The 54,697-nt window shown below is 72.8% G+C and carries 54 protein-coding genes, 1 tRNA gene and 2 pseudogenes (2 of these 57 running past the window's edge); 33 read left to right on the top strand and 24 right to left on the bottom strand.

Annotation, left to right across the window (positions count from 1 at the left end):
* Positions 1–505: the 5' portion of a hypothetical protein gene (locus STBA_RS20875; protein ID WP_077060712.1), read on the bottom strand. Its footprint begins 188 nt before the window's first position; the window shows 505 of its 693 coding nt (coding positions 1–505); it begins with the start codon at positions 503–505; its stop codon lies off the left edge, out of view.
* Positions 506–817: 312 nt separating this feature from the next.
* Positions 818–1,378: an FABP family protein gene (locus tag STBA_RS20880; RefSeq protein ID WP_077060713.1), complete on the bottom strand. Its 561-nt coding sequence runs from the start codon at positions 1,376–1,378 to the stop codon at positions 818–820.
* Positions 1,379–1,790: 412 nt separating this feature from the next.
* Here STBA_RS20880 and STBA_RS20885 point away from each other — a divergent pair, with 412 nt between their 5' ends.
* Complete coding sequence (locus STBA_RS20885) at positions 1,791–2,153, top strand: DsrE family protein (RefSeq protein WP_077060714.1); 363 nt, start codon at positions 1,791–1,793, stop codon at positions 2,151–2,153.
* 144 nt (positions 2,154–2,297) lie between these two features.
* Here the strand turns inward: STBA_RS20885 and STBA_RS20890 are convergent, their stop codons facing one another.
* The 6 genes and pseudogenes from STBA_RS20890 to STBA_RS20910 all read right to left on the bottom strand — a co-directional run bounded on the left by STBA_RS20890 (position 2,298) and on the right by STBA_RS20910 (position 5,645).
* On the bottom strand, positions 2,298–2,585 hold the full coding sequence (locus tag STBA_RS20890; protein ID WP_077060715.1) for a DUF1416 domain-containing protein: 288 nt from the start codon (positions 2,583–2,585) through the stop codon (positions 2,298–2,300).
* Positions 2,586–2,620: 35 nt separating this feature from the next.
* On the bottom strand, positions 2,621–3,460 hold the full coding sequence (locus tag STBA_RS20895) for a sulfurtransferase (RefSeq protein WP_077060716.1): 840 nt from the start codon (positions 3,458–3,460) through the stop codon (positions 2,621–2,623).
* A gap of 103 nt (positions 3,461–3,563) precedes the next feature.
* Positions 3,564–3,665 carry a putative leader peptide gene (locus STBA_RS39535; protein ID WP_311616287.1) on the bottom strand — a complete coding sequence of 34 codons (102 nt, stop codon included), beginning with the start codon at positions 3,663–3,665 and terminating at the stop codon, positions 3,564–3,566.
* A 97-nt stretch (positions 3,666–3,762) separates the two neighbouring features.
* A complete protein-coding gene (locus STBA_RS20900) occupies positions 3,763–4,482 on the bottom strand; it encodes a DUF2993 domain-containing protein (RefSeq protein WP_077060717.1) in 720 nt (239 codons plus the stop codon).
* A gap of 111 nt (positions 4,483–4,593) precedes the next feature.
* Positions 4,594–5,328: pseudogene (locus STBA_RS20905) on the bottom strand (hypothetical protein); the annotation flags it as partial.
* 50 nt (positions 5,329–5,378) lie between these two features.
* Complete coding sequence (locus STBA_RS20910) at positions 5,379–5,645, bottom strand: MoaD/ThiS family protein (RefSeq protein ID WP_077060719.1); 267 nt, start codon at positions 5,643–5,645, stop codon at positions 5,379–5,381.
* Between the two features lie 258 nt (positions 5,646–5,903).
* Here STBA_RS20910 and STBA_RS20915 point away from each other — a divergent pair, with 258 nt between their 5' ends.
* From STBA_RS20915 to STBA_RS20935, 5 genes are all read left to right on the top strand, one after another.
* Positions 5,904–6,659, top strand: a complete 756-nt coding sequence (locus tag STBA_RS20915; RefSeq protein ID WP_077060720.1) for a response regulator transcription factor — start codon at positions 5,904–5,906, stop codon at positions 6,657–6,659.
* Between the two features lie 70 nt (positions 6,660–6,729).
* Positions 6,730–7,773 (top strand): LacI family DNA-binding transcriptional regulator, encoded by a 1,044-nt coding sequence (locus STBA_RS20920; protein ID WP_077060721.1) that lies wholly within the window; start codon positions 6,730–6,732, stop codon positions 7,771–7,773.
* Between the two features lie 84 nt (positions 7,774–7,857).
* Positions 7,858–8,754 carry a trypsin-like peptidase domain-containing protein gene (locus STBA_RS20925; RefSeq protein WP_079252060.1) on the top strand — a complete coding sequence of 299 codons (897 nt, stop codon included), beginning with the start codon at positions 7,858–7,860 and terminating at the stop codon, positions 8,752–8,754.
* 15 nt (positions 8,755–8,769) lie between these two features.
* On the top strand, positions 8,770–9,510 hold the full coding sequence (locus STBA_RS20930) for a response regulator transcription factor (protein ID WP_077060723.1): 741 nt from the start codon (positions 8,770–8,772) through the stop codon (positions 9,508–9,510).
* The gene (locus STBA_RS20935; protein ID WP_077060724.1) at positions 9,503–10,924 is read left to right on the top strand and encodes a HAMP domain-containing sensor histidine kinase; all 1,422 of its coding nucleotides are present in this window, start codon (positions 9,503–9,505) and stop codon (positions 10,922–10,924) included. The genes STBA_RS20930 and STBA_RS20935 overlap by 8 nt, the downstream gene beginning before the upstream one ends.
* A gap of 30 nt (positions 10,925–10,954) precedes the next feature.
* On the opposite strand, the gene soxR is transcribed toward STBA_RS20935, so the two are convergent.
* On the bottom strand, positions 10,955–11,458 hold the full coding sequence (gene soxR, locus STBA_RS20940) for a redox-sensitive transcriptional activator SoxR (RefSeq protein ID WP_077060725.1): 504 nt from the start codon (positions 11,456–11,458) through the stop codon (positions 10,955–10,957).
* 83 nt (positions 11,459–11,541) lie between these two features.
* Between soxR and STBA_RS20945 the strand changes: the two genes are divergently transcribed.
* Positions 11,542–12,387: a metallophosphoesterase gene (locus STBA_RS20945; protein ID WP_079252061.1), complete on the top strand. Its 846-nt coding sequence runs from the start codon at positions 11,542–11,544 to the stop codon at positions 12,385–12,387.
* A gap of 5 nt (positions 12,388–12,392) precedes the next feature.
* Complete coding sequence (locus STBA_RS20950; protein WP_107485252.1) at positions 12,393–13,112, top strand: 4'-phosphopantetheinyl transferase superfamily protein; 720 nt, start codon at positions 12,393–12,395, stop codon at positions 13,110–13,112.
* 79 nt (positions 13,113–13,191) lie between these two features.
* Here STBA_RS20950 and STBA_RS20955 read toward each other — a convergent pair whose 3' ends face one another.
* Positions 13,192–14,988 carry a bifunctional metallophosphatase/5'-nucleotidase gene (locus STBA_RS20955; protein ID WP_077060728.1) on the bottom strand — a complete coding sequence of 599 codons (1,797 nt, stop codon included), beginning with the start codon at positions 14,986–14,988 and terminating at the stop codon, positions 13,192–13,194.
* 130 nt (positions 14,989–15,118) lie between these two features.
* On the opposite strand from STBA_RS20955, the gene mshD reads away from it, so the two are divergent.
* The 4 genes and pseudogenes from mshD to STBA_RS20975 all read left to right on the top strand — a co-directional run bounded on the left by mshD (position 15,119) and on the right by STBA_RS20975 (position 19,059).
* Positions 15,119–16,030: a mycothiol synthase gene (gene mshD, locus STBA_RS20960; RefSeq protein ID WP_077060729.1), complete on the top strand. Its 912-nt coding sequence runs from the start codon at positions 15,119–15,121 to the stop codon at positions 16,028–16,030.
* 94 nt (positions 16,031–16,124) lie between these two features.
* Positions 16,125–16,286: pseudogene (locus STBA_RS36675) on the top strand (helix-turn-helix domain-containing protein); the annotation flags it as partial.
* A gap of 96 nt (positions 16,287–16,382) precedes the next feature.
* Complete coding sequence (locus tag STBA_RS20970) at positions 16,383–18,590, top strand: RNA degradosome polyphosphate kinase (RefSeq protein ID WP_107485253.1); 2,208 nt, start codon at positions 16,383–16,385, stop codon at positions 18,588–18,590.
* The gene (locus STBA_RS20975) at positions 18,580–19,059 is read left to right on the top strand and encodes an NUDIX hydrolase (RefSeq protein WP_077060730.1); all 480 of its coding nucleotides are present in this window, start codon (positions 18,580–18,582) and stop codon (positions 19,057–19,059) included. Before STBA_RS20970 ends, STBA_RS20975 begins: the two co-directional genes overlap by 11 nt.
* On the opposite strand, the gene STBA_RS20980 is transcribed toward STBA_RS20975, so the two are convergent.
* Entirely contained in the window at positions 18,989–19,804 is an 816-nt protein-coding gene (locus STBA_RS20980; protein WP_077060731.1) for a class I SAM-dependent methyltransferase, read from the bottom strand. The genes STBA_RS20975 and STBA_RS20980 overlap by 71 nt on opposite strands.
* Positions 19,805–19,958: 154 nt before the next feature.
* On the opposite strand from STBA_RS20980, the gene mshA reads away from it, so the two are divergent.
* Positions 19,959–21,218 (top strand): D-inositol-3-phosphate glycosyltransferase, encoded by a 1,260-nt coding sequence (mshA, locus tag STBA_RS20985; RefSeq protein WP_171987891.1) that lies wholly within the window; start codon positions 19,959–19,961, stop codon positions 21,216–21,218.
* A complete protein-coding gene (locus tag STBA_RS20990) occupies positions 21,211–21,711 on the top strand; it encodes a YbjN domain-containing protein (protein ID WP_077060732.1) in 501 nt (166 codons plus the stop codon). Before mshA ends, STBA_RS20990 begins: the two co-directional genes overlap by 8 nt.
* Positions 21,712–22,079: 368 nt before the next feature.
* Here STBA_RS20990 and STBA_RS20995 read toward each other — a convergent pair whose 3' ends face one another.
* The gene (locus STBA_RS20995; protein WP_077060733.1) at positions 22,080–24,749 is read right to left on the bottom strand and encodes a SpoIIE family protein phosphatase; all 2,670 of its coding nucleotides are present in this window, start codon (positions 24,747–24,749) and stop codon (positions 22,080–22,082) included.
* A gap of 72 nt (positions 24,750–24,821) precedes the next feature.
* Here STBA_RS20995 and STBA_RS21000 point away from each other — a divergent pair, with 72 nt between their 5' ends.
* Positions 24,822–25,580, top strand: a complete 759-nt coding sequence (locus tag STBA_RS21000) for a phosphoglyceromutase (protein WP_077060734.1) — start codon at positions 24,822–24,824, stop codon at positions 25,578–25,580.
* 70 nt (positions 25,581–25,650) lie between these two features.
* Positions 25,651–26,940 carry a histidine kinase gene (locus STBA_RS21005; RefSeq protein WP_077060735.1) on the top strand — a complete coding sequence of 430 codons (1,290 nt, stop codon included), beginning with the start codon at positions 25,651–25,653 and terminating at the stop codon, positions 26,938–26,940.
* Between the two features lie 302 nt (positions 26,941–27,242).
* Here the strand turns inward: STBA_RS21005 and phoU are convergent, their stop codons facing one another.
* Positions 27,243–27,917: a phosphate signaling complex protein PhoU gene (gene phoU, locus STBA_RS21010; protein WP_077060736.1), complete on the bottom strand. Its 675-nt coding sequence runs from the start codon at positions 27,915–27,917 to the stop codon at positions 27,243–27,245.
* A 181-nt stretch (positions 27,918–28,098) separates the two neighbouring features.
* On the opposite strand from phoU, the gene STBA_RS21015 reads away from it, so the two are divergent.
* Positions 28,099–29,418, top strand: a complete 1,320-nt coding sequence (locus STBA_RS21015; RefSeq protein ID WP_077060737.1) for an ATP-binding protein — start codon at positions 28,099–28,101, stop codon at positions 29,416–29,418.
* Positions 29,415–30,095 carry a response regulator transcription factor gene (locus STBA_RS21020; protein ID WP_077060738.1) on the top strand — a complete coding sequence of 227 codons (681 nt, stop codon included), beginning with the start codon at positions 29,415–29,417 and terminating at the stop codon, positions 30,093–30,095. The genes STBA_RS21015 and STBA_RS21020 overlap by 4 nt, the downstream gene beginning before the upstream one ends.
* An 83-nt stretch (positions 30,096–30,178) precedes the next feature.
* Here the strand turns inward: STBA_RS21020 and STBA_RS21025 are convergent, their stop codons facing one another.
* Positions 30,179–30,952 carry a hypothetical protein gene (locus tag STBA_RS21025; protein ID WP_077060739.1) on the bottom strand — a complete coding sequence of 258 codons (774 nt, stop codon included), beginning with the start codon at positions 30,950–30,952 and terminating at the stop codon, positions 30,179–30,181.
* Between the two features lie 427 nt (positions 30,953–31,379).
* Here STBA_RS21025 and STBA_RS21030 point away from each other — a divergent pair, with 427 nt between their 5' ends.
* From STBA_RS21030 to STBA_RS21065, 8 genes are all read left to right on the top strand, one after another.
* On the top strand, positions 31,380–31,862 hold the full coding sequence (locus tag STBA_RS21030; RefSeq protein ID WP_049563928.1) for a CarD family transcriptional regulator: 483 nt from the start codon (positions 31,380–31,382) through the stop codon (positions 31,860–31,862).
* A 460-nt stretch (positions 31,863–32,322) separates the two neighbouring features.
* Positions 32,323–33,075: a 2-C-methyl-D-erythritol 4-phosphate cytidylyltransferase gene (gene ispD / locus STBA_RS21035; protein ID WP_077060740.1), complete on the top strand. Its 753-nt coding sequence runs from the start codon at positions 32,323–32,325 to the stop codon at positions 33,073–33,075.
* On the top strand, positions 33,065–33,616 hold the full coding sequence (gene ispF, locus STBA_RS21040; protein ID WP_077060741.1) for a 2-C-methyl-D-erythritol 2,4-cyclodiphosphate synthase: 552 nt from the start codon (positions 33,065–33,067) through the stop codon (positions 33,614–33,616). Before ispD ends, ispF begins: the two co-directional genes overlap by 11 nt.
* 72 nt (positions 33,617–33,688) lie before the next feature.
* On the top strand, positions 33,689–35,086 hold the full coding sequence (gene cysS / locus STBA_RS21045) for a cysteine--tRNA ligase (protein ID WP_077060742.1): 1,398 nt from the start codon (positions 33,689–33,691) through the stop codon (positions 35,084–35,086).
* Between the two features lie 34 nt (positions 35,087–35,120).
* On the top strand, positions 35,121–36,062 hold the full coding sequence (gene rlmB / locus STBA_RS21050; protein WP_077060743.1) for a 23S rRNA (guanosine(2251)-2'-O)-methyltransferase RlmB: 942 nt from the start codon (positions 35,121–35,123) through the stop codon (positions 36,060–36,062).
* 68 nt (positions 36,063–36,130) lie between these two features.
* Positions 36,131–37,726, top strand: a complete 1,596-nt coding sequence (locus STBA_RS21055) for a DoxX family membrane protein (RefSeq protein WP_079252064.1) — start codon at positions 36,131–36,133, stop codon at positions 37,724–37,726.
* Between the two features lie 108 nt (positions 37,727–37,834).
* Positions 37,835–38,449, top strand: a complete 615-nt coding sequence (locus STBA_RS21060; RefSeq protein ID WP_077060745.1) for a sigma-70 family RNA polymerase sigma factor — start codon at positions 37,835–37,837, stop codon at positions 38,447–38,449.
* A complete protein-coding gene (locus STBA_RS21065; RefSeq protein ID WP_077060746.1) occupies positions 38,446–39,591 on the top strand; it encodes a CU044_5270 family protein in 1,146 nt (381 codons plus the stop codon). The genes STBA_RS21060 and STBA_RS21065 overlap by 4 nt, the downstream gene beginning before the upstream one ends.
* A 158-nt stretch (positions 39,592–39,749) precedes the next feature.
* On the opposite strand, the gene STBA_RS21070 is transcribed toward STBA_RS21065, so the two are convergent.
* From STBA_RS21070 to ugpC, 4 genes are all read right to left on the bottom strand, one after another.
* A complete protein-coding gene (locus STBA_RS21070) occupies positions 39,750–40,289 on the bottom strand; it encodes a hypothetical protein (protein WP_077060747.1) in 540 nt (179 codons plus the stop codon).
* A gap of 282 nt (positions 40,290–40,571) precedes the next feature.
* Complete coding sequence (locus STBA_RS21075) at positions 40,572–41,297, bottom strand: nucleotidyltransferase family protein (protein ID WP_077060748.1); 726 nt, start codon at positions 41,295–41,297, stop codon at positions 40,572–40,574.
* Positions 41,298–41,355: 58 nt separating this feature from the next.
* The gene (locus tag STBA_RS21080; RefSeq protein ID WP_077060749.1) at positions 41,356–41,757 is read right to left on the bottom strand and encodes a hypothetical protein; all 402 of its coding nucleotides are present in this window, start codon (positions 41,755–41,757) and stop codon (positions 41,356–41,358) included.
* A 216-nt stretch (positions 41,758–41,973) separates the two neighbouring features.
* Positions 41,974–43,107: a sn-glycerol-3-phosphate ABC transporter ATP-binding protein UgpC gene (gene ugpC, locus STBA_RS21085; RefSeq protein ID WP_077060750.1), complete on the bottom strand. Its 1,134-nt coding sequence runs from the start codon at positions 43,105–43,107 to the stop codon at positions 41,974–41,976.
* Positions 43,108–43,402: 295 nt separating this feature from the next.
* Here ugpC and STBA_RS21090 point away from each other — a divergent pair.
* Both STBA_RS21090 and STBA_RS21095 read left to right on the top strand, forming a co-directional pair.
* Positions 43,403–43,479: transfer RNA gene (locus tag STBA_RS21090), tRNA-Thr, on the top strand.
* A gap of 90 nt (positions 43,480–43,569) precedes the next feature.
* Positions 43,570–45,708 (top strand): alpha-galactosidase, encoded by a 2,139-nt coding sequence (locus STBA_RS21095; RefSeq protein WP_077060751.1) that lies wholly within the window; start codon positions 43,570–43,572, stop codon positions 45,706–45,708.
* Positions 45,709–45,763: 55 nt separating this feature from the next.
* On the opposite strand, the gene STBA_RS21100 is transcribed toward STBA_RS21095, so the two are convergent.
* The 3 genes from STBA_RS21100 to STBA_RS21110 form a co-directional block, all read right to left on the bottom strand.
* Positions 45,764–46,138, bottom strand: a complete 375-nt coding sequence (locus STBA_RS21100; protein ID WP_077060752.1) for a hypothetical protein — start codon at positions 46,136–46,138, stop codon at positions 45,764–45,766.
* 65 nt (positions 46,139–46,203) lie between these two features.
* Positions 46,204–47,220, bottom strand: coding sequence for a zinc-binding dehydrogenase (locus STBA_RS21105; RefSeq protein ID WP_077060753.1), 1,017 nt, complete (start codon positions 47,218–47,220; stop codon positions 46,204–46,206).
* On the bottom strand, positions 47,217–47,645 hold the full coding sequence (locus STBA_RS21110) for a hypothetical protein (protein ID WP_077060754.1): 429 nt from the start codon (positions 47,643–47,645) through the stop codon (positions 47,217–47,219). The genes STBA_RS21105 and STBA_RS21110 overlap by 4 nt, the downstream gene beginning before the upstream one ends.
* An 83-nt stretch (positions 47,646–47,728) precedes the next feature.
* Between STBA_RS21110 and STBA_RS21115 the strand changes: the two genes are divergently transcribed.
* Positions 47,729–48,187 carry a MarR family transcriptional regulator gene (locus STBA_RS21115; RefSeq protein WP_077060755.1) on the top strand — a complete coding sequence of 153 codons (459 nt, stop codon included), beginning with the start codon at positions 47,729–47,731 and terminating at the stop codon, positions 48,185–48,187.
* A 258-nt stretch (positions 48,188–48,445) separates the two neighbouring features.
* The gene (locus STBA_RS21120) at positions 48,446–49,111 is read left to right on the top strand and encodes a pentapeptide repeat-containing protein (RefSeq protein WP_079252065.1); all 666 of its coding nucleotides are present in this window, start codon (positions 48,446–48,448) and stop codon (positions 49,109–49,111) included.
* Between the two features lie 88 nt (positions 49,112–49,199).
* Here the strand turns inward: STBA_RS21120 and STBA_RS21125 are convergent, their stop codons facing one another.
* Positions 49,200–49,775, bottom strand: a complete 576-nt coding sequence (locus STBA_RS21125) for a TerD family protein (RefSeq protein ID WP_077060756.1) — start codon at positions 49,773–49,775, stop codon at positions 49,200–49,202.
* A 141-nt stretch (positions 49,776–49,916) separates the two neighbouring features.
* On the opposite strand from STBA_RS21125, the gene arfB reads away from it, so the two are divergent.
* Positions 49,917–50,357 (top strand): alternative ribosome rescue aminoacyl-tRNA hydrolase ArfB, encoded by a 441-nt coding sequence (arfB, locus tag STBA_RS21130; RefSeq protein ID WP_077060757.1) that lies wholly within the window; start codon positions 49,917–49,919, stop codon positions 50,355–50,357.
* 278 nt (positions 50,358–50,635) lie between these two features.
* Here arfB and STBA_RS21135 read toward each other — a convergent pair whose 3' ends face one another.
* Positions 50,636–51,136: a flavin reductase family protein gene (locus STBA_RS21135; protein WP_079252066.1), complete on the bottom strand. Its 501-nt coding sequence runs from the start codon at positions 51,134–51,136 to the stop codon at positions 50,636–50,638.
* A 273-nt stretch (positions 51,137–51,409) separates the two neighbouring features.
* On the opposite strand from STBA_RS21135, the gene cdgB reads away from it, so the two are divergent.
* Positions 51,410–53,014, top strand: coding sequence for a diguanylate cyclase CdgB (gene cdgB / locus STBA_RS21140; RefSeq protein WP_077060758.1), 1,605 nt, complete (start codon positions 51,410–51,412; stop codon positions 53,012–53,014).
* Between the two features lie 99 nt (positions 53,015–53,113).
* Positions 53,114–54,046 (top strand): hypothetical protein, encoded by a 933-nt coding sequence (locus STBA_RS21145; protein ID WP_077060759.1) that lies wholly within the window; start codon positions 53,114–53,116, stop codon positions 54,044–54,046.
* Here STBA_RS21145 and STBA_RS21150 read toward each other — a convergent pair.
* On the bottom strand, positions 54,024–54,697 hold the 3' portion of the coding sequence (locus STBA_RS21150) for a ketose-bisphosphate aldolase (protein WP_077060760.1). It continues 196 nt past the right edge of the window; 674 of the gene's 870 nt are visible here — the last part of the coding sequence; its start codon lies beyond the right edge, outside the window — the gene reads right to left on this strand; it ends in the stop codon at positions 54,024–54,026. The two genes, STBA_RS21145 and STBA_RS21150, sit on opposite strands and share 23 nt — an antisense overlap.

The raw sequence follows: 54,697 nt of genomic DNA on the forward strand, positions 1-54,697 counted from the left end.
GCAGCCTGCGCAGCGAGTCGAGTACGGCGTGCAGATCGTCCCTGCGCCCCGAGTAGTGCGGGAACGCCTTGTGCAGCGTCGGCACCCACAGCCGCCGGTCGTAGGCGCCGCCCCGGCCGCCCTTGCTCAGCAGCGCCACCCAGAACCCCAGGTTGAGCCCGGCGACCACGCTGTCGTGCGGAACCGGCCGCCTGCCGGGGCCGTACCCCAGCTCGTTCCTGCACTTGCGGCGTGCGGCGGTCACCAGCCGCATCGAGGCGTCGTTCAGCGGGGCCGCCATCCACCAGTCGGGCCGGCCGAACGCGGTGCTCAACTCCCGGTGCAGCGCGTTCCGCAGGGATATCTCCAGGCAGTGCAGCGGGCCGTAGAGCGCGGCGGACGCCTCCACGTTCCACCAGTAGAGCCGGACAGCCGCCTTCGCCTCGCCGCCCGTGGCCCGCAGGTAGGGCCCGAGCCGGGAGGAGGAGAAGGCGCGGGACATCCAGGCGGGCACCTGGTCGGTCATCGCTGGCTCCCGGGACAGGGGTTGGCGGCCGTGGTACGGTCGGACACGTAAGCCTCTGGTCCGCCTCTGCATGCATGCCACCCGAGGCAAGGCGTAGTGCCCCTGGCCGCCGTGACTGCGGCCAGGGGCACAGTGCTTGGGCCCCCCGCGCCCCCGAACGCGGGCCGCCGCGTGCCGCCGGGCCGTGCGCCCACGATAGCAAGTGCGTGGCGCTGCGCGCCGGTTCGTTTACCGGACGCACCACATCCCCCGGCCGCGCCGGGGCCTCGGGATCTACCGGACCCAGCGGTATCCAGCGGTATCCAGCGGTATCTAGCGGAAGAACGCGATGCCGTCGTCAGGCAGGTCCTTGATGTCCGCCACGAACTCCCGCGGGTCGACCGCCCGCTTCAGGTGCGCCGACATGTAGGGGCGCAGCGGCACCTCGGGGGTGGCCTTCTCACCGACCCACATCAGATCGCTGTTCACGTAGCCGTACAGCCGCTTGCCGCCCGTGTACGCGGGCGAAGCGCCGGTGCGGGCCACCGCGTCGGTGGCCAGGTCGATCTGCGGCTTGCCCTCGGCCAGCTCGCCGTACCAGACCTCGGCGACGCCCTGGTCGCGGATCATGACGGCCTCGATCTGGCGCTCCTTGATCCGCCAGTAGCCGTGCTCGGACTCCAGCGGGTCGAGCCGCTTGCCCTCGGCATCGAGCCGCCAGGAGCGCGAGTGGTACTCCAGGAAGTCGCGGCCGTCGTGCGAAAAGGTCGCCTCCTGGCCGAAGTTGCACGCCTCATCGCCGGGGAAGTCGGCGACCCCGGCGCCCTGCCAGGTGCCGAGGAGGAAGGCGAGCGGTACCAGCGAGGGGTGCAGGTCGGACGGAATCTCGATCATGGGTATCAGCGCTGTCCCTGGTAGAGCTTCATCACAACGAGGGCCGTGAAGGCGCCGCCGGCGACCACGACCAGTGCCACCAGGGTGATGAAGAAAGCCTCTAGCACAGATGCTCCTCGTGGTGCCGCTGGGAATGTGAAATCCGTCCGCGGCCGAGTCTAGTCCTCGGCTGCCGGGGAATCTCAGTGAGGTGGGCCGCCCGGGCCCGTCGCTTGGGCGGCCTTGACCGTTTTGTGATCACTGCGACTGAACGCGTTCGGACGTTCTTGCGTCTAAGCGCGTGGAAAGGGTGTGATCATGAGTTGTCCGAACTGTGGTGGAGCTATGCATCAGGGTCCGCGAGGCGACTGGGTCTGCGGCACCTGCGGCACGACCCGGTAGGGCCGAAGGCCCTCCGGGCTACGGTGGCGCCATGGCTCAGAAGCTGGTGATCAAGGTGACGGCAGGGGCGGACGCCCCTGAGCGGTGCTCGCAGGCGTTCACGGTGGCGGCGCTGGCCGCCGCCAGCGGCGTGGAGGTCTCGCTGTGGCTGACCGGGGAGGCGGCGTGGTTCGCCGTTCCCGGCCGGGCGGCGGAGTTCCAGCTGCCGCACGCGGCGCCGCTGCCGGACCTGATCGACGGTATCCAGGCCGGGGGGCGGATCACTCTGTGCACGCAGTGCGCCGCCCGGAGGGGGATCGAGGAGGAGGACGTGATCGACGGCGTCCGCATCGCCGGGGCACAGGTATTCCTGAGTGAGATCATGCCCGACGGCGTCCGGGCGCTCGTCTACTGAGAGCCGCCTACAACACGGAGAAACACGGCACGGACCGACGTACGCCCACGAGTTGACCGCACACCAACGGGGCAATCAGGCCGCGCCCCCCGCCAGGGGAGCGCGGCCTTCCGCATGTGTCCGGCCCGCGCGCGGCAGCGCGCGTCAGACGGCGATGCTGACCTCGGTCAGCCCGCCCTCGGCCGCCACGACCTTGCGGTCCGCCGAGGCGCCGGGGACCAGCGCCCGCAGGGTCCAGGTCCCCCCGGCCGCGTAGAAGCGGAACTGGCCGCTCGCCGAGGTCGGCACCTCCGCCGTGAACTCACCGGTGCTGTCCAGCAGGCGGACATATCCGTTCACCGGCTCGCCGTCCCTGGTCACCGAGCCCTGGATCGTGGTCCGTCCCGCGGTCGCCGTGGCGGCGTCGGGGCCGCCTGGCTTCGCTCCGCACATCGCGCGTCCTCCCTTTCCTGCGGCCTCCGGCCGCGTTACTTGGCCGGGCCGGTCTCGACCGGCACCCCGACGAGCGAGCCGTACTCGGTCCACGAACCGTCGTAGTTCTTGACGTTCGGCACGCCGAGCAGCTCGTGCAGCACGAACCAGGTGTGCGCCGAGCGCTCGCCGATCCGGCAGTAGGCGATGGTGTCCTTGGCCAGGTCCACGCCCTCGTCCTGGTACAGCTCCGTCAGCTCCTCGTCGGAACGGAAGGTGCCGTCGTCGTTGGCGGACTTCGACCAGGGGATGTTGCGCGCGGACGGGATGTGGCCGCCGACCTGCGACTGCTCCTGCGGCAGGTGGGCGGGGGCCAGCAGCTTGCCGCTGAACTCGTCGGGGGAGCGCACGTCCACCAGGTTCTGCGTGCCGATGGCCGCCACGACCTCGTCGCGGAAGGCGCGGATCGATACGTCCTGCGGCGAGGCGGTGTACTGGGTGGCGGCGCGCTCGGGCACCTCCTCGACCAGCTCGCGGGCGTCCAGCTCCCACTTCTTGCGGCCGCCGTCGAGCAGGCGCACGTCCTGGTGGCCGTACAGCTTGAAGTACCAGTAGGCGTAGGCCGCGAACCAGTTGTTGTTCCCGCCGTACAGCACGACCGTGTCGTCGACTCCGATGCCCTTGGCGGACAGCAGCGCCTCGAAGCCGGCCTGGTCCACGAAGTCGCGGCGGACCGGGTCCTGGAGCTCCCGCTTCCAGTCGATCCGCACCGCGTTCCTGATGTGGTTCTTGTCGTAGGCGGAGGTGTCCTCGTCGACCTCGACGAGGACGACCTCCGGGTCGTCGAGGTGGGCGGTGACCCAGTCGGCGTCCACGAGGACGTCACTGCGGCTCATGCGTGTTCTCCTTCGGCGATCGGGGGTACCGGGGGGCGCTGCGCCGGCGTGGCGGAAGGCGCGCGGAACGACGCCGCAGGCTCGTGGAGGCGAGGCGCGGTCGTCAGCCGTCGCGGCGACAGAGCATGGCCGCGACGCGGCACAGGTCGACCGCCCGTCGCTTCGTCAGCCCCCCGGCGGGGGTGCCCGCAGCCTGTCGCATCATGACCGCGATCGTACGGACGTGGCGGCGCTCATGTCACCGCTGTTCCGGATAATGAGACGTCTGTGTCTGTATTCCGGGATCGCCGATGGGGTCCGGCTCAGCCGATCTCGACGTTGCTGCCGGTGATCCCCAGGGACAGGCCGTCCTGCGTCGGCTCGACCTCGTCCAGCGTGAGGCCGTCCGGGAGGCCGCTGAGCGTGCGTTCCTGGTCCAGCTGCTCGCGGATCGCCGCCTGCACCTCCTCGCCGCCGGTGTCCGGAATGGCCGCATCGTCGACTTCGAGCCGGATGGTGTCGCCGTCCAGCACGATCTCGCCCGGCACCTCGCCGACGTCCAGGCTCTGCCCGAGCACGGTGGCCTGGAGCGTCAGCAGCAGCCGGCCCTCCTCCGCGTAGCCGAACTCGACGCCGAAGCCGTTGCCGCTGATCGCCAGCAGCTCCCCGTAGGCGCGCGTCAGCTCCTCGTAGTCGATCAGGCCCTCGCCCTCCGCGCGCCCGGCCACCGCACCGGAATAGCCGTCGGTCAGCTCCACGTCGTTCAGCTGCACGTCCAGCTCCTGAACGACCAGCTCCTGGTCGTCCACCTGCGCCGTGTACTCGTCGAGCCCGAGGTCGACCCGGTCCAGATTGCCGCCGACGACCTGCGTCAGGAAGGGGAAGCCCTGCACGGACACGCTCGGCTCCTCCGTCAGGCCGAGGGTGTCACGGGCCCGGGAGGCGACCTCGCCCTCGGCGATCCACAGCGCCACGCGGTCGGCAACGATGGCGAGCACGATCAGCACGCCAAAGATGATCAGACTTATTCGCAGTGCGCGCATCGGGCCGAATCCCCCTGTGGTCTCCAGAAAGTCGAGCGAGCCTAACCCGCCGGTCCGGGCGCCCGGGGGAGGGGGCGGCCGTTGCAGCAGGCCCGTTACACGCCCGGCACCTCACATCAGCGCCCGGGCCAGCGGATATACCGCGGGCGCCGCGGCCGTCAGCGGCAGCGCCACGCCGGCCGTGAAGTGCACGAAGCGCGAAGGGAAGTCGTAGCTCGCCACCCGGTGCCCGATCAGCGCGCACACCCCGCCCGCGGCGGCGAGCGCCACCGCGTCCGTGCCGAACCCGTCCACCCGGCCCGCCGCCAAGGCCCCCGTCCCCACCGCCGCGAGCAGGCCGAGCAGGAAGGAGAGGAACGCGGGACCCGGCACCGCCCGCAGCAGGACCGCCGCCGCGACCGCGGCCGCGGTCACCGCGACCGCCCGGCCCGAGACGTCCACCGCGGCCAGGTGGCCGGTGGCGGCCACGGTCAGCAGCGTGGCCGCGGACGTCGCCGTCAGCGAGTCGAGGCGCTCGTCCGCGGAACCGCGGTGCCGCAGCTGGAGCACCAGCACCAGCAGGAACCACGCCCCGAGCACCCCGGCCACCGCCTCGGGCGCCCGGTCCGCGGGAGCGGCCAGCACCGCGGCATCGGCCGTCAGGCCGCCCGCGAAGGCCAGCGCGATGCCCTGCCTGGCCGGCCACATCCCGTTCAGCCGGAACCAGCCGGCCGCCGTCACCGCCTGGAGCACCACCACCGCGGGCAGCGCCGCGGCCTGGCCGATCGGGGCGGTCGCGGCGAGCAGGGCGGCGAGCAGCGCGGTCAGCACGGCGGGTCGCGCGCCGGGCGGCACGATCGGTGACCTGGCGCGGTGCCGCGGCCCCGCCGCGAGCCGGGGGGCGCCGACCGGGGCGGTCATCGCGCCCCTCCAGCGAACGGCGGGAGCACCTCGACCGTGCCGCCCTCTGGCAGCGTCACACTCTCGTGGGGCCGCGGGCCGACCTGCGCGCCGTTCACCAGAAAGGAGCAGCGCACCAGCACCCGCGCGAAGTCGGGCCGGTCGGCGTGCCGGTCGCGGGCGTCGGCCAGCGCCGCGGCCAGCGTGCCCGCCTCGTACGCCTCCTCCGCCGTCCCGGCCGCGGCCTTTGCCGCGGCCCAGTAACGGATCGTGCCCCTCGCCATCGCGACTCCGCTCTCGTTCCGATCCTGCCGCCCCATGATGCCCCCGCGCGCTCGCGGCGCACGCCCACCCCGGCGGGAGGACGGGCATGAGCACGGGGTCGAGTGTGATAGATGCCGATGCGCCAGGTGAATTGTTTCGGCTATGCTGCTTCCGTTGGAAGGACCCGGGCACTGATGCCACCTCGGGTCCTTTTGCGCTTTCCGGGCAGAGCCGCTCGCATCGTCCCCTCGCCAGGACTGAGGAAGGAACGCCCCCGTATGAGTTCGCTGCTACTCCTGACCAACGCCCTTCAGCCGTCCTCGCAAGTGCTCCCCGCCCTGGAACTGCTGCTGCACAACGTCCGCGTCGCGCCCGCCGAGGGCCCGGCCCTCGTGGACGCGCCCAGCTCGGACGTCATCCTCGTCGACGGCAGGAAGGATCTGCCGCAGGTCCGTTCGCTGTGCCAGCTCCTGCGCTCCACGGGCCCCGGCTGCCCGCTGGTGCTCATCGTCACCGAGGGCGGTCTTGCCGCGGTCACCGCGGACTGGGGCGTCGACGACGTGGTCCTGGACACGGCGGGCCCCGCGGAGGTCGAGGCCAGGCTGCGGCTGGCCACCGGCCGCCAGCAGCTGTCCACCGACGACAGCCCCATGGAGATCCGCAACGGCGACCTGTCCGTGGACGAGGCCACGTACAGCGCGAAGCTGAAGGGCCGCGTGCTGGACCTCACGTTCAAGGAGTTCGAGCTGCTGAAGTACCTGGCGCAGCACCCCGGCCGGGTGTTCACCAGGGCGCAGCTGCTCCAGGAGGTCTGGGGTTACGACTACTTCGGCGGCACGCGCACGGTCGACGTGCACGTCAGGCGGCTGCGGGCCAAGCTCGGTCCCGAGCACGAGTCGCTGATCGGCACCGTGCGGAATGTGGGCTACCGCTTCGTCGTCCCGGAGAAGGAGAAGTCCGAGGACCAGCACGTGCGGGCGGTCACGCGCGAGGCGGAGCAGGTCGTCAAGGAAGCCGCCGCGCGCCGGAATTGACCGTCCTGGCCGTCCCGGCGGACGCGGGCCCCGTGTCCCTCGGGGCAGTTCCGCGCGTAGACTACGCGCCGTGGCCAAGGTGACGCGGGACGATGTGGCACGACTTGCGGGGACGTCCACCGCGGTCGTGAGCTATGTCATCAACAATGGCCCGCGGCCGGTGGCGCCGGCCACGCGGGAGCGGGTGCTCGCCGCGATCAAGGAGCTGGGCTACCGCCCCGACCGGGTCGCGCAGGCGATGGCCTCCCAGCGGACGGACCTGATAGGTCTCATCGTCCCGGACGCGCGGCAGCCGTTCTTCGCGGAGATGGCCCACGCCGTCGAACAGGCGGCGGCCGAGCGCGGCAAGATGGTCCTGGTCGGCAATTCCGACTATCTGGACGAGCGCGAGGTCCACTACCTGCGGGCGTTCCTCGGCATGCGCGTGTCGGGGCTCATCCTCATCAGCCAGGGGCCGAGCGAGCACGCGGCCACCGAGATCGACGCCTGGGACGCCCGGGTGGTGCTGCTGCACCGCAGGCCGGACGCGATCGACGACGTGGCGGTCGTGCTCGACGACGTGGGCGGCGCGCGGCGCCTCACCCGCCACCTGCTGGACCACGGTCACGCCTACGTGGCGTGCCTGGGCGGCGTGGACTCCACGCCCGAGTCGGGCGACCCGGTCACCGACCACGTCACCGGCTGGCGCGAGGCGATGCACGAGGCGGGGCTCTCCACCGAGGGGCGGCTGTTCAAGGCCCCGTACAACCGGTACGACGCCTACCGGGTGGCGCTCGACCTGCTGGCCGGCCCCGACCGGCCGCCGGCGCTGGTGTGCGCGACGGACGATCAGGCGATCGGCGTGCTGCGGGCGGCGCGCGAGCTGCGCATCGACGTGCCGGGCGAGCTGGCGGTGGCCGGGTTCGACGACGTGAAGGAAGCGGCGCTGACCGATCCGCCGCTGACCACGGTCGGCTCGGACCGGGAGGCGATGGCCAGGGCGGCGATCGACCTGGCGATCGGGGACCAGAGGTCCGGCAACGGCACCGCGGGCGAGAGCGGGCCCGGCGACCGGCTGCGGCAGTTCCCCGTCACCCTGAAGATCCGCGGCTCCTGCGGCTGCCCGGACAACTGACGCCGCCGGCGGGTCGCTTCGGTTGCAGGAGATTCTGAGTCTGCGCTCAGAGTCCTCTCATCTTGCCGGCGCACAGTCGCAGACATGGCAGACATGAGCGCACAGCCCACCCCGTCAGCGCCCCCCGTACCCCCCGTACCGCCCGAGCCCCCCACGCGCCACGCCGCCGCGCGCCGGGCGCGCACGCCGGTGGCCCTGCTGGCCGCCGTCGCCATCGCCGCCGCGGCGGTGGGCGGCGGCACCGCCGCCCTGCTCGACCGCCCCGCGGGAACGGAGCCGACCGCCGGGTCCGCCGCTTCGGGCACCGGCACCACCGTGTCCGTGGAGACGGATGGCACCGTGGCCTCCGTCGCCGAGGCCGTCGCCCCCAGCGTCGTGGAGATCTCCGCCGGGAGCAGCGGCGGCTCGGGCGTGATCCTCTCCGCGGACGGCACGATCCTCACCAACAACCACGTCGTCGCGGGCTCCGGCACCGCGGAGGTCACGTTCCACGACGGCAGCACCGCCACGGCCACCGTCACCGGCACCGACCCTGACTCCGATCTGGCCGTCATCGAGGTGGAGGGCGTCGACGACCTGAAGCCGGCCGTGCTCGGCGACTCCTCGGAGGTCGCCGTCGGCGACGAGGTGGTGGCCATCGGCTCCCCGGAGGGCCTGACCGGCACCGTCACCAGCGGCATCGTCTCCGCCCTCGACCGCGAGGTCACCGTCAGCAAGGAGAACGGGCCGGGTGGCGGGCCGGGCGGCCCGGGCGGGCAGCAGGTGGGCGCCGGGACCACCACCTACCGCGCCATCCAGACCGACGCGGCCCTCAACCACGGCAACTCGGGCGGCGCACTGGTCAACATGGCGGGCGAGATCATCGGCATCAACTCCGCCATGTACGGCACCTCGCAGGACGCGGGCAGTTCGGGGCTCGGCTTCGCCATCCCCGTCGACACGGTCAGGGACGTGCTCGGCAGCATGGGGACCAGCGTCTGATGCCAGACTTGCGCCATGGCTGGCAGCACCCCCGGTTCCCGCATCCTGATCGCCGACGACGAGCCCGCCGTGCGGGAGGCGCTGCGCCGCAGCCTGACGTTCGAGGGCTACCGCACCGAGACCGCGGCGGACGGGATCGAGGCGCTGGCCAAACGGGAGAGCTGGGCGCCCGACGCCATCGTCCTCGACGTGCTGATGCCGCGCATGGACGGCCTCACCGCGGCCAGGCGGCTGCGCGCCCTCGGTGACCGGGTGCCGATCCTCATGCTCACGGCCCGTGACACCGTCGGCGACCGGGTCAGCGGCCTGGACGCCGGCGCCGACGACTACCTCGTCAAGCCGTTCGAGCTGGACGAACTGCTCGCCCGGCTGCGCGCCCTGCTGCGCCGCGGCGCGTACACCGCCGGCCCCGGCGGGGACGAGCCGGGCGGCGAGGCGGCCATGACGTTCGCCGACCTGCGGATGGACCCCGTCACCCGGGAGGTGCACCGCGGGGCGCGGCGCGTGGAGCTGACCAGGACCGAGTTCACGCTGCTCGAACTCCTCCTCGCCCACCCCCGCCAGGTCCTCACCCGCGAACAGATCCTCCGCGCCGTGTGGGGCTTCGACCACGAGCCCTCCTCCAACTCCCTGGACGTCTACGTCATGTATCTGCGCCGCAAGACCGAGGCGGGCGGCGAACCGCGCCTGGTGCACACCGTCCGCGGTGTCGGCTACGTGCTGCGCGAGCCGGGCGCGCGCGAACGGCGTGCGTAGCCGGTACGCGCGGCTGCCGCTGCGCTCCAGACTCGCCCTGCTGACCGCTGTCGCCGTCGCCCTCGCCGTGGCCGTGTGCGCCCTGGCCGCCTGGTTCCTCGTCCGCGGCCAGCTGCGTTCCTCGCTCGACGACGCGCTCCGCAACACCCGCGCCGATCCGGCGGGCGTGGCCCGGGTCCTCGGCCAGCGCGCCTGCGGCGCCGAGCAGACACAGGAGGGGCGGCTCCTCGACTACAGCATCCAGGTCGTCGACGGCTCCGGTGAGCCGTGCCTCGTCGCGGGGCACGCCACCCTCGACGTCACCGAGGCCGACATCGCCGTGGCCCGCAACCAGATGCCCGAGGCGCTGCACGACGCCGAGGGCTCCGACGGCACCGACTACCGCGTCATCACCCGGCCGCTGGACGGCCTGCTCGGCGAGTCCGTCGGCGCGGTGTCCGTGGCGAGGCCGCTGACCCAGGTCTCCGAGCCGCTCCAGGCGCTCGCCTTCGTCCTGGCCGCGGTCGCCGCGGCCGGGGCCGTCGGCGCCGCCGGGGTCGGGGTGGCCCTGGCCAGGGCCGGTCTTCGCCCGGTCGACCGGCTCACGCACGCCGCCGAGCACATCGCCCGCACCGAGGACCTGAGCGTCCGCATCCCCGTGTCGGGCGACGACGAGATCGCCCGCCTGTCCCGCTCGTTCAACTCGATGACCGCCGCCCTCGCCTCCTCGCGCGACCTCCAGCAGCAGCTGATCGCGGACGCGGGGCACGAGCTGCGCACCCCGCTGACCTCGCTGCGCACCAATATCGACCTGCTGGTGCGCAGTGAGGAGACCGGCCGCCCGCTGCCCGAGGAGGACCGGCGCGAGCTGCTCGCATCCGTGACCGCGCAGCTGGCCGAGCTGGCCGCGCTCATCGGCGACCTCCAGGAGCTGTCGCGGCCGGAGGCCGCCGCGGGCGGCACCCAGCCGGCCGTCGTCGCCCTGCACGAGATCGCGGCCCGGGCCGTGGCACGCGCCCGGCTGCGCGCCGGCGGGCTGCCCATCGGCAGCGAACTCGACCCCTGGTACGTGCGCGCCGAGCCGGCCGCGCTGGAGCGGGCGGTGGTCAATCTGCTCGACAACGCGGTCAAGTTCCACCCGCTCGGCGGGGCCGGCCGGGAGGCCGGGGTGGCGGTGGTGCTGCGCGACGGGGTGCTCGGCATCCGGGACCACGGGCCCGGCATCCCGCCGGAGGAACTGCCGCACGTCTTCGAACGCTTCTGGCGCGCGCCGGACGCCCGCGGGCTGCCCGGCTCCGGCCTCGGCCTGTCGATCGTGGCCAGGACCGTGCGCGAATGCGGCGGCACGGTCGTGCTGCGCCCGGCGGCGGGCGGCGGGACCGAGGCCCTGCTCTCCCTGCCGGGCGCGCCCGTGCCGCCGCCCGCCGCGGCCTGACCGGCGGTCAGCGGCGGCGGTCCGCGGCGGTCAGCAGGGCCGGCAGTTGCCCCCGGCCGCCGCCAGGCCGTCGTCCGCGGTGCCGGGGTCGTCCAGCAGGCGGCGCGGGCCGCAGCCCTGCTCCCCGCAGATGTCGTAGGGGTTGGCCAGCATGCAGCTCTCCAGCGACAGGCACCCGCAGCCGATGCACTCGGTGAGGCTGTCCCGCAGCCGCGACAGCTGCCGGATGCGGGTGTCCAGATCGGTCCGCCAGTATGCGGAGACCTCCGCCCAGTCCCCCTTGTTGGGCGTGCGGCCCTCCGGGAGCCGGGCGAGCGCGGTGCGGATCGCGTTCAGCGGCATGCCGACGTTCTGCGACACCCGGATGAACGCCACCCGCCGGAGCATGTCGCGCGTGTAGCGCCGCTGGTTGCCCGAGGTGCGGCGGCTGCTGATGAGCCCCTGCTCCTCGTAGAACCTGAGGGCCGAGGTGGCGACGCCGCTGCGATCGGCAAGCTGGCCGATGGTGAGTTCCTTCACAATCTGTGGTGCCATCCCTCCATCCTAACGAAACCTGAAGGTTTCTTGAGGGGCGTGAGGTAGCGTGGGAAATCGTGCGCAGTGGAGGGGAGTTGTACATGGGCAAGCTGGTGGCCATCAGCGATCTGCATGTGCGGTACGAGGAGAACCGGCACATCGTGGAGCGCCTGCGTCCCGACCAGGACGACGACTGGCTGCTCGTGGCCGGGGACGTCGGCGAGCTGTCGACGGACATCGAATGGGCCCTGACGCTGCTCAGCCGCAGGTTCGCCAAGGTGGTGTGGGTCCCGGGCAACCACGAGCTGTGGACGCCGCCGGACGACCCGCTGAAACTGAAGGGTGAGCGGCGCTACCGCCACCTCGTGGAGATGTGCCGCGGCCTCGGCGTCGTCACACCGGAGGACCCGTACCCGGTCTTCCACGGAACGGGCGGGCCCGTCGTGATCGTTCCGCTGTTCCTGCTGTACGACTACACCTTCCGCCCGCGGGGGACGTTCTCCAAGCGCCAGGCGCTGGACGTGGCGGAGGAGGCCGGTGTCGTCTGCACCGACGAGTTCCTGCTGAAGCCGGAGCCGTACGCGGGCGCCGAGGCGTGGTGCCGCGCCCGGCTCGCGCTCACCGAGGCCAGGCTCACCGCGGAGCTGCCCGAGGGCCTGCCCACCGTGCTGGTCAACCACTTCCCGATCGTCCGCGAGCCCACCAGGATCCTGCGGTACCCGGAGTTCGCGCTGTGGTGCGGCACCGAGGCCACGGCCGACTGGCCGCGCCGCTTCAACGCCGCCTCCGTGGTCTACGGCCACCTGCACATCCCGCGGCTGATCTGGCACGACGGCGTACCGCACCAGGAGGTGTCGCTCGGCTACCCCAGGGAGTGGCAGCAGCGCCAGCAGTCGCCCGGCCGCCTGGTGCAGATCATGCCCTCCGGGGCGGTGGCCGAACGATGAGCGGGCTGTTCCGGGACCTGCTGCCCGAGCAGGTGGCCGTCGTCGAGACGGCGGGCGACGTGGCCGAGCCCGGCCTGTTCCCCGAGGAGGCCGAGCGCGTCGCCGCGGCCGTGGACGAGCGGCGCCGCGAGTTCGGCACGGTCCGCTACTGCGCCCGCGCGGCCCTGGCGGGCCTCGGCGGCCCGCGGGTGCCGCTGCTGCCGGGCGAGCGGGGCGCGCCGCAGTGGCCCGAGGGCTTCATCGGCGCGATGACGCACTGCCTCGGCTACCGCGCGGCGGCGGTGGCGCGGGCCACGGAGATGACGGGCATCGGCATCGACGCCGAGCCGAACGAGCCGCTGCGCGACCCCGGCGTCCTCAAGCTGATCGCGCTGCCCGAGGAGCGCGCCGCGCTGCCCGGCCTCGCGGCGCGGCGGCCGGACGTCTCCTGGGAGCGGCTGCTCTTCAGCGCCAAGGAGAGCGTGTACAAGGTCTGGTTCCCGCTGACGCACAAGTGGCTCGACTTCGAGGAGGCGGTGATCGAGCCGGACCCGGACGCCGGCACGTTCACGGCCCGCCTGCTCGTTCCCGGCCCGGTGGTCGCGGGCACCCGGCTGACCGGCTTCGCCGGCCGCTGGGCCGTACGCGACGGCCTGGTCGGCACGGCCATCGGCCTGACCCGCGACCCCGCGGCGGCGCCGCCCCCGGAAACCCAGGACGGCGTCCCTCAGCCCGCACAGCCCTGAAGCTCCGAAGCCCTGAGCGCCACCACGCGCGGCGTCCGCCCGCGCCTGCCGCCCCCGCGGGGGCGGCAGGCGCGGTGCGTCATCCGACGACGGTGATGCGGTCGGCGGCCGGGGGTGCGAGCGGGGTCTCGGCCGTCGAGTTGGCCGTCAGGTAGTCGGCGAGGACCGCCATGTCGTCGTTGCCGACCACCGGGTCGCCGCCCTCGGCCAGCGTGGCGAAGCCGTCGCCGCCGCCCGCCAGGAAGGAGTTGACCGCGACCCGGTACGTGGCCGCCGGGTCGAGCGGCTCGCCGCCGACCGTCACGGAGCCGGCCACGATCCGGTCCGCGCCCGACCGGGTCAGGTCCAGCGTGTACGCCAGGCCCTCCGACGGCTGGAGGATCTTCGGCGACGCCTCGTTCGCGCCGCTGACCTGCTCCCTGAGCACGGCGAGCAGTTGTTCGCCGGACAGGTCGAGCAGGTTCACCGTGTTGGAGAACGGCTGGACGGTGAAGCCCTCGCCGTAGGTGACGACCCCGTCGCCCTCCTCGCCCGACGCGGCGTACGTCAGGTCGGCCCGCACCCCGCCGGGGTTCATCCACGCCAGGTCGGCCTCCTGGTCGACCTCCCGCGCGTGGGCCAGCTGCGCGTCGGCGATCAGGTCGCCCAGCGGGAACTCGGGGCTGCCCGCGCCGCGTCCCGCGATGTCCTCGGTGATCCACCCGATGGGCGCGTTGGCGACGGGGGCGGCCAGTTCGTTCCAGTACCCGATCAGCTCGGTCAGGTCGGGCGCCCGCTCCTGCTCGCGGTCCACGACGCGGTTGGTGCCCTCGACGGAGGTCCGCACGATGTCGCGCCGCAGGCGGTCGTACTCCATGTTCAGCTCGGTGAACAGCCTGCCGTTCGACGCGGCCGAGGTGACCAGCCGGTCCCGGCCTGACGGGTCGGGGACCGTGCACACGTACGGCTGGTGGGTGTGGCCGGTGACCAGCGCGTCCACGCCGGCGTCCGTCTCCGCCGCGATCTGCGTGATCGGCCCCGACAGGCCGCCGCCGTCCGCGTCGCAGTCGGCGTTGTACGCCTCGGACGCCGGGTAGCCGCCCTCGTGGACCAGCGCGATGACCGCATTGACGCCCTGCTCGCGCAGCTCGGCGGTGTAGCGGTTGATCGTCTCGACCTCGTCGAGGAATTCCAGGCCCTCGATGCCCTCCTGGGTGACGATGTCCGCGGTGCCCTCCAGGGTGACGCCGATGAAGCCGACCCTGATGCCGTTCAGCCGCTGCACCGAGTAGGGCGCGAGAACGGGCTCGCCGGTGTCCTCGTGCACCACGTTGGCCGCCAGGTACGGGAACCCGGCACCGGTGAACTCGCGCCCCTCCGCGTAGCAACCGTCCTCCGGGTGGCAGCCGCCCTCCTGGAGCCGGACCAACTCCTCCCAGCCCTCGTCGAACTCGTGGTTGCCGACCCCGGCGACGTCCATCTCCAGCGCGTTCAGCGCCTCGACGGTCGGCTCGTCGTGGAAGAGGCCGGACAGCAGCGGCGTCGCCCCGACCAGATCGCCGGCCGCGACCGTCACCGAGCGCTCCTGCCCCTGCCTGGCCTCGCGCAGCCCGGTGGCCAGGTACTCGACGCCGCCCGCCGTGATCGTCTCGGTGGTGCCGTCCTCGTGCTCGTGTATGACCTCGCCGTTCGACCCCGTGGGCGGTTCGAGGGCGCCGTGCAGGTCGTTGAGGGCCAGTACCTGGAGGTCGACGGTCCTGCCGCCGATCGGCTCCCAGCCGCCGTCCCCCTCGTCCCCGCCGCGCGCCGCCTGGGCGGCCGGCCCGGCGGCGAACACCCCCGCGGCGGCGGCCACGACGGCCGCCGCCGCGGTCAGCCTGTACTTCCATGCGTGCATGAGCGGTTCTCCCCTTCAGTCCGCCCGCACCTTAATGGCTACGCGCGTAGCCGTCAGGGGGCTCCGCGTGACGAGCAGATGAAACGCGGGCTGCACCACCGCCGCCCCGGCACGATTTAGAGTCGCAGCCATGAACGACGTCTTGGTGCGGGACCTGGTGGCGGAGGACGAGCGGCAGGCGGTGCTGCGGCTGATCGGGGCGGCGGCCCGGGAGGACGGGCAGAGCGCCGTGTCCGAGCAGGGGCGGCTGCTGCTGCGCGGCGGCGCACGCGCGGGCGTGCGGCATCTGCTGATGCGCCGGGAGGGGGCGCTCGTCGGCTACGCCCAACTGGACGGTACGGAACCGGTGGAGGCACCCTCGGGCGAACTGGTCATCCACCCCGACTTCCGGGGCCGCAGATACGGCCGCATCCTCGGCGAGGCGCTGCTCGCCGAGTCCGGGCGCCGGCTGCGCCTGTGGGCGCACGGCGGCCACCCGGCCGCGCGCCATCTGGCGCAGATGCTCGGCCTGACCCTCTTCCGCGAACTGCGCCAGCTGCGCCGCCCGCTGGGCGGGCTCCAGCTGCCGGAACCGGTGCTGCCCGAGGGCGTGCGGGTGCGGACGTACCAGCCGGGCAAGGACGACGCGGCGTGGCTCGCCGTCAACGCCGCCGCGTTCGCCCACCACCCGGAACAGGGCTCGCTGACCCAGGAGGACCTGGACGCGCGGCAGGCGGAGCCGTGGTTCGACCCGGCCGGCTTCTTCCTCGCGGTGCGGGAGGCCGACGGGCGGCTGCTCGGCTTCCACTGGACGAAGGCGCACGCCGCCGAGGGCCTGGGCGAGGTGTACGTCCTCGGGGTCGCCCCCGAGGCGCAGGGCTCGGGGCTCGGCCGGGCCCTGACCACGATCGGGCTGCGCCACCTGGCCGACCCCGGCCGCGGGCCCGACCTGGACACGGCCATGCTGTACGTCGACGCGGACAACGCCCCCGCGGTCCGCGTCTACGAGAGCCTCGGCTTCCGCACTTTCGAGACGGACCTCATGTACCGCACGGAGTCCTGACGCGGAGTCCGGTCGCGGAGTCCGGTCGCGGAGTCCGGACGCTGGGTCCTGACGCCCACGCGGCCGCCGCGGCCTGCCGGTACTGTCCTTGAGCATGACCGCAGGCAAGCCGCCCCGCCGCCCGCTGACCGAGGCCGCCCGCCGCGACCTGGCCCGGCACGTCCTCCAGGACGGCTGGTCGCTGCGCGAGGCCGCCGCCCGCTTCGGGGTGTCCGCCCGCACGGCGAAGCGGTGGGCCGACCGGTACCGCGGCGAAGGCTCCCGCGGCGAAGGCGCGGCCGGCGCCGGATCGGCCGGCTCCGTTCACCTCGCTGATGTGCCGCGTTCGTCCGGATGGCGGGAGAATGGAGATATGACCCAGGAAACGCGTATCCGGCGGAGTCGTTCGCGGCCCGTTCCGCAGCCGGCCGAGCCGAGTGAGCGCGGCGAGCCGGAGTCGGTGCCGGAGACCGCCGTCGAGCCGGGTGAGGGCCGGGGGCCGGCCGCGCCCGCCGACGCCGAGCTGCCCGTCCACCGCTTCCTCGACCGCGAACGGAGCTGGCTCGCGTTCAACGAGCGCGTGCTGGAGCTGGCCGAGGACCCGGACACCCCGCTGCTCGAACGGGCCAACTTCCTGTCGATCTTCGCGAGCAACCTCGACGAGTTCTTCATGGTGCGCGTCGCCGGGCTGAAGCGCCGCATCGCCACCGGCGTCGCCACCCGCTCCCTCACCGGGCAGGCGCCGCGGGAGGTGCTGGAAAGCATCTGGGGCCAGGCGCGCGACCAGATGACCAGGAGCGCCGCCTGCTACCAGCGGACCATCGCGCCGCAGGTCGCCGAGCGGGGCATCCACCTGCTGCGCTGGCCCGACCTGACAGAGCAGGAGCAGATCCGGCTGTTCTCGCTCTTCCGGAAGAAGATCTTCCCGGTGCTGACGCCGCTGGCCGTCGACCCGGCGCACCCGTTTCCGTACATATCGGGCCTCTCGCTCAACCTGGCCGTCGTCGTGCGCAACCCGGCCAGCGGGCACAAGCACTTCGCCCGGGTGAAGGTGCCGCCGCTGCTGTCCCGTTTCCTCGAAGCCGCGCCGCAGCGGTACGTCCCGGTCGAGGACGTCATCGCCGCGCACCTGGAGGAGCTGTTCCGGGGCATGGAGGTGCTCGCCCACCACGTCTTCCGCGTCACGCGCAACGAAGACCTGGAGGTCGAGGAGGACGACGCGGAGAATCTGCTCCAGGCCCTGGAGAAGGAGCTGCTGCGCCGCCGCTTCGGGCCGCCGGTGCGCCTTGAGGTCGAGGAGTCCATCGACGAGGAGGTCCTCGACCTGCTCGTGCGCGAGCTGAAGATCCGGCGCGAGGAGGTCTTCGCCGTGCCGGGCCCGCTCGACCTGACCGGGCTGCGCGCGATCGCCGCGCTCGACCGGCCGGAGCTGAAGTACCCGAAGTTCGTCGCCGGCACCCACCGGGACCTGGCCGAGGTGGAGTCCGCCTCCGCGCCCGACATCTTCGCCGCGCTGCGCGAGCGCGACGTGCTGCTGCACCACCCCTACGACTCGTTCTCCACCTCCGTCCAGACGTTCCTTGAGCAGGCCGCGGCCGACCCGGACGTGCTGGCCATCAAACAGACCCTCTACCGCACCTCGGGCGACTCCCCGATCGTCGACGCCCTCATCGACGCCGCCGAGTCGGGCAAGCAGGTGCTGGTGCTCGTCGAGATCAAGGCCAGGTTCGACGAGCACGCGAACATCAAGTGGGCGCGCAAGCTGGAGGAGGCCGGCTGCCACGTCGTCTACGGCCTCGTCGGGCTGAAGACCCACTGCAAGCTGTCCCTCGTGGTGCGCCAGGAGGGCGAGGACCTGCGCCGCTACGCGCACGTCGGCACGGGGAATTACCACCCGAAGACGGCGCGCGTCTACGAGGACCTGGGGCTGCTGACCGCCGACGCCGAGGTCGGGGCCGACCTGTCCGACCTGTTCAACCGGCTGTCCGGCTACTCGCGGCGGGACAACTACCGGCGGCTGCTCGTCGCCCCGCGGAACCTGCGGGAGGGACTGATCGCCCGCATCCGCCGCGAGGTCGAGCACCACCGGGCGGGCCGTCCCGCCTCGGTCCGCATCAAGGTCAACTCCATCGTCGACGAGGCTCTGATCGACGAGCTGTACCGGGCCTCGCAGGCCGGGGTGCCCGTCGACGTCTGGGTACGCGGCATCTGCGCGCTGCGGCCCGGCGTGCCCGGCCTCTCGGAGACCATCCGGGTGCGCAGCGTGCTGGGCCGCTTCCTCGAACACTCGCGTTTCTTCGCCTTCGGCGGTGGCGGCGAGAGCGAGGTGTGGCTGGGCAGCGCGGACCTGATGCACCGCAACCTGGACCGCCGCATCGAAGTGCTGGTCCGCGTGACCGACCCGGGGCACCGTTCCACCCTCACCCGCCTGCTGGCCACGGGCACCGCGGACACCACCGCCTCCTGGCACCTCGGCCCCGACGGCAGCTGGACGCGGCACGCGACGGACGCCGAGGGCAGACCGCTGCGGAACGTTCAGGAGACGCTGATCGAGGCACGGAGGAAGCGGCGTGGTGCCTGACGTCGAGCCGGTGCGGGCGGCCGGCTGCGTGCTGTGGCGCCGGGCGGCGGACGGGGGCGAGGGTATCGAGGTCGCCCTGGTCCACCGGCCCAAGTACGACGACTGGTCGCACCCGAAGGGCAAGCTGCACGCCGGGGAGCCGCCGGCGGACGCGGCCCGCCGCGAGGTGTGGGAGGAGACCGGCGCCGAGATCCGGCTCGGGCAGCGGCTGAGCACCCACCGCTACCCGGCGCAGGGGCGGCCGAAAGTGGTCGACTACTGGGTGGCCGAGGCGGTCGGCGGGCAGTTCGAGCCGAACGCGGAGGTCGACCGGCTGCTGTGGCTGCCGCCGCCCGAGGCGCGCCGCATGCTGACCCACCCCGCGAACCAGACCGCGCTCGACGAGGCGATGGCCGCCGTCAGGGCCGCGTGGCAGGGCGCCGCGGCGGACGGGCGGAACGGGGAGCCACCGCCGGCCAGTGCACCGTGACCTCGCCCTGGCGCCAGCGGTGCGGGCCGTCGGCCAGCGGCCAGGCGCCCGACAGGGCGCGGACGGCGCGCACCCACCGCTGGCGTGCGCCGAGCGGCCCGTAGGGCGCGGCGGCGGCCCAGGCGCGGTCGAAGTCCCGCAGGAAGGCGTGCACCGGCTCGCCCGGCACGTTGCGGTGGATCAGCGCCTTCGGCAGCCGTTCCGCCAGCTCGGAGGGGGTGCCGAGACCGGCGAGGCGCGCGGCGAACGTGAGCGTCACCGGCCCTTCGGGGCGGAGCGTCACCCACGCGTGGCGGCGGCCGATCTCGTCACAGGTGCCCTCCACCAGCAGCCCGCCCGGCGCGAGCCGGGCGCACAGCCGCTGCCACGCGCCCGCGACCTCGGCCTCGTCGTACTGGCGCAGCACGTTCGCCGCCCTGATCAGCAGCGGGCGTTCGCCGCCCGGCAGCGGCAGCTCGAACCCGCCGCGCACGAAGTCGATCCCGGGACGTTTGTACGGCCCGGCCGCGGTCACCCGTGCGGCGTCGATCTCGACCCCCGTCACCCGGGCGTCGGGGCGCACCCGGCGCAGCCGGTGCAGCAGCTCGACCGCGGTCCACGGTGCGGCGCCGTAGCCCAGGTCCACGGCGAGCGGCGGCGCGGTGGCGCGCCGCAGGGCCGCGGCATGCGTGGCCGCGATCCAGCGGTCCATGCGCCGCAGCCGGTTGGGGTGGGTGGTGCCTCTGGTCGCCATCCCCTCCGCCATGCGGACGAGCGTAACGGCCGCCGCGGGAAGCCGCGGGAAGCCGTGTGCCGCCGCGGGAAGAGGATCGGCCGCAGCATGGTTGCACCTGCACGCAGGACGAGGAGCGAGCCGCAGTCTTCAAGGAGGCACGGTGCCACACATCCGCCGGGTCGCGATGCTCAGTGTGCACACCTCACCGCTCGACCAGCCGGGCACGGGTGACGCGGGCGGGATGAACGTGTACATCGTCGAGCTGTCCCGGCAGCTCGCCGCGCTCGGCGTCGAGATCGAGATCTTCACCCGCGCCACCTCTGGCGGCCTCTCCCCCACCGCGGAGCTGGCGCCCGGTGTGCGGGTGCGGCACGTCGACGCGGGCCCGTACGAGGGGCTGAGCAAGGAGGAGCTGCCCGCCCAGCTGTGCGCGTTCACGCACGGCGTCATGCAGATCTGGGCGGGGCAGCCGCCCGGGTACTTCGACCTGGTGCATTCCCACTACTGGCTCTCCGGGCACGTCGGCTGGCTGGCCGCGGAACGGTGGGGCGTTCCGCTGGTGCACGCGATGCACACCATGGCGAAGGTCAAGAACGCGTCGCTCGCCGTCGGCGACAACCCGGAACCGGCCGCGCGCGTCATCGGCGAGACGCAGATCGTGCAGGCCGCCGACCGGCTGGTCGCGAACACCACGGAGGAGGCGTCCGAGCTGGTCCGCTTCTACGACGCCGACCCGGTGCGCACGGCGATCGTGCACCCGGGCGTCAACCTGCGGACGTTCCGCCCCGCGGACGGCAGGGCCGCCGCGCGGGCGCGGCTCGGGCTGCCGCCGGACGCGCTGATCCCGCTGTTCGCGGGGCGTATCCAGCCGTTGAAGGCGCCCGACATCCTGCTGCACGCCGTCCGGGAGCTGCTGGACGCCGACCCCTCGCTGCGGTCGCGGCTGTGGGTGCCGGTCGTGGGCGGGCCGAGCGGCAGCGGCCTCGCGCGCCCGGAACGGATGCAGAAGCTGGCCGCCCGGCTCGGCCTCGCCGACCTGGTGCACTTCCACCCGCCGGTCTCCCAGGACCGGCTCGCGGACTGGTACCGGGCGGCGAGCGTGCTGGTCATGCCGTCCTACAGCGAGTCGTTCGGCCTGGTCGCCGCCGAGGCCCAGGCGTGCGGAACGCCGGTGATCGCCGCGGCGGTCGGCGGCCTGCCGGTCGTGGTGCAGGACCGGAGGACCGGCTTCCTCATCGCGGGGCACGATCCGGCGGACTACGCCCGCGCGCTGCGGCGGTTCGCCGACCGGCCGGCGCTGTCCGAGCAGCTGGGCGGGGCCGCGGCACGGCACGCGCGCGCCTTCGGCTGGGACACCACGGCCGCGGACACGTTCGCGGTCTACCGCGGGGCCGTCGAGGCGCACCGGTTCGCGCGCCGGGGGCTACGATCCGCCCATGGCTGATCCGGCACAGGTCATCGAGGACTTCCTGCGCGACTCGGGCGCCGACTGGGAGGCGCCGCGCCCTGGGCACTTCGTGGTGACCCTGCCGGGGACGCGGAAGCTGTCCACGACGTGCTCGCTCGTGGTGGGCCGGCACGCGCTGTCGGTCAACGCCTTCGTGATCCGCCACCCCGAGGAGAACGCGGCCGGGGTGCACCGCTGGCTGCTGGAGCGGAACACGCGGCTCTACGGCGTGGCCTTCGCCGTGGACCGCCTCGGCGACGTCTACCTCGCGGGCCGGCTGCCGCTGGCCGCGGTCACCCCCGAGGAGGTGGACCGCATCCTCGGCACGGTGCTCGAACACGCCGACGGCTCGTTCAACACGCTGCTGGAACTGGGCTTCGCCGGAGCCATCAGGAAGGAGTACGCCTGGCGGCAAGCGCGCGGCGAGTCGACGCGCAACCTGGACGCGTTCACCCACCTGACCCGCCCCCGCGACGAGCGGGCGGATTAGCCCCCGGGACGTGCGGCCGCGGCTGCCGCACGAACTCCCTGCCCGGGGCTCCGTGCTCCGTTCCGGGGCTGCTTTCCCAGACTTCTCCCCCCGACTTCTCCCCCAGACTTCTCCCCCAGACTTCTCCCCCAGACTTCGTCCGGGAGGTGCCCCCGGGGAGGTGCCCCCGGGGAGGTGTCCCCGGGGAGGTGCCCCCGGGGAGGTGTCCCCGGGGAGGTGTCCCCGGGGAGGTGTCCCCGGGGAGGTGTCCCCGGGGAGGTGTCCCCGGGGAGGTGTCCCCGGGGAGGTGCCGTCCGCGCGTGAGGGCGATCGGTCCTCCGTACTGATTCGCGGGTGCCGGCCGCCGCGTGTCCCGCCCCGGCGAGGGGCTAGGCGCGGCGGCGGGGGAGCCGCTGTTCCGCCCAGATGATCTTCCCGTCCGGCGTGTACCTGGTGCCCCACCGGTCGGCGTACTGCGTCACCAGGTACAGCCCGCGCCCGCCCTCGTCCGTGGCGGCGGCGTTCCGCAGGTGCGGGGAGGTGCTGCTGCCGTCGGAGACCTCGCAGATCAGCGTGCGGTCCCGCAGCAGCCTGACCCGGATGGGCCCGGCCGCGTGCCGGATGGCATTGGTGATCAGCTCGGTCAGGATCAGCTCGGTGATGAACGCGATGTCCGCGAGACCCCACTCCGCGAGCCGGCGCGCCGCGTCGGTGCGCACGGCCCCCACCGCGGCCGGGTCGAACGGCACGTCCCAGGCCGCGACCTGACCGGGCGACAGCACCCGGGTGCGGGCCAGCAGCAGGGCGACGTCGTCGCTCGGCGGCTCCGGCAGCATCGCGTCGAGCACCGCGTCGCAGGCCGCCTCCGGGTCGCGGGGCGCCCGTTCGAGCGCGCCGCGCAGCAGGCCGAGGCCGACGTCGATGTCGCGGTCCCTGGACTCCACCAGGCCGTCGGTGTACAGCAGCAGCCCGCTGCCCTCGGCCAGCCGCAGCTCGGCCGTTTCGAACGGCATGCCGCCGACGCCGAGCGGCGGCTGGACGGGCAGCTCGGGGAACTCCACCGTGCCGTCCGGGTGCAGAAGCGCGGGCGGCAGGTGCCCGGCCCTGGCGAGCGTGCACAGCCCTTCGACCGGGTCGTAGATGGCGTACAGGCAGGTCGCGCCGGTGACGGCGCCCACCTCCTCGCCGTCGGTCTCGTCCCGGTCGGTGCGGTCCGCCAGCTCGTCGAGGCGGCCGAGCAGTTCGTCCGGCGGCAGGTCGAGGGCCGCGAAGTTGTGTACCGCGGTACGCAGCCGGCCCATGGTGGCGGCGGCGCGCAGCCCGTGCCCCACCACGTCCCCCACGACCAGCGCGACGCGCGCCCCCGACAGCGGGATGACGTCGAAGAAGTCGCCGCCGACCGCCTGCGCGGGCCGGTAGCGGTAGGCCGCCTCGACGGCGTTCTGGTCGGGCAGCGCGCGCGGCAGCAGGCTGCGCTGGAGGGCGGCCGCCATGGTGTGCTCGCGCGTGTAGCGGCGGGCGTTGTCCACGCAGACGGCGGTGCGGGCGGCCAGTTCCTCGGCGAGCGACAGATCCTCGGCCTCGAACGGCGCCGGGTTCTGCCCGCGCCAGAAGGAGGCGACGCCGAGCACCGTGCCACGGGCGTGCAGCGGGGCCGCGATCAGCGCGTGGATGCCGTAGTCGAGGAGCTGCCTGGCGTGCTCCTCGTCGCCCGCGCGCCACCAGTCGGTGCCCTCCAGATCGCTCTCCGCGACGGCGTGACCGCCGGCCAGGCTCCTGATCTGCGGCGAGTCAGGACCGAGGGCGAGCCGGCGTCGCGCGGGCCACAGCGGGTGCTCCTCGCTGACGCCGCCGGTCGCGGCCCGCTGCATGGCGGAGGGGGCGCCATCCGCTGCTTCGCCCCGCAGCACCTCGTCGACCAGGTCGACGGTGACGAAGTCCGCGAAGTCCGGCACGGCGACCTCGGTCAGCTCCTCCGCGGTGCGGCCGATCTCCAGCGTGGTCCCGATGCGCACGCTCGCCTCGTACAGCAGCGACAGCCGCTTCTGCGCGGTCTCGGCCCGCCCGGACAGCGCCCGCATCTCGGTGGTGTCCCTGATGGTCGTCACGCTGGTCGGCGGCCCGCCGCCCGGCCTGGCCACCAGCCGGTGGTTGACGGTGAGCAGCCGGCCGCCCGACAGGTGGACCTCGTCCGTGACCTCCGCCTCCGAGGTCAGCAGGGCCACCGTCGAATAGTCGAGGCCGAGGTCGGTGACGGGCCGGCCCGGTGCGTCGTCCGGCAGTTCGAGCAGCCGCCTGGCCTCGTCGTTCGCCAGCAGCAGCCGGCTGTTCTCGTCGAGGATGACGACGCCCTCGCGCACCGAGTGCAGCACGGTGTCGTGGTGCTCGTACATGCGGGTGATCTCGCCGGGCCCGAGGCCCCGCGTCTGCCGCAGCAGACGGCGGCTGACCAGCGCGGCACCGCCGGTGGCGAGAGCGATGACGCCGACGCCCGTGCCGAGGAGCAGCGGCAGTTCGTGAACGACGGCGAGATTGATGCTGCCGAGGGTGACCCCGGCCGCCACCATGCCGACGACGTCGCCGTCCTCGTCACGGACGGGCACCACCCTCCGCACCGAGGGGCCGAGCGTGCCCTCGGTGGTCTCCCGCACCACCTCGCCCTCCCTGGCCGGCACGAAGGTGCCGACGAACCGCTCACCGATGCGTTCGGGGTTGGGATGCGTGTAACGGATGCCCTCGCGGTTCATCACGACGACGAAGTCGACGCCGGCCCGCTCGCGGACCGTCTCGGTGCGCGGCTGGAGCACGGCGCTCGGGTCGGACGACCGGAGGGCCGCCACCAGGCCGGGGGAGTTGGCGAAGCTTTCGGCGGTGGCGCGGGAGCGCGCGGCCGCGCGGGACTTCTCGTCGTGCCTGGAGTGGAGCAGGAGGATCACCACGGCGGCGGCGACCAGCAGCAGAACGAGACCGACCAGGAGGATGAACATCTGGCCCACGACGCTGCGGACGCTGAGCACCGAGCGCCGGTGTTTCCGCCAGCGCCGCAGAATCGTCGTCATTCTTCCACTTTGTACCCGGGGTGGCTCCGGGCCGCATCCGGCCGTGCCACCGGGCTCGTCTACGCTCGGGGCATGGCCGACGCACCGTACAAGCTGATTCTGCTCCGCCACGGCGAGAGCGATTGGAACGCGAAGAATCTGTTCACCGGCTGGGTGGACGTCAACCTGACGGAGAAGGGCGAGAAGGAGGCCGTGCGCGGCGGCGAGCTGCTCAAGGACGCCGGGCTGCTGCCCGACGTGCTGCACACCTCCACCCTCAAGCGCGCCATCCGCACGGCCAACCTCGCGCTCGACGCGGCCGACCGGGCCTGGATTCCGGTGCGCCGCACCTGGCGGCTGAACGAGCGGCACTACGGGGCCCTCCAGGGCAAGGACAAGGCCGCCACCCTCGCCGAGTTCGGCGAGAAGCAGTTCATGAAGTGGCGCCGTTCCTACGACACCCCGCCGCCCGAGCTGGCCGACGGCGCCGAGTGGTCGCAGAGCGACGACCCGCGCTACGCCGCGATCCCCAGCGAGGTCCGCCCGCGCACCGAATGCCTGAAGGACGTCGTCGTCCGGATGCTTCCCTACTGGTACGACGGCATCGTGCCCGACCTGAACGCGGGCCGCACCGTCCTGGTCGCCGCCCACGGCAACAGCCTGCGCGCCCTCGTCAAGCACCTCGACGGCATCTCCGACGCCGATATCGTGGGCCTCAACATCCCGACCGGCATCCCGCTGCTCTACGAGCTGGACGCCGACTTCCACCCGGTCGTCCCGCACGGCACCTACCTCGACCCGGTGGCCGCCAAGGCCGCCATCGAGGCCGTGAAGAACCAGGGCAAGAAGTAGCCGCCGCGCGTGAATACGCCCCTGGCCAAGGGCGCACCGGGCCCCGGCCGGGCGGCATAGGGTCGTGGGCATGGACGACACGGGGGCCCGGGAGACGTGGGAGCACCGTCTGCTCCTGCCCGGCGAGCTGAGATTCGGCGGCGGGCGGACCCCTGCCCGCCGCACCGGCCGGGACTGGCTGGTCGACATCTTGATGTTCGGCTTTGCGGTGCTGCTGTGGGCGGCGTCCCTGGGCATCGTCGAGGACGCCGACTACCTTCCGCGGTGGATCGTGGTCGCCGACGCACCGGCCGGGGCGCTCGCGTGCCTCGCGCTGTGGTGGCGCCGCCGTTTCCCGCTGCTGCTCGCGGTCGCGATGCTGCCGCTCAGCGTGTTCTCCTCGACGTTCGTCGGCGCGCTCAGCGTCGCCATCTTCAATCTCGCCGTGCGCGTCCCGTGGCGCACCGCCTCGCTGGTCGTGCTCGCGCACCTGGCCGTCACGACGCCGTACCTGATTGTGTACACGATTCCCGACGAGGGCGGCTGGACGGGAGTCGCGTTCGTCGTCGCGTTCGTCCTCTTCCTCCTGACCTGGGGCACCGCGGTGCGCGTGCGCCGCGAGCTGGTCGCCAGGCTGCGCGCGGACGCCCGGCGGGAGAGGGCCGAGCACGCCCGGCGGCTCGCCGACGCGCGGCGGGCGGAACGGGAGGCCATCGCCCGCGAGATGCACGACGTGCTGGCCCACCGCATCTCGCTGCTCTCGGTGCACGCCGGCGCGCTCGCCTACCGCACCGGCGCGTCGGCGCGCGGCGCGGAGCCGCTGTCGGACGCCGAGATCGGCGACACGGCCCAGCTGATCAGGGACACCGCGCACCAGGCCCTTGAGGAGCTGCGGGAAGTGCTGACCGTGCTGCGCGGCAGCGGCGCGACGGAGGGTGCCCCGCAGCCCGGCCTCGGGGATGTGGAGGACCTGGTCGCCGAGGCGCGGCGCGCGGGGCAGCGGGTCCGGTGGACCGGCGCCTACGAGCGGGCGGCGTCCGGGCTGCGCGGCCAGGTGCAGCGCACCGCTTACCGCGTGGTGCAGGAGGGACTGACCAACGCCCGCAAGCACGCGCCCGAGGCCGAGGTCACCGTGGTCGTCGCCGGCGGTCCTGGCGAGGGGCTGTCGATCGCGGTGCGCAACACGCTGCCCGCCCGCGGCGGGCACGGCCGGGGCGGCGTGGACGCGGGGCCGATCCCGGGCGCGGGGGCGGGCCTGGCCGGTCTTGAGGAACGGGTCGTCCTGGACGGCGGCACCCTCAGGCATGGCGCGGGGGCCACGGCGTTCGAGCTGGTCGCCGAGCTGCCCTGGCCGCCCGCCGCGCCCGGCCCCGCGGGCTGAACGCGCGGGCAGGGTCGGCGGAACGGGCGGGCAGGGCCGCGGTCAGCCGCAGTTGCCTCCGCACTGGCAGGCGGACCCCGACTGGCAGCCGCAGCTGCAGCCGGAGCCGCAGCCGCAGCCGGCCAGCAGGGGCAGCGGGCGGCGCTGGAGCGGAGTCACGGGGGCGGGCACGGGGGGTGGGGGTGCGGCGGGTGAGGCAGCCATGGGTCCCTCCTCGGCAGCGGATGTTCTCCGCTCACATTGGACGCCCGCACCACCCCGGCGCGAAACCGCGCAGAACCGGCGCGCGGGAGCACTCGCGCTCAGGCGGTGGCCTCCGGCTCCGGCAGGAACTCGTCGGCGTGCTCGCCGGTGACGAGGTAGACCACGCGCCGCGCGATCGACACGGCGTGATCGGCGAACCGTTCGTAGTACCGGCCGAGCAGCGTGACGTCCACCGCCGTCTCGATACCGTGGCGCCACCGGTCGTCCAGCAGGTGGCTGAACAGCGTCCGGTGCAGCGAGTCCATCTCGTCGTCGTCCTGCTCCAGCTGCATCGCCAGGTCGACGTCCTTGGTGATCAGCACTTCGGTGGCCTTCGCCATCAGCCGCTGGGCGAGCTGGCCCATCTCCAGGATGGTGGCCGAAAGGTCGCGCGGCACCGCCGAGTCGGGGTAACGCAGCCTGGCCACCTTGGCGACGTGCTGCGCCAGGTCGCCGCACCGTTCCAGATCCGCGCTCATCCGCAGCGACGTCACCACGATCCGCAGATCCGTGGCGACCGGCTGCTGGCGCGCCAGCAGGGCTATCGCCGCGTTCTCCAGCTCGCGCTGTGTCTCGTCGACCTTGTCGTCCGCGGCTATCACGGCCTCGGCGAGCTTCAGGTCGGCATCCAGCATGGCCGTCGTGGCCCGCCCGATGGCCGACCCGACGAAACGGGCCATTTCGACCAGGCTGTCGCTGATCGCGTCCAGTTCCTCGTGGTATGCGTCACGCATGACTGTCCTTCCTCACCTGCCGGCGCCGATCTCTGCCGTCCCAAGCTCTGCCCGGAAAGCGGCCGCTTCCGCCCCGTCAAGTGAATCATCGCTGTCGGCAAGGTGAACTCTCGCGGGCGGCCGGACGAGCATCTTCGGTCACATCTGTGGCCTACGGGCAAGCCCCGCATAACCTGAGGATATGGACGTGAACGCGGCGGTCGCCGCAGTGGCAGCGATTGCCGGTCTGTGCACCGGCGTCATTGCCATGCTGGCATTCCGCCTCAGCGAGCGCGAACGTACGCGTCCCTCCGGCGCCCCGCAACCCGCGGAGGCCACTTTGCCGCCCGGGGTCGACACCGTGCTGTCGGTGCTGCGCTCCTCGGCCGTCGTGCTCGACGAGAGTGACGGCGTGGTGAAGGCCAGCTCCGCCGCCTACGCCCTCGGCCTCGTCCGCGGCGGGCGGCTGGCCGTCGAGCCGATGCTGAAGATGGCCCGCGACACCAGGCGCGACGGCGAGATCCGCGAGACGGAGATCGACCTGCCGCGCCGCGGACGCGGCCTCGGCCGCGCCGACGTGCTGGCGGTCTCGGCCCGCTCGGCGCCGCTGGGGTCCCGCCTGGTGCTGCTGCTGGTGGAGGACCTGACCGAGTCCCGCAGGATCGAGGCCGTCCGCCGCGACTTCGTGGCGAATGTCAGCCACGAGCTGAAGACGCCGGCCGGCGCCCTGTCGCTGCTTTCCGAGGCGGTGCTCGGCGCCGCCGACGATCCGGAGGCCGTCACCCGCTTCGCCGGCCGCATGCAGAACGAGGCCACCCGCCTCACCAACCTGATCCAGGAGCTGATAGACCTCTCCCGGGTACAGGACAACGACATGCTCGCGGGCGCCGAGCTGGTGCGGGTCGACGAGCTGATCGCCGAGGCCCTGGACCGCTGCCGCCAGCAGGCCGGCAGCAAACACATCACCATCGCCTCCGGCGGCATCGACGACCTGTCGGTCTGGGGCAACAGGGCGCAGCTCGCCGCCGCGCTCGGCAACCTCGTGGAGAACGCGGTGAACTACAGCCCGCACCACACCCGCGTCGCCATCGCGGGCACCCGCGTGCCCGCCCCCGGCGGCGATCTGGTGGAGATCGCCGTGACCGATCAGGGTGTCGGTATCCCCGAGACCGACAGGGAACGCGTCTTCGAACGGTTCTATCGCGTCGACCCCGCCCGCTCCCGCGCCACCGGCGGAACGGGCCTCGGTCTCGCGATCGTCAAACACGTGGCCGCCTCGCACGGCGGGGAGGTCCAGGTGTGGAGCGCTGAGGGACAGGGCTCCACGTTCACCCTGCGGCTGCCGGAACCCGGCAGTGCGCGGGAGCGCCATCTGGCCGCGCGCAGGAAGCGCGACCGCCTCGGTGGCACCCTGCACGAACCGGCCGAGTTCCCCGACAGCGCCGATGCCGACGCCGAAGCAGGACCTGAGCCGCACCACCCCACCCGCACCAACGATCCCGCCCGGGAGGTCCTCCCGTGACCCGAGTGCTCGTCGTCGAGGACGAGGAGTCGTTCAGCGACGCCCTGTCGTACATGCTCCGCAAGGAAGGCTTCGAGGTCGCCACCGCGGCCACGGGTCCGGACGGGCTGGACGAGTTCGAGCGCAACGGCGCCGACCTGGTCCTGCTCGATCTCATGCTGCCGGGGCTGCCCGGCACCGAGGTCTGCCGGCAGCTGCGAGGCCGCTCCAACGTCCCGGTCATCATGGTGACCGCCAAGGACAGTGAAATCGACAAGGTCGTCGGCCTGGAAATAGGGGCCGACGACTATGTGACCAAGCCGTTCTCCTCGCGGGAGCTCGTGGCCCGCATCCGTGCGGTGCTGCGCCGCCGCGGGGAGTCGGAGGAAGAGACCCCGGCCGCCCTGGAGGCGGGGCCGGTCCGGATGGACGTGGACCGGCACGTGGTCACCGTCTCAGGACGCAAGGTCGACCTGCCGCTCAAGGAGTTCGACCTGCTCGCGATGCTGCTGCGGAACGCCGGCCGGGTGCTCACCCGCATGCAGCTGATCGACCGGGTCTGGGGCGCCGACTACGTCGGCGACACCAAGACCCTGGACGTTCACGTGAAGCGGTTGCGCGCCAAGATCGAGCCGGACCCGGGCGCGCCGCGCTACCTGGTCACCGTGCGCGGTCTCGGCTACAAGTTCGAGCCGTAGGAGCCGCGGAGCCGAGCCGCGGACGCGACGCGCGAGGGCCGGGGGCGTGCCCCCGGCCCTCGCGCGTCGCGCGTGCGGCTGCGTCAGCCCTCGACGAGCCCGCCGCCGTCCGTTCCGTCCGTTCCGCCGCCGGCCGGGGCCTCCGGCGTCTCGCCGGTCGCGCCCCCGTCCGGGGTGTCGCCCGGCGTGTCGCCCGGGGTCTCCCCGGTGCCCCCGTCGGCGCCCTCGCCGCCGTCCGTACCGTCCCCGGGCTCCTCGCCGTCCTGGCCCGGCTCGCCCGGCTCGCCCTCCTGCCCCTCCTGGCCTTCTTCCGGGGCAGTGGGGTCCGCGGGCGCGGTGGGCGTCGGGCCCCAGTCGTCGTAGTGCGCCCAGTCCTCGGTGCCGCCGACGACGCGGGCCGACAGTGAGATCTCCCCGGTATCGCTCAGCACGAACACCAGCTGCTGGGCGTTCCCCAGTGCCACGTCGACCGCGGCCGGGTCGTCGATGTAGGCCGCCGGGTTGCCCTCGCCGCCGAGCGCGACGGAGCCGCGCGCGGGCACGACGATGCTGCTCTCGCCCTCGGCGGGGATCAGCTCGACCGGCCGGTCGGCACCGGTCAGCACGACGGCGTCGAGGACCTGGTCCTCGGCGCCCCCGTTGAACAGCCGGGCGGAGATGCCGCCCGGCCCGTCGGCACCGTCGGGCAGCACGACGTTGACGTTCTGCACCTTGATGTCGTCGACCGTGGCGGACGCGTTGTCGGGCCTGTTCCGGTCGGTTTGGGCGTCGTTGCCGGCACCGCACGCCGTCGTCACGCCGGCGATCGAAAACGCGAAGAAGGCGGCGGCCACGCCGCGTCGAAGGCTGCTGCTCACGGCGGCGGCATCTCCTCGGACAGTCCTGTTGATCTATCGGGCCTCAGGGTACAGAAGGCCCTTCCGGCGCGTTCCGCCGGGCCCGGGTCCGCGGCCCGGTGGGGTGAATTGGCGATCAAGGGACTTTCCGCTGATCCATTTTCCCGGGGTCGGACGGGTGCCCGGACGGCTTTCTTGCAATCATGACAAAACGGACAGCTTTCTGTGGTCAACGGAACTTTCTTGCCCTCTTCCGGGCGTAGATCCATGAACTGCCCCGCCCGCCAAACCGCGCCCCCACCTGCGGATACCTGCCGCCACGGCCCTCTCGAAGCACGTCACCGGCGCCCTTGTCAACCCCCGAGAGGTGTCCTGACCTGCGGAAACGTCATTCAAAGGGCCGTCTTCACGTGTTAGCATGGAGAGCCACGGAAGGGGTACCTGTCACATGACGTTCAAGGTTGGCGACACCGTGGTCTATCCCCATCACGGGGCCGCGCTGATCGAGGCCATCGAAACTCGCCAGATTAAAGGCGTGGACAAGACCTACTTGGTACTGAAGGTTGCCCAGGGCGACCTCGAAGTGCGTGTGCCGGCAGAAAATGCCGAGCTGGTCGGCGTGCGCGATGTGGTCGGGCAGGACGGACTGGACCGGGTCTTCGAGGTGCTGCGCGCCCCGTATGCCGAGGAGCCGACCAACTGGTCCCGCCGTTACAAGGCAAACCTGGAGAAGCTGGCGTCCGGCGACGTCATCAAGGTCGCCGAAGTGGTCCGCGACCTGTGGCGCCGTGAGCGCGAGCGCGGGCTGTCCGCAGGTGAGAAGCGCATGCTCGCGAAGGCGCGGCAGATTCTCGTCAGCGAGCTGGCTCTCGCCGAGGCGACCAATGAAGACAAGGCCGAATCGCTGCTGGACGAGGTTCTCGCCTCCTGACCTGCCGCCCGGGCAGCAGGCCGGATGGATTGCGGACGGAGCTGATCCTCGCCGTTTTTGATCAGCCATGGCTTTGATTACCGTGGGCATTTGATCATTACTGCGATGATTGGTCGTTGGTCGATCTGCCGTTGATCGATCTGCGCTATCGGTCTCTGCTGACACCGTGCTGACCCCGGTCGGTCATTGGTCGGTCATTACCGGCGAGGGCGGCCACTCACTCTCGAACACTGAACCCACCAGCGTGCGACAGCGTGCCGCAGCGCCCGGAGGCATTCCCCGATGCCGTACGGGCGCTGCTGTCTGTACGGATCACGGAACACGGATCATTTCCGGAAAGTGTGCCGGGACCGTGAAGCTCGCTCGATCGGCCTGTCACGGAAGGGTCCGATCGTGTGGGCCCGGCACGCTCAGGCCATACCCAACACCACCCTGCAAACAAACCTGCACCCGCCACCAAATGACAGACACCACACTCGAGCCCCCTACGCGGCTCCCCAGAACCGCGGCCGTCATCCCGGCCGCCGGCTCCGGCGTCCGGCTCGGCCCCGGCGCGCCCAAGGCACTGCGCCCGCTGGGCGGTACGCCGATGCTCGTCCACGCCGTGCGGGCCATGGCCCGCGCCAGAGCCGTCGCCCTGGTCGTCGTCGTGGCCCCGCCCGCGGAGGCGGCGGCCGTCCGTTCGCTCCTCGACGAGCACCCGCCGCCGCCCGCGGTGGAGCAGGTCGTGGTACCGGGCGGCGCGACGCGTCAGGAGTCCGTCCGCCTCGGCCTCGCCGTCCTGCCACGCGACATCGAGATCGTCCTCGTCCACGACGCGGCCCGCCCACTGGTCCCGGTCGACACCGTCGACGCGGTGGTCGCCGCGGTCCGGGCGGGCGCGCCCGCCGTGGTGCCCGCCCTGCCGGTGACCGACACCGTCAAACAGGTCGCCGCCGGCGGCGGGGCGGCGGAGCCGGTCGTGGCCACCCCTGACCGTTCGCTGCTGCGCGCGGTCCAGACGCCGCAGGGTTTCGACCGGAACACCCTGGTCGAGGCCCACGACAAGCTTGCCGCCGATGCCGCGACCGACGACGCCGGCCTGGTGGAACGGCTCGGCGTGCCCGTGGTCCTGGTGCCGGGGCACGAGGAGGCGTTCAAGATCACCCGCCCGCTCGACCTGGTTCTCGCCGAGGCCGTGCTCGCCCGCAGGAGGCTGAAGGATGGCTTCTGACCCCACGATCGACCCCACGGAAGCCACGGACCCCGCCGCCGCGGCGCTGCCGCGCGTCGGCATCGGAACCGACGTCCACGCCTTCGAACGGGGCCGTGCCCTGTGGTGCGCGGGCCTGCACTGGCCGGACGCCGCGTTCGGCCTCGCGGGCCACTCGGACGGCGATGTCGCGGCGCATGCGGCCTGTGACGCGCTGTTCTCGGCCTCGGGCACCGGCGACCTCGGCGAGCACTTCGGCACCGACCGCCCGGAGTGGTCCGGTGCCTCCGGGGTCGCGCTGCTCGCCGAGGCCGCCAGAATCGTGCGCGCCGCGGGCTTCGGCATCGGCAATGTGGCGATCCAGGTCATCGGCGTCCGGCCGCGGATCGGCAGCCGCCGCGCCGAGGCCCAGCGCGTGCTGTCCGCCGCGCTCGGCGCGCACGTCTCCGTCTCCGGGACCACGACGGACGGCCTCGGCCTGACCGGCCGCGGCGAGGGACTGGCCGCGGTGGCGACCGCGGTGGTGCTGCCCCGTCCGGGAAACGCGGGCCATGGTCCGTGACGGCCGGCGGGCGGCCTTTCGCCCCTGTGCCGACCGGCGCGGGGGACCCACCTCGCCGACTATTCTTGACGCGTGACCCTTCGCCTGTATGACACCAGCGCCCGGAAGATCCGTGACTTCAACCCGCTTGTGCCGGGCTGCGTCTCGATCTACCTCTGTGGCGCCACCGTCCAGGCGGCCCCCCACATCGGGCACATCCGTTCCGGCGTCGACTTCGACATCATGCGGCGCTGGTTCGCCTACCGCGGCTACGACGTGGTCTTCGTGCGGAACGTCACGGACATCGACGACAAGATCATCGCCAAGAGTGCGGCCCAGGGCCGCCCCTGGTGGTCGATCGGCTACGAGAACGAGCTGGCGTTCGACGACGCCTACGACGCGCTCGGTTGCCTCCCGCCCACCTACCAGCCGCGGGCGACCGGTCACGTGCCGGAGATGATCGAGATGATGCGCACCCTGATCGACCGCGGTCACGCCTATCCGGCCGACGGCAATGTCTACTTCGACGTGCGCAGCTTCCCCGGCTATCTGTCGCTGTCCAACCAGGACCTCGGACATCTGCTCCAGCCCTCGGGCGAGGGCGAGACCGGCAAGCGCGACCCCAGGGACTTCGCCCTGTGGAAGGCCGCCAAGCCGGGCGAGCCGAGTTGGGAGACGCCCTGGGGCCGCGGCCGGCCGGGCTGGCATCTGGAGTGCTCGGCGATGGTCCGCAAGTACCTCGGCCAGGCGTTCGACATCCACGGCGGCGGCATCGACCTGATCTTCCCGCACCACGAGAACGAGCTGGCCCAGTCGTGTGCCGCGGGCGACGCGTTCGCGCGCTACTGGGTGCACAACGCGTGGGTCACCATGAGCGGCGAGAAGATGAGCAAGTCCCTGGGGAACTCGGTGCTCGTCAGCGAGATGGTCAAGCGCTGGCGGCCCGTCGTGCTGCGCTACTACCTCGGCACCCCGCACTACCGCTCGACCATCGAGTACAGCCAGGAGGCCCTGGCCGAGGCGGAGTCGGCGTTCGGCCGCATCGAGGGTTTCCTCCACCGCGCCGCCGAGCAGACCGGCGAGGTGGCCCCGGCCGCCGCCGTGCCCGAGGACTTCGCCGCCGCCATGGACGAGGACCTGGGCGTTCCCCAGGCACTCGCCGCCGTCCACACCACGGTCAGGCAGGGCAACGCCGCGCTGGCCGAGGGCGACAAGGAGTCCGTCGTCGCCCTCGTCGCCCAGGTGCGCGCCATGCTCGCCGTGCTCGGGCTCGACCCGCTGGCCGCCCCCTGGGCGGACGCGGACGCGGGCGCGCGCGGCGAGGAGCTGACCGGCGTCGTGGACACGCTCGTGCGGCTGGTCCTGACGCAGCGGCAGGCCGCGCGGGAACGCAAGGACTACGGCACCGCGGACGCCATCAGGGACGAACTCCAGTCGGCCGGCCTGGTGATCGAGGACACGCCCAACGGGCCCCGTTGGGAACTGAGCTGACCAGCTGACGAGCTGAGAAGGAACCGGTGGCACCATGCCAGGCAACAGCGAGCGGCCGAACCGCCGCACCAGCCAGAAGAAGGGCCCGCAGATCGGCAGCGGCGGCCAGCGCCGCCGCGGTCTGAAGGGCAAGGGGCCCACCCCCCCCGCCGAGATGCGCAAGGGGCACGCCAAGCAGCGCGCGGCGCAGGCCAAGACGCGCCGGCAGGCCGCGGCGCGGCGCGGCGGCCGGTCCCCCGCCGAGCTCGTCGTCGGCCGCAACCCGGTGGTCGAGGCGCTGCGCGGCGGCGTGCCCGCGGGGACGCTGTACGTCCAGCAGTTCCTGGACAGCGACGACCGCGTCACCGACGCCGTCAAGCTGGCGATGGAACGTGGCGACGTGCACCTGCTCGAAGCGCCGCGGGCCGAGCTGGACCGGATCACCGGCGGGCTGAACCACCAGGGCCTGGTCCTCCAGGTCCCGCCCTACGAGTACGCCCACCCAGACGACCTGGTCGACGCGGCCTTCGACGCCGACGAGGACCCGCTGATCGTGGCCCTCGACGGCGTCACCGACCCGCGCAACCTCGGGGCGGTGGTCCGGTCCGTGGCCGCGTTCGGCGGGCACGGCGTCGTCGTGCCGGAGCGGCGCGCGGCCGGCATGACCGCGGGCGCGTGGAAGACCTCCGCCGGTACGGCGGCGCGCACACCGGTCGCCCGCGCCACCAATCTGACCCGCGCGCTCCAGGCGTACCAGAAGACCGGTCTCACGGTCGTCGGCCTCGCGGCCGACGGCGAGGCGGACCTCGGGGACGTGGCGGCGCTCGGCGGCCCCGTGGTGATCGTGGTGGGCAGCGAGGGCCGGGGCCTGTCCCGGCTGGTCGGCGAGACCTGCGACGTCCGCGTGCGGATTCCGATGCCGGGCGGCGCCGAGAGCCTGAACGCGGGCGTGGCGGCCGGCATCGTTCTGTACGAGGCGTCAAGGGGCCGCCGCTGACCGGCCCTTGACGGGTCGCGGACAGACTTCGGTCAAGGCAGTGTCCAAAGGCTGTGTCACTCGGTTAGATGAGTGTGGACACCAGAACACCCCGCGGCCTCTCGGCGGACGAGCCGGTGCTGAGCATGGTGAAAGTGCCGTGCGACCCCGCACAAGTCGTCGTGAACCACGCCAGCTTCCGGGTTCAGCTCGCCACCCCGCCCCCGGCGGGCATCGCGGTCCCACAGACCGGTCCGCTGCCGCGGGTGCCCGCCGCCGGGCGCCGCAGGCCGCCGGTCGTATGGTCGGGCCGCAGCGCGCCGGGGGACGCGGGGGCCGGCACCCTGATCCGGGCGGTGCGCGAGGCCGGGCACGCGCGCGCCGCGGAGGGCACCGCCACCCAGGTGCTCCCGCGCGTGCAGGGCGCCCCCCGCGCCGCGGCCGTGGTCGGCCCGCGCCACCCGCAGCCGGCCGAGCACACCCGGGTACTGCCCGCGGTCGGCGCGGACCGTGGCAGGACCGGCGGGTTCGGCGGCCACGACGGAACGGGCGGCCACGACGGAGCGGACGGGGCCGGGGACGGCAGGGGCCCGGCGCGGGCGGGTGCGGCCAGGCAGCGCTCCGGCGCTCCCGTCGGCCGGCAGGCGTTCCATACCGGCAGGAATCTGAGCCTCGGCGTCGTGCTGCTGCCGCTGCGCCTGCTGCTCGGCTTCATGGCCATCTACGCCGGGATGGGCAAGCTCACCAACCCGGTCTACTTCGACGGCGGCGTCCGCGGCTCGCTGTACGCGTGGCTCAGCGCGCTGGAGCCGTGGACCGTGGCCGCCCCGCTGCACGACTGGGCCCTGTCCCACCCGGTGGGCGCCGGGCTCACCGTCGCGTTCACCCAGATCATCGTCGGCGTGCTCACCATCTTCGGCCTCTGGCAGCGGGTGGCGGCCGGGCTCGGCGCGCTGCTCTCGCTGGCGCTGCTGGTCACCGTCAGCTGGCGGCAGGGCCCGGCGTTCGACGCCCCCGACATCGTCCTGTGCGCCGCCTGGTCGCCGCTGCTGATCGCGGGCGCGCCCGTGTACTCGCTGGATGCGCGGCTGGCCGGAGAGGCGTGGCGCAGGCTCGGCCCGCGCGCCCCGCTGTCGGATCTGCGGCACCGGGTGCTGCGCAGGGGGGCGGCGCTGGCGGCGCTGCTGATCGGCCTCGCGCTCCTCATCGGTTCGCTGCTCGGCAGCGCGGTGCGCTCCGCGCAGTTCCCGACGACGCCCGCGCCGGGCGAGCCGCCGCGCAACCACCTGCCGGGCGAGCCGCTGCCGGACGAGGCCGAGGAGAAGGACGAGGAGGAGCGGGAGCGGCGGCGCGAGGAGGATGCGGCCGAGTCCTCCGAGGGTGCCTCGGCCGACGAACGCGAGGCGGGCGAGGCGGACGAGGCGGATCAGCCGGGCTCGGCCGGCGAGCCGGCGGACGGCGCGGCGCCGGACGGTCCTTCGGACGAGTCGTTCCCGCGCAGCGAGCAGACCGTGCCCGCCCCGCAGCAGCCGCCCGCGCCGGACCCGTACGTGCCGGAGGAGTCGTACGCGCCGCCGTCCGCGCCCGAGGCGGGCGATGCGGGAGAGCCGCCGGAGAGCCCCGCACCTTCGGACGACGGGGGTGAGCAGGGCAGCCTCGACCCCATCGGCGGGCTGCTCGGTTAGGTGGCATCCTCGGCGAGTAGAGGGGCTTCACCCCCCGGCGGTTAACGTGTGGCCGACGTCACGGGAACTCCGTGCGGCGGCCGGACAAGTCGGGGGGTGAGCTATTCCATGCACGCCCGCGTGCGCGCCGGCGATCCGGACGCGTTCCGCGAGCTGTTCACCTCGTACGCGCAGCTGGTCTACGGGTACGCGGCGCGCGCAACGGGCGATCCCGGCCTGGCCGAGGACGTCGTGTCCCTGACCTTCCTTGAGGCGTGGCGGCTGCGCGCCCGGCTGCGGGACGAAGGGGAGAGCCCGCGGCCGTGGCTCATGGGCATCGCCGTCAACGTCCTGCGGAACACCGCACGCGCCAAGCGCCGTCACGAGCGCGCCATGGCCAGGCTGCCGGCCCGCGAACCCCTGCCCGACTTCGCCGACGAACTGATCGGCCGGCTCGCCGACGCCGAACAATTGGCCGCGGTGAAGACGGCGCTGGGGCGGCTGCGCGACGGGGAGCGCGAGGTGTTCATGCTCTGCGTCTGGTCCGGTTTCGGCTACGAGGAGGCCGCGGCGGCGCTCGGCGTGCGCGTCGGAACGGTCCGCTCCCGCCTGTTCCGGGCCAGGGCCAGGCTGCGGCGGCTCACGGACGAGGAATTGCGCAGGGAACCGCCGTTGCCGCGCGGACAAGTACGGGATGACTGCCGGATGCCGGCGGTCCGGTCACATGTGGAGAGGCACCCATGATCCGTACCCACCGGCGCCGGGGCGAGGACCCGAGCCGTGCGGAACTGGCCCGGCTGCTGCCCGCCCCGGGCGATCCTGAGCTTCCCGCGGACCGCCGTCTGCTGCTTGAGGAGCATCTGATGCGCGAAACCGAGCAACCCGCAGCGTCGCCCGGTCGGCGCCGCCTCGTGCTGGCCGCGGTGCCGGTGGCGACGGCCGCCGTCATCGTCGCCGCCGTCACGTTCACCGGCGGTGAAGGGGAGGGCAACGACGCGGCCTCGGGCGGCTCGACGCTCCAGCGGCTGGCCGCGGCGGCGGCGCAGCAGCCGGAGACCGAGGTGGCGCCCGACCAGTTCGCCTACACCGAGCAGTACTACGCCCGTTTCAAGGGCGGCGAGCCCAACAACGGTGACAACGTGGAGCGGGAGGAGTCGGGTCCGTACGAGGCCGAGACCTGGGTCACGCCGGACGGGAACGACGGCTGGTACGTGGACTCCGTGCAGTTCCCCGACGGCGCCCCGCTGATCGACGGCCGCCCGGACCGGAACCACTCGCTGGATGCGGCGGAGCAGGACACGGGCCTGACCTGTTGGGTGGAAAGTCCGGACGTCGTCGACAGCGACCCGGATATGACGGAGGCCACGGTCAACGAGGAGGACTGTCTGGACCCGCCGGACCTCGACCATCCGGCGAACCTCCACCAGCCCTCCTACGACTACTTCCAGGAGCTGACCACCGACCCGGAGGAGCTGGTGGAGAAGATCTACCGGGAGAACGGCTCGGCCGACTCCGGTGACCAGGCCGACCAGTGGGCGTTCCACACCATCGGCAGGTTCTTCGAGCACGCGCCGCTGCCGCCCGAGGTGGCGGAGGCCGCGCTGCTGGCGTTCGAGGAGATCCCGGGGGTCACGGTCGGCGTGGGCACGGACGCGGCGGGCCGCGAGGGCGTGGCCGTCACCCGGCACGGCACGCACCTGGGCGAGGAGACGACGTTCCTCTTCGACGAGGAGACGGGCGGCTACCTGGGCGCGCGTATCGAGCAGATCGACGCCGGGCACTTCCACCCGGTGGGGACCGTTTTCGAGGACTCCGCGCTCACCGACTGGAGCATCGCCGACCGGGGCGTCGTCGACGAGCTGTCCGAGGCGCGGCCGGAGCAGTAGTGCCCACGCATTCCGGTTTCCCTTCCGGAAAGGAAGAACGCGGAATGGGGATGTGGGATGAGGATGTGGGATGAGGATGTGAAACAGAAAGGCGCCGCGGGTGCCGGGCGGGGTCACCGTCCGGCACACCACGGTGTGGATTTCTTCGAAATGACCGATCAGTTGAGGATGGTGGCTTCAAGGGCGTCGAGATCCACGGTCCTGCCGGTGAGACTTTCGACCCTGCTCACCTCTTCCGTGCGGTCATCCCATTCGATCGCCAAGGTGTCACCGGTGAGCCGCAGGTTGGCGTTCTTCAGACTGGACCCCTGGCAGGTGAACAGGACCGGCTCCCAGTCGAGGCCGCCCGCTATTCCGCTTTCCTGCGTACAGACGTCGCCCGTCCCGGGGTTCCCGTACAGGACGCCGTCCGTGGTGGTGTAGAGGGTGATGCCCGCGGACTCCCAGTGGGCGTACCAGTTCTCGTCGCCCTCGATGCCGCTGCCGGAGCCGCCGTCGTCCCCGCCGAAGCCGCCCGTGGTTTCCAGCTGGAGTTCGTCGTCGAGCTCCAGCTCCGGCAGGCCGCCGCCCCCGTTCTCCTCGCCGTTGCCGCCGGAGGTGAAACCGCCGAGCCCTGGGCCGCCGGCCTCGTCGTCGCCGCCGCAGCCGGCGAGCAGCAGGGCGGCCGCGACAGTGGCCGCCGAAACGATTGGTCGCATACGTGCGCGCACAGGTAATTCCCCCGTCATCGCTGTGAGTTGGGTGCGTGATCGGGGTCGAACGATAGTGAAAGCGCGCGGGGGAATGCCACTCGGGCCCGGGGAAACCCGGCAACGGTTACCGAGTCGTCGCCAAGAAAGTGCGGAGAAAGCACCGGGAAAGCCGAATGTGTCATCGTCAGTCCGGCGAAAGCCGCGGTTTTGCTTTTGCGGGCGGGCCGGCCGGGCCCGCCCCTTTCCGCGGCCGGGACAGGGCCGGAACAGGGCTGGAACGGGACCGGGTCAGCCGGCCAGGTCGCGCGCCGCCTGGGCCAGGTCCTTGGCCGTGTCGATGGCCCGCCAGTAGGCCCGCTGCGGCAACGGGAAGCCCGCGAGCCTGCGTTCGCGCGCGAGCCGGGGGAACGTGGTGCGCTCGTGATCGCCGCGGTCCGGCAGCAGCTTCGTGAACTCGGCGGCGAAGACGTAGACGCCCGCGTTGATCAGGTAGGGCGAGGGCGGCGCCTCGATGAAGTCCAGGACGTGGCCGAACTCGTCGGTGTCGACGGCGCCCCACGGGATGCGCGGGCGGGCCAGCGCCAGCGTGGCCAGCGCGTCCCGTTCGGCGTGGAAGGCGGCCATCTCGTGCAGCGAGAACCGGGTCCAGATGTCGCCGTTGGTGGCGAACCACGGCTCGGCGGGCCGCGGCAGGGCGGCGGCGGCGTGCTTCAGGCCGCCGCCGCGGCCGAGCGGCTCGCTCTCGACGACGGTCGTCACGTGCAGCGGCAGCTCGACGGAGGCCAGCCACTCCTGAAGCACCTCGGCGAGGTGGCCGCAGGAGATGACGGCGTCCGTGATGCCCTCGGCGGCAAGCCAGTTGAGCTGGTGGCCGATGATCGGGACGCCGGTGCCGGGGATCTCGACCATCGGCTTGGGCCGGTCGTCGGTGTACGGCCGCAGCCGTGAGCCCTGGCCACCGGCCAGGACCACGGCCTGCGTCGGCTGCGGGACATCGAGCGAGGCTTCGGTCATACCGGCAGCCTAGCCCTGCCGATCTTGCCGGGCCCGCGACACCTCACGGTCGGGCGGGCTACTCCGCGGTGGCCACGCCCGCCGCGTAGGCGGTGTCGCACACCGGGCGGGCGTGGGCCTGGGCGCGCTTCGTGCTGCCGTACTTCTCCACTGCCGCCTCGCCGAGGGCCTGTGCGATCTCGGCGCAGTGCGGCGCGAGGGCCGGGTCGCGCGTCACGGCTTCCTGGAGGCCGGTCAGTGCGGCGGAGGGGTCCTGGCGGCGCAGTGTGGTGATCAGCCGCTCCTTGAGCACCTCCTGCGGCGTCTGGCGGGCCTTTTCCGCGGCGGCGGTCAGCATTTGTGTGTCGGACGGCGCGGACACCCACGGAACGCGGGTCACGGCGAGTGTCCCGGAGAGCACCAGGACGACCGGGAGGGCGATGGCGAGACTTCTGCCGATGTGTCGAAGTGCCTGATTCACTGAAGGTCTTCCTCGCGAGACGGTGGACGGGCTTGTCGAATCGTAGCGAGGAGTAGTGATTTGGTGACATTTCGCCACCCTCATGGGTGACAGGGTCCAGAAAAATTCGAATGGGCCGTTGACGCGCAAAGGGCCGGGTTTCCACCGCATGTGCGGAAACCCGGCCCTTCCGGCGTCGGAACGGTCAGCCGTTCAGCGGTTCAGCCGCTCAGCCGCTCAGTCACTCAGGCGCTCACCGGAGCCGGCGGCGAAGACGTGGGTCTCGCCGGGCTTCGGCACCACGTTCAGCGTGGCGCCCTTGTCGGGGACGTCACGGCTGTCGACGCGGATGACGAGGTCCTTGGTGTCGCCGCCGAACTCGGCGGTGCCGTAGATGTAGGCGTCGGCGCCGGTCTCCTCGACCACGTTGACCGTGACGGCGAGGCCGGCTTCCTTCCCCTCTTCGGCCTTGGCGAGACCGGCGACCTCACCGTTGCCGTTGACCACGGCGAAGTGCTCGGGGCGGCAGCCGACGACCACGTGGGTGTCGCCCTTGCTCTGCGCCTCGGTGAGGGCGGCGCGCTCCACGGCGACCACGCTGTTGCCGAACTTCACGCCGCCGTCGGTGATCGGGACCTCCACCAGGTTCATCGCGGGGGAGCCGATGAAGCCCGCGACGAAGAGGTTGGCGGGCTGGTCGTACATGTTCCGCGGGGTGTCGATCTGCTGGAGCAGGCCGTCCTTGAGGACCGCGACCCGGTCGCCCATCGTCATGGCCTCGACCTGGTCGTGGGTGACGTAGACGGTGGTGACGCCCAGGCGGCGCTGGAGGCCGGCGATCTGGGTACGGGTCTGGACGCGGAGCTTGGCGTCCAGGTTGGACAGCGGCTCGTCCATGAGGAAGACCTGCGGCTCACGGACGATCGCGCGGCCCATCGCGACACGCTGCCGCTGACCGCCGGAAAGCGCCTTCGGCTTGCGGTCCAGGTACTCGCTGAGGTCGAGGATCTTGGCGGCCTCTTCGACCTTCTTGCGGATGTCCGCCTTGTTCACGCCGGCGATCTTGAGCGCGAAGCCCATGTTCTGCGCGACGGTCATGTGCGGGTAGAGCGCGTAGTTCTGGAACACCATGGCGATGTCCCGGTCCTTCGGCGGCAGGTGGGTGACGTCGCGGTCACCGATGTGGATGGAGCCTCCGTTGACATCCTCCAGCCCGGCGAGCATGCGCAGGGAGGTGGACTTCCCGCAGCCGGAGGGGCCGACCAGGACGAGGAATTCGCCGTCCTCGATCTGGATGTCGAGCTGGTCGACGGCGGGGGACTCCTGGCCGGGGTAGACCCGGGTGGCCTTGTCGTACGTGACCGTTGCCATGCTGTTGTGTCTCCTTCTACCGGCAGGAACGTGCCGGACGATCCGAGTAGGAAGGTGTGACGGCCATGTAAATGGACGCGGAGTGAACCTAACTCGAAACGAGCACGAAAGTCAGTAGCTGATGGGAAAAAAACTCATCACAAGATCGTTTGCCCCGCGGCGGGGCCCGGCGCGGTCCGGCACGGCACGGTCCGGTCCGGCGGGGCCCGGGAGCGGGGGTCGTCCTGCCGACGGGCGAGACGGCCCCGTGTACCCTGGAGCGGCCGTTACGGCCGGTCGCGGTCGTTGCGAGCGCGCCGCCTTAGCTCAGTTGGCCAGAGCAGCTGTCTTGTAAACAGCAGGTCGTCGGTTCGAATCCGACAGGCGGCTCCAGCTCCCCCCCACCCCCTGGTGTTGACTGCGCCCGCCTGCGAACATACAAATATCGCGCAAGTCCAAACAGGATCGATCAGGGGATCTCAGATGCGCGACGAGCCCTTCCTCCACCTCCGCTCCGCGGGTACCAGCCTGGTGCTGGACCGTTCCGGGAGCGGACTGCCCCGGGTCGTGCACTGGGGGGAGGACCTGGGCGAGCTGTCCCAGGACGCCCTTGCGGCCCTCGCCCTGGCCACGGTGCCGCAGATTGCCTCCAACAACGTCGATGTCGTGGTGCCGGTCGGCCTGCTGCCCGAGCACTCCGCCGGCTGGCTCGGTACCCCCGGCCTCACCGGGCACCGGGCGGGCGCCGACTTCTCCACGGCGTTCACGGTCACCTCCTTCCACGTGGCGGGCCGCACGGTGACCGCCGTCGCCGAGGACGTGACGGCCGAGCTGGAACTGCGCCTGGAGGTCGAGCTGACCGACTCGGGACTGGTCGGGCAGCGGGCCACCGTCACCAGCAGGGCCGCCGCCGAGGCCGCCCCGTTCACGCTCTCCGGGGTCCTGCTGACCCTGCCCGTGCCGGAACGGGCCACGGAACTGCTCGACATGACCGGCCGCCACCTGCGCGAGCGGACCCCGCAGCGGCACGCGTTCACCATCGGCACCCACCTGCGCGAGAACCGCAAGGGCCGCACCGGCACCGACGCCGCCACCGTGCACGTCGCGGGCGAGCCCGGCTTCGGCTTCCGCGCGGGCGAGGTGTGGGGCCTGCACGTGGCGTGGAGCGGCAACCACCGCTCGCTGGCCGAACGCACCCACGCCGGTGAGGCGCTGCTGGGCGGCGGCGAACTGCTGCTGGCCGGCGAGATCGCGCTCGGCTCCGGCGAGTCGTACACCACGCCGTGGGTGTACGGCAGTTATGGCCGCCGCGGTCTCGACGAGCTGGCGGGCCGTTTCCACGGCCACCTGCGGGCCCGCGCGGGCCACCCGCACACGCCGCGTCCGGTCACGCTGAACGTGTGGGAGGCCGTCTACTTCAACCACGACCTGGGCAAGCTCAAGGAGCTGGCGGATATCGCGGCCGAGGTCGGCGCCGAGCGCTTCGTGCTGGACGACGGCTGGTTCCGCGGCCGGCGGGACGACCACGCGGGGCTCGGCGACTGGTACGTGGACGAGGGGGTGTGGCCGGACGGGCTGCACCCGCTGGCCGAGCACGTCCGCGGTCTGGGCGTGGAGTTCGGCCTGTGGGTTGAGCCGGAGATGGTCAACCCGAACTCCGACCTGGCCCGCAGCCACCCCGAGTGGATTCTGGCGACGGGCGACCGGCTGCCCCCCGAGTCCAGGCACCAGCAGGTCCTCGACCTCGGGCACCCGGAGGCGTACGCCTACATCCTGGAACGACTGGACGCGATCGTCTCCGAGTACTCCCTCACCTACCTCAAGTGGGACCACAACCGGGACCTGGTCGAGGCCGGGCACAGCCCCACCGGCCAGGCGGGCGTGCACGCGCAGACCGCGGCCGTGTACCGGCTGCTCGACGAGCTGCGGGCCCGCCACCCCGGACTTGAGATCGAGTCCTGCTCCTCCGGCGGCGGCCGGGTGGACCTGGGCATCCTGGAGCGGACCGACCGGGTGTGGACCAGCGACTGCATCGACGCGCTCGAACGGCAGCAGATCCAGCGCTGGACCGGCCTGCTGCTGCCGCCGGAGCTGATGGGCTCGCACGTGGGCGCGCCGGAGGCTCACACCACGGGGCGCACGCACGGGCTCGCGTTCCGCGCCGGGACGGCGCTGTTCGGCCACTTCGGGATGGAGTGGGATCTGACGCGCGCAGGCGAGGAGGACCGCGCGGCGCTGCGCGAGTGGATCGACCTCTACAAGGAGCTGCGCGGGCTGCTGCACAGCGGCGAGGTGGTGCGCGGCGACCACCCCGACCCGGCGCTGTGGGTGCACGGTGTGGTGGCGCAGGACCGTTCGCGCGCCGTGTACGCGCTGGTGCAGGTGGCGACGAGCGTCGTGTCCCCGCCCGGACGCGTGCGGCTGCCGGGCCTCGACCCGGCCGCCGACTACCGGGTGGCGCCGCTGGCGCCGGGCGACCGCAGGCGGGGCCCGGCCTCGACCGCGCTGGCCTGGTGGAGCGAGGGTGTGACGCTGCCGGGACGGGCCCTGGACGCGGTCGGGGTGCGGGCACCCGTGCAGTTCCCCGAGCGCCTCGTGCTCGTGGAGGCGGTGCGCGTCTGAGGCCCGGTACCGGGGCGCCTGGTAACGGGCGCCCCGGTACCGGGGGCCCGGCCCGTCAGGGGACGGGCACCGGGACGTCGAGCGGGCGCCGCGCCGCCGCCGTGGCGGCGGCGCCGTGCCGTGCCAGCAGCCAGGCCGTCACCACGGAGGCCAGCGCGGCGGCGAAGGTGAGGAACGCGAACTCGCCCCTGACCGCGTACGAGGAGACCGCCGTGGTGATGACTCCGGCCGAAAGGCCGAAGGCAAAGGTCAGCAGCGGAACTGCGTGCCGGGCGGGCAGCGCGGCCCCCAGGGCGAGCAGCGCGCACAGGATCAGGTCGGGGACGAGGAAGAGGTTGTCGCTGCGGAACCCGTCGTTCGGGAAGAGATAGAGGAAGGTGGGCACGCTGACCAGCAGGGCCACGATCCGGCTGGCGGTGACGAGGTGCATACGGTTCTCCGGCGGTATGTGAACGCCCGGGGACCGGGCGGATGTGCGGACGGGGCGAGGCGCGGTCATGGGATGAGCAAGATCTTTCCGGTGTGCCGTCCGAGGGCCAGCAGTTCGTGGGCGCGGGCCGCCCGTTCCAGGGGGAAGGCCTCCGCCACGAGCGGCCGCAGGCGGCCGGACGCCAGCTGTCCCACCAGCGCGCCCAGGTCTTCCTGGACCGTCTCCGGGCGGCGGCGGGCCGCGGCGCTCAGCCGGTAGGAGGCGGCGCTTCTGCCCTGCGGCACCAGGCTCCACCACCGCAGGCGAAGGAGCTGGCGCAGCACCGCGTGGCTCGGCCTGCGGCTGCGCAGGCCGGCGGCGGGGAACCCGTACGACACCAGGCGCCCGCCGGGGCGCAGCAGCCGCCATGCCCCGGTCAGGGTCGCGCCGCCGACCGCGTCGAGGGCGATGTCCACGCCGTCGCCGCCGGAGAGGTCCGCGATGCGGGCGGTGACGTCCCCCGCCCGGTAGTCGACCGGCTCGGCGCCGAATGCGGACACGACGTCCGCGTGCCCGGCGGAAGCCGTGCCAACGGCCCGCGGGCCGGCGAGTCGTGCCAGGTCGAGCAGTGCGGTGCCGACGCCGCCTGACGCGCCGCTGACCAGCACCCGTTCGCCCGCGCGGGCCGTGGCCAGGCGGTGCAGCATCTGGTGCGCGGCGACGTAGTTCAGCGGGAGGCAGGCGGCGGACAGCGCATCGACGCCTGCCGGGACCGGGACGAGCCGGTCGGCATTGACGCACAGGTGGCTGGCGTGGCCGCCCCGCAGCACCAGGGCGGCGCACCGCCGGCCCTCCCAGTCGGCCGGGACCCCGGGGCCGGCCGCCTCGACGCGGCCGACCACGTCCCAGCCGGGGACGAAGCCGGGGCGCGGGCCTGCGGGGTAGCGGCCGGCGCGCATGAGGGCGTCGGCCGGCGCGAGCCCGGCGGCTTCCATCCGCAGCCGCACCTGCCCAGGGCCGGGGGCGGGCGTCTCGCAGAGGGCGAGGCGCAGCACGTCGGGACCGCCGTAGCGGTCCACCACGATGCGGCGGCAGCGGCTCACGCGGCTTCCGCCGGGGATGTCGCACGCGCCCGGTGGGACCGGTGCAGCCGGTGCGCCCCGAGCGCGGTGAGCAGCACGATGCACGAGAGGTCGAACACGGTGCTGAACGGCGCCAGATCCGCCCGCAGCGCCGGGTCGGGAAGCAGCAGGAGCAGGAACGCCCCCTTGCCGACGACGGCGGCGAGCGCGGCGGCCGGCCGGGCGGGGCGGAAGAACGCGGCCCAGACCAGCGCGGCGCCGAGCAGCAGTTGGAGCATGCCTCGGTGCTGTAGCAGGGCCTCGGTCATGGGCTCGGGGTCGGCCACGCCGTAGGTCCACTCCAGGGCGTGGCCGTCGACGAGGGCGAGTGCCGGGGTGGCGGTGATCAGGCCCATCACGACGAGGGTCGCGCGGAGGGCGGTGTCGCCGCGGCGAGCTGCGGGCATGGGTCGGCCTCCAGATCGTCAGTAATGCTGATGTTCAGCGTAGCTGACTGATTTTGCGCGGGCCACCCCGTAGCGTGGACGGCATGACGACACGGCCCGCGGCGGCAGAGCTGATCCATTCCTCGACCGCCTACATGGTGCTGCGTCTCGGTGACGCCGCCCGCGACCGGATCGATCAGGTGCTCAGCCGCTTCGGGATCACCGGTCGGGACATGCGGGTGATGAGCTTCGCCCAGGGGCGAGCGCTGTCCCAGCGCGACCTGAGCCGCCTCGCCTCGCTCGACCGCACGACGATGGTGGCGGTCGTCGACAAGCTGGAAGGTCTCGGCCTCGTCAGGCGCGAGCGCAGCGCCGCCGACCGCCGCAAGCAGGTGGTCACCCTCACCGGCCGGGGCACGGGCCTCCTCGACGAGCTGACCTTCCTCCTGGCCGGTGAGGAGGCCGGCTTCCTCGCCCCCCTCACCGGCGAGGAACAGCGCCTGCTGAACGGCCTGATGACCAAGCTGTACGAGGCGCACGACCCGTCCTGCGCCGCGCCCTGAGCCCGGTGGCCGGGGGGATGAGCACGACCTTGCCGATGGTGGCCCGGGACTCCGGCGCACGGTGAGCCGCGGCCGGCGGGTTCCGGGTCGGGTATTTCCTCGTAGCGCAGGTTCTCGGGCGGACCGAAAGCTCGCAGGTGGATCGCGCGCATGGGCGTAGCTCCTCGTTCGGTGCGGGCACGCCCCAGCCTCCGACTTCAGGTCCTCTTGAAGTCGAGGGGCGGGGCGGCTGTCAGTGGCAGGGGCGAGGATGGGCCCATGGCGCAACGAAACGCGGTGAAGCGGCCGAGGCCGCCGGTCTACTCCCTGCCCGAGCTGCGCCCCTTCGGCGCGGACGGCCTGGCGCCCGAGGGCGACTACGACGGTATGGAGTTCACCGGCCTCGACCTGAGCGGTGCGGACGCGCCGGGGGCGCACTTCCTGGACTGCGCGCTGCGCGACTGCGTGCTGGACGAGGCCGGGCTGAAGCGCGCCAGGATCGTCGACAGCCTCCTGGCGGGCGTCCGCGGCGTGGGCACGGTGCTTTCCGAGGCGCAGCTGCGGGACGTGGAGATAAGGGACGGCCGGCTGGGCGGGGTGCAGCTCGGCGGCGCCAAGCTCGACCGGGTGCTGGTGCGCGGCGGGAAGATCGACTATCTGAGCCTGCGGCAGGCCAGGCTGACCGACGTCGCCTTCGTGGGCTGTGTGCTGGTCGAGCCGGACTTCGGCGGGGCACGGTGCGAGCGGGTGTCGTTCGAGGACTGCGAGCTGCGCGGAGCCGATTTCCACGCGGCGACGCTGCGCGATGTGGACCTGCGCGGCGCGGTGCACCTGGAGTTGGCCCGGGGCGTGGACCGGCTGTCCGGCGCGGTGATCAGCCCCGTCCAGCTGTTCGACCTGGCCCCCCGGCTCGCGGCCGAGCTGGGCCTGCGCGTGGAGAGCTGACCGCGGCGGCGCCCCCGACGCCCGCGCACGCGAAGCGGCCGGCGTCCCCGTGGGGGCCGCCGGCCGCTTACCGATCCCGGAGGCGTCCTCAGATGTTGACGCCGAAGTCCTGCGCGATGCCCGCCAGGCCGGAGGCGTAGCCCTGGCCGACCGCGCGGAACTTCCACTCCGCGCCGCTGCGGTACAGCTCGCCGAAGACCATGGCGGTCTCGGTGGAGGCGTCCTCGGTCAGGTCGTAGCGGGCGATCTCGGTGCCGCCCGCCTGGTTCAGCACGCGGATGAACGCGTTCCGCACCTGGCCGAAGTTCTGACCGCGGTTGTCGGCGTCGTGGATCGACACCGGGAACACGATCTTGTCCAGCTCCGCGGGCAGACCCGCGAGGTTGACGTTGATCTGCTCGTCGTCGCCCTCGCCCTCACCCGTCAGGTTGTCCCCGGTGTGCTGGATCGTCCCGTCGGGCGTGGCCAGGTTGTTGTAGAAGATGAAGTGCTGGTCCGACACGATCTTGCCGGCCGCGTCGACTCCGAGGGCGCTCGCGTCCAGGTCGAAGTCGGCACCCGTGGTGGTGCGCACGTCCCAGCCGAGGCCCACCGTGACGGCGGTCAGGCCGGGCGCCTCCTTGCTCAGCGAGACGTTGCCACCCTTGGACAGGCTCACACCCATGTAGATCCCCTTATTCGTTTCGCGCAGGGTCGCCTTTGCGATGACGTTACTCTCACTGCCCCCAACGATGTGAGGGGGTGGCCCGGTTCCATGCACATCCGCCGAAAAACCGGCGTGCGGTGCGCGGCCGACCGGGGGAACATGGAACGCATGTCCGGTCCGTATGTCATCCGCGGCTCGGTCTCCCTGCCGGAGTCCGAGCTCCGCTGGCGTTTCTCGCGCTCCTCGGGGCCGGGCGGGCAGCACGTCAACACCAGTGACACCCAGGTCGAGGTGCTGTTCGACCTCGCCGCCACCCGGGCGCTCCCCGAGGTGTGGAAGGAGCGGGCGCTCGACCGGCTCGCCGGGCGGCTGACCGGCGGGGTGCTGAGCGTCCGGGCCGCCGAGCACCGTTCCCAGTGGCGCAACCGCGAGACCGCGGCCAGGCGCCTGGCCGGGCTGCTCGCCGAGGCGTCGGCGCCGCCGCCGCCCGCGCGCAGGGCGCGGCGCGTGCCGCGCGGTGTCACCGAGCGGCGGCTCGAGGACAAGCGGCGCCGCGCCGATCTGAAGCGCGGGCGCACGCGGAAACAGGGCTGGGACTAGGCCCTGTCCGGTGGATCTTCGCGGGCTCGCGACGCCCGGCACGCACTCCCCCAGCCTGGCGGCTGGGAGGTGCCCCCACGCTGCGCTGCCGAATCGCGCGAGTACGGCCAAGTACGAGCTGCGATCCGGCTCCCTCTTGCACGCATCGTGCAAGAGGGGCCCATGCGATCGCACGCACCGGACGCCGCTCACTGGCTCCACGAAGATCCACCGGACAGGCCCTAGGGGCCCGCCGCCGGGGCCCGCCGCCAGGGCCCGGCGGCGGCGTTCGTGGGGGTTCAGGCCAGGCGCCGGTATCCGGCTCGGTAGTAGAGCAGCGGGCCACCGGGGACGGCGGGGACGGCGGCGTCGAGGACCCGGGCGATCACGAGCGTGTGATCGCCGGCGGTCACCCGCTGCTCGGTGGCGCACTCGATGGTCGCGAGCGCCCCCTTGAGCAACGGCGCACCGGTTTTCTCGCCGAGGACGTGCGGGACCTCCTGGAACAGCAGCCGGTCGCTCAGCCGCCCCTTCATGGCGAACCGGCCCGCCAGGCTTCTGTGTTCCTCGGACAGCAGGGAGGCGGCCCACAGTGGCTGACGTTCCAGCACCTCGTCCATGCGGGAGCCGGTGCGCACGCTCACCAGCACGAGCGGGGGGTCGAGGGACACGGACATGAAGGCCGTCGCGGTCATCCCGGCGGGTGCGCCGCGCGGCCCCTCCTCCTCGTCGTGGGCCGTCACCAGCACCACGCCGGCGGCGAGCCGCGCGAGGGCGCCGCGGAACTCCTCCTCGCTCACCCCCACAGGATGCCCTTCGGGACGCGGAACGGACTCGGTCTGTTGCGCAGATAGGGACACGAACGAAACGGTACGGTCCAACGGGGCGCACGTGCATCGGCCCAGGGAACCAGAGTTGGGCCCCACGTCGTCCTACGTCCCGCGACCGAGCACTTTCGCAGTGTGACATGAGTCACAGTAGGCAACTAATTGCTGACCCTGTGTACCTAGTGGGCAGCTCCCTGTGATTCAGTGGCCTGTGTATCTGCACGTGCATGTCGCGCCGGGGGAGTGATGGAAACGGAGACGGAGCCATATGTGCGCCTCGCCTCGCTGCGGGAGCTGCACCAGGTCGTCGCTCAGCTGAACACCGCCCGCAGCATGGCGGATACCTTGCAGACCATCGCGGACGGCGCCGTCGCCGCACTCGGATTCGAGCTGGCCGCCGTCAACCTCGTCAGAACCGACGGCGATCTCCTCGTCGCCGCCGTCGCGGGGAGTGACAAGGCGGAGGCCGCGATCGCCGGCCGGACCGGCTCCCGCGAGTCCTGGGAGCGACGGCTGTCCATGGGGGAGCGCTGGGGCGAGCTCCGCTTCATTCCGTACACCGAGGGCTGGGTCCTCGACCACGACGACGTGCCGCAGTGGCACACCACGGGTCCTGCGCCCCGTTATCCCGAAGAGTGGCACCCGATGGACCGACTCTTCGCACCCATGTACGCATCGGACGGGGAGCTGCTCGCGGTCCTGGAGGTCGACCGCCCGCGCAACGGCCGCCGCCCGGGGACCTGGGGCTGCGAGGCGCTCCAGCTGTACGCCTCGCAGGCCGCGATAGCCATCAGCAACGCCCGCCTGCGCGGCAACATGCAGCGGGCCCTCATCCGTCTCGAACGGGAGCAGCAGGCGCTGCGGGCCAGCGAGGAGAGCTTCCGGCAGGCGTTCGAGTACGCGCCCAGCGGCATGGCCATCGCCGAGGTGGGCGGCGAGAACCACGGGCGGCTGATCAAGGTCAACGACGCGCTGTGCCGGCTGCTCGGCCGCTCTGGCCCCGTGCTGCGCCGGTACAGCTTTTCCGACCTCGTCCACCCCGAGGACACCGGTGTGCTGCTGCGGACCGCGGCCGAGGGCGGCCGCGCAGAGCTGCGGCTCGCCCGCCGCGACGGCTCCTACGTGTGGGTCTCCCTGCGGAACTCGGTGGTCGCGGACGCCGCGGACGGCCCGCAGGTGCAGCTGACGCACGTCGAGGACATAGAGGAGCGCAAGCGCCACGAGCTGGCGCTCGCCCACCGGGCCAGCCACGACTCGCTTACCGGCCTGCCGAACAGCGCGGAGCTGCGCGCCCGGCTCGGCAGCCGGATATGCGCCACCGCGCCGGACCGGTGGGACGTGACTCCCACCACGGGCCGCGCCACGGACGCGTTCGCGGGGATCGGCACGCCGCCGCCGCGCCCGTACGACCACCACGAGCACGTGTACACCCCCGAACTGCCCGGCGGGGATGGCAAGGGTCTGGCCGTTCTCTTCTGTGATCTCGACGGTTTCAAGTCCATAAATGACCGTTTCGGCCATGTCTGCGGTGACGCGGTGCTGGTCGAGGTCGCCCGGCGCCTCGAACAGGGGGTGCGCGACAGGGACACCGTCGCGCGGCTCGGCGGCGACGAGTTCGTGGTGCTGGCCGAGGGCCTGGGCCAGGCCGAGGCGTCCGACCTGGCCGTCCGCCTGCGCAACGCCATCATCCCGCCCATCCGCGTCGAGGGCAGGGGCGTGCGGGTCGGGGCGAGCTTCGGCATCGGCTGGGCGGCGTGCGGGATGACGACCGAAGAGGTACTGGAATCGGCCGACCAGCGCATGTACGTGGAGAAGCGCTCCAGGTCACAGGGCAGGCGGCGCGCGGGCTGAACGGGCGCGGCCGCAAGCGGTCGGTCCGTTCATCCGAACGGGGTAGGCTCGCGCCCGTAGCCAGGTGGGGGAAGCGCGGTAACGAAGGAGCAGCAGTCGATGAGTGCGGGGCACAACGGCAGGGGCACGCCCGATGAGGGCGACGACGACCCGTTCGCCTACCTCTATCGACCCGAAGGCGGCCAGGCGCAGGGGCAGCCCCGCCCGGCCCCGCGGCAGCCGTCCTACAACCAGGTCCGCCCGGTGGGGGAGCGTACCTTCGGCGGCCAGCAAGGCTACCGCCAGCCCCCGGCACAGCAGCCGCAGCACCGTCCCGACGCCTACTACGCGGCCCCCGAGACCCAGGCGGGCGGCGTGCCGCCGCAGGGCGGCCCGCCGGGACGGCGCCGCACCGACCAGGAGCCGCGCCGCAACGGGCTGCTGATCGGCGCCATCGCCGTGGTCGTCGCCGTCGTGCTCGGCATCGGCGCGGCCATCCTGCTCAGCGGGGACGACGACGAGTCGCCCGGCGCGGACGGCGGCGCCACGCCGACCGGGCCGGGGGAGGAGGACGGCGGCGGCGGGGACGACGAGCCCACGGAGGAGCCCACCGACGAGGCGACCGAGCCCGAAGGGCTGCCGGCCGCCGAGCTGGCGGACCTCCAGCTCGGCAACGGCGCCGCGCTGGCCTCCGACGTCCAGGGGGCGCGCTCGGCGGACGGCCAGTACATCTCCATACAGGGGAAGCCCGACTCGTCCGTCACCTGGACCTTCGACTTCACCGGCGAGCCCGGCACCTACCGCTTGTACACCGGCTACGCGACCATCACGGACGGCCAGAGCATGGCGTTCTCCGTGAACGGCACGCCGCGCAACGACCCGGTCGACATGCAGGACTATGCGACCGCGAGCGACGAGTGGGACACCAGCTGGGTGAGCACGTACAACCTGGTCGAGCTGAACGAGGGCCAGAACACGGTGCAGATGACCTGCACCGGCCCCTGCGACGTCGTCATCGACCAGCTGAGCATCACGGAGAACAGGGACCAGTGAGCCCGCCGCGCGTGCCGTCGAGCACGCGCAGCAGCCGCTCCACCGTCTCCGCCATCGCCGCCCGCCCCGCCGCGAGCCAGCGGCGGGGGTCCACCCCCTCGGGGTCCGCCGCCAGGTGGTCGCGGACCGCGCCGGTCAGCGCCACGTTGAGCGCGGTCCCCACGTTGATCTTGGTCAGGCCCGCGGCCACGCCGCGCCGCAGCTCCTCGTCCGGCACCCCGGAGGAGCCGTGCAGCACCAGCGGCACGCCCAGCGCCGCACGCAGCCGCGCTATCAGTGCGTGGTCGAGCGCCGCCGTCCGCCGCGTCATGGCGTGGCTGCTGCCCACGGCGACGGCCAGCGCGTCCACGCCCGTGTCCCGCACGTACTCCGCCGCCTCGGCCGGGTCGGTCCGCACCCCCGGGGTGTGCGCGTCGCCCGGCTTGCCGCCGATGCGGCCCAGCTCCGCCTCCACCAGCAGCCCGTGCCGGTGCGCGAAGCGCACGGCCGCCGCCGTGGCCGCCACGTTCCCGGCGTAGGGCAGCCGCGAGCCGTCGAACATCACCGAGCCGAAGCCCGCCGCGGGCGCCGCCCGCAGCAGCGCGTCGTCCGTCACGTGGTCCAGGTGCAGCGCGAGCGCCGCCCCGCTGCCGCGCGCCAGCGCGGTCAGCG

This window comes from Streptomyces sp. MP131-18 (assembly GCF_001984575.1).
In the GTDB taxonomy this organism is placed as follows: domain Bacteria; phylum Actinomycetota; class Actinomycetes; order Streptomycetales; family Streptomycetaceae; genus Streptomyces; species Streptomyces johnsoniae.

Excerpts from the sequence above, each read along its gene's own strand:
- soxR (WP_077060725.1), bottom strand. The coding sequence starts at position 11,458 with ATGGCACCACAGATTGTGAAGGAACTCACCATCGGCCAGCTTGCCGAT.
- STBA_RS21110 (WP_077060754.1), bottom strand. The coding sequence starts at position 47,645 with ATGCCCGCAGCTCGCCGCGGCGACACCGCCCTCCGCGCGACCCTCGTC.
- ugpC (WP_077060750.1), bottom strand. The coding sequence starts at position 43,107 with ATGGCAACGGTCACGTACGACAAGGCCACCCGGGTCTACCCCGGCCAG.
- STBA_RS21120 (WP_079252065.1), top strand. The coding sequence starts at position 48,446 with ATGGCGCAACGAAACGCGGTGAAGCGGCCGAGGCCGCCGGTCTACTCC.
- STBA_RS21075 (WP_077060748.1), bottom strand. The coding sequence starts at position 41,297 with ATGACCGAAGCCTCGCTCGATGTCCCGCAGCCGACGCAGGCCGTGGTC.
- STBA_RS20995 (WP_077060733.1), bottom strand. The coding sequence starts at position 24,749 with ATGACGACGATTCTGCGGCGCTGGCGGAAACACCGGCGCTCGGTGCTC.
- STBA_RS20970 (WP_107485253.1), top strand. The coding sequence starts at position 16,383 with ATGACCCAGGAAACGCGTATCCGGCGGAGTCGTTCGCGGCCCGTTCCG.
- STBA_RS21015 (WP_077060737.1), top strand. The coding sequence starts at position 28,099 with ATGGACGTGAACGCGGCGGTCGCCGCAGTGGCAGCGATTGCCGGTCTG.
- STBA_RS20990 (WP_077060732.1), top strand. The coding sequence starts at position 21,211 with ATGGCTGATCCGGCACAGGTCATCGAGGACTTCCTGCGCGACTCGGGC.
- STBA_RS20925 (WP_079252060.1), top strand. The coding sequence starts at position 7,858 with ATGGCAGACATGAGCGCACAGCCCACCCCGTCAGCGCCCCCCGTACCC.
- STBA_RS20890 (WP_077060715.1), bottom strand. The coding sequence starts at position 2,585 with ATGTGCGGAGCGAAGCCAGGCGGCCCCGACGCCGCCACGGCGACCGCG.
- STBA_RS20915 (WP_077060720.1), top strand. The coding sequence starts at position 5,904 with ATGAGTTCGCTGCTACTCCTGACCAACGCCCTTCAGCCGTCCTCGCAA.
- STBA_RS21070 (WP_077060747.1), bottom strand. The coding sequence starts at position 40,289 with ATGCGACCAATCGTTTCGGCGGCCACTGTCGCGGCCGCCCTGCTGCTC.
- arfB (WP_077060757.1), top strand. The coding sequence starts at position 49,917 with ATGGAACGCATGTCCGGTCCGTATGTCATCCGCGGCTCGGTCTCCCTG.
- phoU (WP_077060736.1), bottom strand. The coding sequence starts at position 27,917 with ATGCGTGACGCATACCACGAGGAACTGGACGCGATCAGCGACAGCCTG.
- STBA_RS21030 (WP_049563928.1), top strand. The coding sequence starts at position 31,380 with ATGACGTTCAAGGTTGGCGACACCGTGGTCTATCCCCATCACGGGGCC.
- STBA_RS21060 (WP_077060745.1), top strand. The coding sequence starts at position 37,835 with ATGCACGCCCGCGTGCGCGCCGGCGATCCGGACGCGTTCCGCGAGCTG.
- STBA_RS20980 (WP_077060731.1), bottom strand. The coding sequence starts at position 19,804 with ATGGCGGAGGGGATGGCGACCAGAGGCACCACCCACCCCAACCGGCTG.
- ispD (WP_077060740.1), top strand. The coding sequence starts at position 32,323 with ATGACAGACACCACACTCGAGCCCCCTACGCGGCTCCCCAGAACCGCG.
- rlmB (WP_077060743.1), top strand. The coding sequence starts at position 35,121 with ATGCCAGGCAACAGCGAGCGGCCGAACCGCCGCACCAGCCAGAAGAAG.
- STBA_RS21000 (WP_077060734.1), top strand. The coding sequence starts at position 24,822 with ATGGCCGACGCACCGTACAAGCTGATTCTGCTCCGCCACGGCGAGAGC.
- STBA_RS20945 (WP_079252061.1), top strand. The coding sequence starts at position 11,542 with ATGGGCAAGCTGGTGGCCATCAGCGATCTGCATGTGCGGTACGAGGAG.
- STBA_RS20880 (WP_077060713.1), bottom strand. The coding sequence starts at position 1,378 with ATGATCGAGATTCCGTCCGACCTGCACCCCTCGCTGGTACCGCTCGCC.
- mshA (WP_171987891.1), top strand. The coding sequence starts at position 19,959 with ATGCTCAGTGTGCACACCTCACCGCTCGACCAGCCGGGCACGGGTGAC.
- STBA_RS21145 (WP_077060759.1), top strand. The coding sequence starts at position 53,114 with ATGAGTGCGGGGCACAACGGCAGGGGCACGCCCGATGAGGGCGACGAC.
- STBA_RS20930 (WP_077060723.1), top strand. The coding sequence starts at position 8,770 with ATGGCTGGCAGCACCCCCGGTTCCCGCATCCTGATCGCCGACGACGAG.
- STBA_RS20955 (WP_077060728.1), bottom strand. The coding sequence starts at position 14,988 with ATGCACGCATGGAAGTACAGGCTGACCGCGGCGGCGGCCGTCGTGGCC.
- STBA_RS20885 (WP_077060714.1), top strand. The coding sequence starts at position 1,791 with ATGGCTCAGAAGCTGGTGATCAAGGTGACGGCAGGGGCGGACGCCCCT.
- STBA_RS20900 (WP_077060717.1), bottom strand. The coding sequence starts at position 4,482 with ATGCGCGCACTGCGAATAAGTCTGATCATCTTTGGCGTGCTGATCGTG.
- STBA_RS21005 (WP_077060735.1), top strand. The coding sequence starts at position 25,651 with ATGGACGACACGGGGGCCCGGGAGACGTGGGAGCACCGTCTGCTCCTG.
- STBA_RS20910 (WP_077060719.1), bottom strand. The coding sequence starts at position 5,645 with ATGGCGAGGGGCACGATCCGTTACTGGGCCGCGGCAAAGGCCGCGGCC.
- STBA_RS21095 (WP_077060751.1), top strand. The coding sequence starts at position 43,570 with ATGCGCGACGAGCCCTTCCTCCACCTCCGCTCCGCGGGTACCAGCCTG.
- STBA_RS21115 (WP_077060755.1), top strand. The coding sequence starts at position 47,729 with ATGACGACACGGCCCGCGGCGGCAGAGCTGATCCATTCCTCGACCGCC.
- mshD (WP_077060729.1), top strand. The coding sequence starts at position 15,119 with ATGAACGACGTCTTGGTGCGGGACCTGGTGGCGGAGGACGAGCGGCAG.
- STBA_RS21125 (WP_077060756.1), bottom strand. The coding sequence starts at position 49,775 with ATGGGTGTGAGCCTGTCCAAGGGTGGCAACGTCTCGCTGAGCAAGGAG.
- ispF (WP_077060741.1), top strand. The coding sequence starts at position 33,065 with ATGGCTTCTGACCCCACGATCGACCCCACGGAAGCCACGGACCCCGCC.
- STBA_RS21055 (WP_079252064.1), top strand. The coding sequence starts at position 36,131 with ATGAGTGTGGACACCAGAACACCCCGCGGCCTCTCGGCGGACGAGCCG.
- STBA_RS39535 (WP_311616287.1), bottom strand. The coding sequence starts at position 3,665 with ATGATGCGACAGGCTGCGGGCACCCCCGCCGGGGGGCTGACGAAGCGA.
- STBA_RS20895 (WP_077060716.1), bottom strand. The coding sequence starts at position 3,460 with ATGAGCCGCAGTGACGTCCTCGTGGACGCCGACTGGGTCACCGCCCAC.
- cdgB (WP_077060758.1), top strand. The coding sequence starts at position 51,410 with ATGGAAACGGAGACGGAGCCATATGTGCGCCTCGCCTCGCTGCGGGAG.
- STBA_RS21065 (WP_077060746.1), top strand. The coding sequence starts at position 38,446 with ATGATCCGTACCCACCGGCGCCGGGGCGAGGACCCGAGCCGTGCGGAA.
- STBA_RS21100 (WP_077060752.1), bottom strand. The coding sequence starts at position 46,138 with ATGCACCTCGTCACCGCCAGCCGGATCGTGGCCCTGCTGGTCAGCGTG.